Origin of the sequence: uncultured Nocardioides sp. (genome assembly GCF_947488025.1) — a bacterium.
GTDB lineage: Bacteria > Actinomycetota > Actinomycetes > Propionibacteriales > Nocardioidaceae > Nocardioides.
The window spans coordinates 1-55,598 of record NZ_CANKYS010000006.1 but is presented as its reverse complement, the minus strand read 5'-3'; the positions used below and the strand labels follow the sequence as shown (position 1 = coordinate 55,598).

General features: G+C 71.6%; 55 protein-coding genes and 1 tRNA gene (1 of these 56 running past the window's edge). 18 read left to right on the top strand and 38 right to left on the bottom strand.

Annotation, left to right across the window (positions count from 1 at the left end; genetic code table 11):
* Positions 1 to 548, top strand: the 3' portion of a protein-coding gene (locus Q1B24_RS11665; protein ID WP_299928261.1) for an SLC13 family permease. Its footprint begins 562 nt before the window's first position; 548 of the gene's 1,110 nt are visible here — the last part of the coding sequence; the start codon falls outside the window, past its left edge; its stop codon occupies positions 546 to 548.
* A 161-nt stretch (positions 549 to 709) separates the two neighbouring features.
* Here the strand turns inward: Q1B24_RS11665 and Q1B24_RS11660 are convergent, their stop codons facing one another.
* Entirely contained in the window at positions 710 to 2,359 is a 1,650-nt protein-coding gene (locus Q1B24_RS11660) for a hypothetical protein (RefSeq protein WP_299928258.1), read from the bottom strand.
* Between the two features lie 204 nt (positions 2,360 to 2,563).
* Between Q1B24_RS11660 and Q1B24_RS11655 the strand changes: the two genes are divergently transcribed.
* A complete protein-coding gene (locus Q1B24_RS11655; RefSeq protein WP_299928255.1) occupies positions 2,564 to 3,586 on the top strand; it encodes a DUF389 domain-containing protein in 1,023 nt (340 codons plus the stop codon).
* 121 nt (positions 3,587 to 3,707) lie between these two features.
* A complete protein-coding gene (locus tag Q1B24_RS11650) occupies positions 3,708 to 4,493 on the top strand; it encodes a CPBP family intramembrane glutamic endopeptidase (RefSeq protein ID WP_299928252.1) in 786 nt (261 codons plus the stop codon).
* 49 nt (positions 4,494 to 4,542) lie between these two features.
* On the opposite strand, the gene Q1B24_RS11645 is transcribed toward Q1B24_RS11650, so the two are convergent.
* Together Q1B24_RS11645 and Q1B24_RS11640 are read right to left on the bottom strand one after the other, a co-directional pair.
* Positions 4,543 to 6,018, bottom strand: coding sequence for a phospholipase D-like domain-containing protein (locus Q1B24_RS11645; protein ID WP_299928249.1), 1,476 nt, complete (start codon positions 6,016 to 6,018; stop codon positions 4,543 to 4,545).
* A 194-nt stretch (positions 6,019 to 6,212) separates the two neighbouring features.
* Positions 6,213 to 7,529 (bottom strand): phospholipase D-like domain-containing protein, encoded by a 1,317-nt coding sequence (locus Q1B24_RS11640; RefSeq protein ID WP_299928246.1) that lies wholly within the window; start codon positions 7,527 to 7,529, stop codon positions 6,213 to 6,215.
* A 515-nt stretch (positions 7,530 to 8,044) separates the two neighbouring features.
* Here Q1B24_RS11640 and Q1B24_RS11635 point away from each other — a divergent pair.
* The 5 genes from Q1B24_RS11635 to Q1B24_RS11615 all read left to right on the top strand — a co-directional run bounded on the left by Q1B24_RS11635 (position 8,045) and on the right by Q1B24_RS11615 (position 11,424).
* Positions 8,045 to 8,434, top strand: coding sequence for a DUF1622 domain-containing protein (locus tag Q1B24_RS11635; protein WP_299928243.1), 390 nt, complete (start codon positions 8,045 to 8,047; stop codon positions 8,432 to 8,434).
* A 55-nt stretch (positions 8,435 to 8,489) separates the two neighbouring features.
* Positions 8,490 to 8,897 (top strand): ATP-binding protein, encoded by a 408-nt coding sequence (locus tag Q1B24_RS11630; protein WP_299928240.1) that lies wholly within the window; start codon positions 8,490 to 8,492, stop codon positions 8,895 to 8,897.
* 122 nt (positions 8,898 to 9,019) lie between these two features.
* The gene (locus tag Q1B24_RS11625) at positions 9,020 to 9,553 is read left to right on the top strand and encodes a DUF1269 domain-containing protein (RefSeq protein ID WP_299928237.1); all 534 of its coding nucleotides are present in this window, start codon (positions 9,020 to 9,022) and stop codon (positions 9,551 to 9,553) included.
* Between the two features lie 40 nt (positions 9,554 to 9,593).
* Positions 9,594 to 10,895 (top strand): threonine/serine exporter family protein, encoded by a 1,302-nt coding sequence (locus tag Q1B24_RS11620; protein ID WP_299928234.1) that lies wholly within the window; start codon positions 9,594 to 9,596, stop codon positions 10,893 to 10,895.
* A gap of 100 nt (positions 10,896 to 10,995) precedes the next feature.
* The gene (locus Q1B24_RS11615; protein WP_299928231.1) at positions 10,996 to 11,424 is read left to right on the top strand and encodes a hypothetical protein; all 429 of its coding nucleotides are present in this window, start codon (positions 10,996 to 10,998) and stop codon (positions 11,422 to 11,424) included.
* Between the two features lie 42 nt (positions 11,425 to 11,466).
* Here Q1B24_RS11615 and Q1B24_RS11610 read toward each other — a convergent pair whose 3' ends face one another.
* Together Q1B24_RS11610 and Q1B24_RS11605 are read right to left on the bottom strand one after the other, a co-directional pair.
* Entirely contained in the window at positions 11,467 to 14,037 is a 2,571-nt protein-coding gene (locus tag Q1B24_RS11610) for a LuxR C-terminal-related transcriptional regulator (RefSeq protein ID WP_299928220.1), read from the bottom strand.
* A 114-nt stretch (positions 14,038 to 14,151) separates the two neighbouring features.
* Positions 14,152 to 14,358: a hypothetical protein gene (locus Q1B24_RS11605; protein ID WP_299928217.1), complete on the bottom strand. Its 207-nt coding sequence runs from the start codon at positions 14,356 to 14,358 to the stop codon at positions 14,152 to 14,154.
* A 333-nt stretch (positions 14,359 to 14,691) separates the two neighbouring features.
* On the opposite strand from Q1B24_RS11605, the gene Q1B24_RS11600 reads away from it, so the two are divergent.
* Entirely contained in the window at positions 14,692 to 14,823 is a 132-nt protein-coding gene (locus Q1B24_RS11600) for a hypothetical protein (RefSeq protein WP_299928214.1), read from the top strand.
* 89 nt (positions 14,824 to 14,912) lie between these two features.
* Here Q1B24_RS11600 and Q1B24_RS11595 read toward each other — a convergent pair whose 3' ends face one another.
* From Q1B24_RS11595 to Q1B24_RS11585, 3 genes are all read right to left on the bottom strand, one after another.
* Positions 14,913 to 15,383: a DUF6325 family protein gene (locus tag Q1B24_RS11595; RefSeq protein ID WP_299928211.1), complete on the bottom strand. Its 471-nt coding sequence runs from the start codon at positions 15,381 to 15,383 to the stop codon at positions 14,913 to 14,915.
* 109 nt (positions 15,384 to 15,492) lie between these two features.
* Positions 15,493 to 16,062 (bottom strand): hypothetical protein, encoded by a 570-nt coding sequence (locus Q1B24_RS11590; protein ID WP_299928208.1) that lies wholly within the window; start codon positions 16,060 to 16,062, stop codon positions 15,493 to 15,495.
* Positions 16,063 to 16,154: 92 nt separating this feature from the next.
* Entirely contained in the window at positions 16,155 to 18,506 is a 2,352-nt protein-coding gene (locus tag Q1B24_RS11585) for a sulfatase-like hydrolase/transferase (RefSeq protein WP_299928206.1), read from the bottom strand.
* 148 nt (positions 18,507 to 18,654) lie between these two features.
* On the opposite strand from Q1B24_RS11585, the gene Q1B24_RS11580 reads away from it, so the two are divergent.
* Complete coding sequence (locus Q1B24_RS11580) at positions 18,655 to 19,851, top strand: cation:proton antiporter (protein ID WP_299928204.1); 1,197 nt, start codon at positions 18,655 to 18,657, stop codon at positions 19,849 to 19,851.
* 11 nt (positions 19,852 to 19,862) lie between these two features.
* Positions 19,863 to 20,528 (top strand): GAP family protein, encoded by a 666-nt coding sequence (locus Q1B24_RS11575; protein ID WP_299928201.1) that lies wholly within the window; start codon positions 19,863 to 19,865, stop codon positions 20,526 to 20,528.
* A 131-nt stretch (positions 20,529 to 20,659) separates the two neighbouring features.
* On the opposite strand, the gene Q1B24_RS11570 is transcribed toward Q1B24_RS11575, so the two are convergent.
* Genes Q1B24_RS11570 through Q1B24_RS11555 form a run of 4 tightly spaced genes read right to left on the bottom strand, consistent with a single transcriptional unit; the run spans position 20,660 to position 23,379 of the window.
* Complete coding sequence (locus Q1B24_RS11570) at positions 20,660 to 21,529, bottom strand: cytochrome c biogenesis CcdA family protein (protein WP_299928198.1); 870 nt, start codon at positions 21,527 to 21,529, stop codon at positions 20,660 to 20,662.
* Complete coding sequence (locus Q1B24_RS11565; RefSeq protein WP_299928195.1) at positions 21,526 to 22,236, bottom strand: thioredoxin domain-containing protein; 711 nt, start codon at positions 22,234 to 22,236, stop codon at positions 21,526 to 21,528. The genes Q1B24_RS11570 and Q1B24_RS11565 overlap by 4 nt, the downstream gene beginning before the upstream one ends.
* Positions 22,229 to 22,708: a hypothetical protein gene (locus Q1B24_RS11560; protein WP_299928192.1), complete on the bottom strand. Its 480-nt coding sequence runs from the start codon at positions 22,706 to 22,708 to the stop codon at positions 22,229 to 22,231. The genes Q1B24_RS11565 and Q1B24_RS11560 overlap by 8 nt, the downstream gene beginning before the upstream one ends.
* Positions 22,708 to 23,379, bottom strand: a complete 672-nt coding sequence (locus tag Q1B24_RS11555) for a metalloregulator ArsR/SmtB family transcription factor (RefSeq protein WP_299928189.1) — start codon at positions 23,377 to 23,379, stop codon at positions 22,708 to 22,710. The genes Q1B24_RS11560 and Q1B24_RS11555 overlap by 1 nt, the downstream gene beginning before the upstream one ends.
* 87 nt (positions 23,380 to 23,466) lie before the next feature.
* Here Q1B24_RS11555 and Q1B24_RS11550 point away from each other — a divergent pair, with 87 nt between their 5' ends.
* The 3 genes from Q1B24_RS11550 to Q1B24_RS11540 are packed head-to-tail and all read left to right on the top strand — an operon-like array spanning position 23,467 to position 26,333.
* Positions 23,467 to 24,831, top strand: a complete 1,365-nt coding sequence (locus Q1B24_RS11550) for an MBL fold metallo-hydrolase (RefSeq protein WP_299928187.1) — start codon at positions 23,467 to 23,469, stop codon at positions 24,829 to 24,831.
* 45 nt (positions 24,832 to 24,876) lie between these two features.
* Entirely contained in the window at positions 24,877 to 25,470 is a 594-nt protein-coding gene (locus tag Q1B24_RS11545) for a rhodanese-like domain-containing protein (protein WP_299928184.1), read from the top strand.
* Positions 25,467 to 26,333, top strand: coding sequence for a sulfite exporter TauE/SafE family protein (locus Q1B24_RS11540; RefSeq protein WP_299928181.1), 867 nt, complete (start codon positions 25,467 to 25,469; stop codon positions 26,331 to 26,333). The genes Q1B24_RS11545 and Q1B24_RS11540 overlap by 4 nt, the downstream gene beginning before the upstream one ends.
* Positions 26,334 to 26,497: 164 nt before the next feature.
* On the opposite strand, the gene Q1B24_RS11535 is transcribed toward Q1B24_RS11540, so the two are convergent.
* Both Q1B24_RS11535 and Q1B24_RS11530 read right to left on the bottom strand, forming a co-directional pair.
* On the bottom strand, positions 26,498 to 26,818 hold the full coding sequence (locus Q1B24_RS11535) for a hypothetical protein (protein ID WP_299928178.1): 321 nt from the start codon (positions 26,816 to 26,818) through the stop codon (positions 26,498 to 26,500).
* A 109-nt stretch (positions 26,819 to 26,927) separates the two neighbouring features.
* Entirely contained in the window at positions 26,928 to 27,386 is a 459-nt protein-coding gene (locus Q1B24_RS11530) for a hypothetical protein (protein WP_299928175.1), read from the bottom strand.
* Between Q1B24_RS11530 and Q1B24_RS21850 the strand changes: the two genes are divergently transcribed.
* Positions 27,296 to 27,757 carry a tyrosine-type recombinase/integrase gene (locus Q1B24_RS21850; RefSeq protein ID WP_366916489.1) on the top strand — a complete coding sequence of 154 codons (462 nt, stop codon included), beginning with the start codon at positions 27,296 to 27,298 and terminating at the stop codon, positions 27,755 to 27,757. The genes Q1B24_RS11530 and Q1B24_RS21850 overlap by 91 nt on opposite strands.
* 156 nt (positions 27,758 to 27,913) lie before the next feature.
* On the opposite strand, the gene Q1B24_RS11525 is transcribed toward Q1B24_RS21850, so the two are convergent.
* A tRNA-Pro gene (locus tag Q1B24_RS11525) sits at positions 27,914 to 27,987 on the bottom strand.
* Positions 27,988 to 28,167: 180 nt separating this feature from the next.
* Here Q1B24_RS11525 and Q1B24_RS11520 point away from each other — a divergent pair.
* Positions 28,168 to 28,845, top strand: a complete 678-nt coding sequence (locus Q1B24_RS11520; protein ID WP_299928172.1) for a M23 family metallopeptidase — start codon at positions 28,168 to 28,170, stop codon at positions 28,843 to 28,845.
* Positions 28,846 to 28,857: 12 nt separating this feature from the next.
* Here Q1B24_RS11520 and der read toward each other — a convergent pair whose 3' ends face one another.
* The 14 genes from der to Q1B24_RS11450 all read right to left on the bottom strand — a co-directional run bounded on the left by der (position 28,858) and on the right by Q1B24_RS11450 (position 42,590).
* Positions 28,858 to 30,225 (bottom strand): ribosome biogenesis GTPase Der, encoded by a 1,368-nt coding sequence (der, locus tag Q1B24_RS11515; protein ID WP_299928169.1) that lies wholly within the window; start codon positions 30,223 to 30,225, stop codon positions 28,858 to 28,860.
* A 6-nt stretch (positions 30,226 to 30,231) separates the two neighbouring features.
* Complete coding sequence (locus tag Q1B24_RS11510) at positions 30,232 to 30,981, bottom strand: lysophospholipid acyltransferase family protein (RefSeq protein WP_299928166.1); 750 nt, start codon at positions 30,979 to 30,981, stop codon at positions 30,232 to 30,234.
* The gene (gene cmk / locus Q1B24_RS11505) at positions 30,978 to 31,667 is read right to left on the bottom strand and encodes a (d)CMP kinase (protein ID WP_299928163.1); all 690 of its coding nucleotides are present in this window, start codon (positions 31,665 to 31,667) and stop codon (positions 30,978 to 30,980) included. Before cmk ends, Q1B24_RS11510 begins: the two co-directional genes overlap by 4 nt.
* 11 nt (positions 31,668 to 31,678) lie before the next feature.
* On the bottom strand, positions 31,679 to 32,776 hold the full coding sequence (locus tag Q1B24_RS11500; protein WP_299928160.1) for a prephenate dehydrogenase: 1,098 nt from the start codon (positions 32,774 to 32,776) through the stop codon (positions 31,679 to 31,681).
* Entirely contained in the window at positions 32,769 to 33,146 is a 378-nt protein-coding gene (aroH, locus tag Q1B24_RS11495) for a chorismate mutase (RefSeq protein WP_299928157.1), read from the bottom strand. Before aroH ends, Q1B24_RS11500 begins: the two co-directional genes overlap by 8 nt.
* Before the next feature lie 25 nt (positions 33,147 to 33,171).
* On the bottom strand, positions 33,172 to 33,975 hold the full coding sequence (locus Q1B24_RS11490) for a pseudouridine synthase (RefSeq protein WP_299928154.1): 804 nt from the start codon (positions 33,973 to 33,975) through the stop codon (positions 33,172 to 33,174).
* Positions 33,972 to 34,724 carry an SMC-Scp complex subunit ScpB gene (scpB, locus tag Q1B24_RS11485; RefSeq protein WP_299928151.1) on the bottom strand — a complete coding sequence of 251 codons (753 nt, stop codon included), beginning with the start codon at positions 34,722 to 34,724 and terminating at the stop codon, positions 33,972 to 33,974. The genes Q1B24_RS11490 and scpB overlap by 4 nt, the downstream gene beginning before the upstream one ends.
* A complete protein-coding gene (locus Q1B24_RS11480; protein ID WP_299928852.1) occupies positions 34,721 to 35,539 on the bottom strand; it encodes a segregation/condensation protein A in 819 nt (272 codons plus the stop codon). Before Q1B24_RS11480 ends, scpB begins: the two co-directional genes overlap by 4 nt.
* Positions 35,540 to 35,622: 83 nt before the next feature.
* Positions 35,623 to 35,994: a hypothetical protein gene (locus Q1B24_RS11475; protein ID WP_299928148.1), complete on the bottom strand. Its 372-nt coding sequence runs from the start codon at positions 35,992 to 35,994 to the stop codon at positions 35,623 to 35,625.
* Complete coding sequence (locus Q1B24_RS11470) at positions 35,979 to 37,007, bottom strand: ParA family protein (RefSeq protein ID WP_299928145.1); 1,029 nt, start codon at positions 37,005 to 37,007, stop codon at positions 35,979 to 35,981. The genes Q1B24_RS11475 and Q1B24_RS11470 overlap by 16 nt, the downstream gene beginning before the upstream one ends.
* A 170-nt stretch (positions 37,008 to 37,177) precedes the next feature.
* Positions 37,178 to 39,775, bottom strand: coding sequence for an RNA helicase (locus Q1B24_RS11465; RefSeq protein WP_299928142.1), 2,598 nt, complete (start codon positions 39,773 to 39,775; stop codon positions 37,178 to 37,180).
* A 63-nt stretch (positions 39,776 to 39,838) separates the two neighbouring features.
* Positions 39,839 to 40,771 carry a site-specific tyrosine recombinase XerD gene (gene xerD / locus Q1B24_RS11460; protein ID WP_299928139.1) on the bottom strand — a complete coding sequence of 311 codons (933 nt, stop codon included), beginning with the start codon at positions 40,769 to 40,771 and terminating at the stop codon, positions 39,839 to 39,841.
* Positions 40,768 to 41,883, bottom strand: coding sequence for an alanine dehydrogenase (ald, locus tag Q1B24_RS11455; RefSeq protein WP_299928136.1), 1,116 nt, complete (start codon positions 41,881 to 41,883; stop codon positions 40,768 to 40,770). Before ald ends, xerD begins: the two co-directional genes overlap by 4 nt.
* Before the next feature lie 62 nt (positions 41,884 to 41,945).
* Entirely contained in the window at positions 41,946 to 42,590 is a 645-nt protein-coding gene (locus tag Q1B24_RS11450) for an NUDIX hydrolase (RefSeq protein WP_299928127.1), read from the bottom strand.
* A gap of 41 nt (positions 42,591 to 42,631) precedes the next feature.
* Here Q1B24_RS11450 and pepN point away from each other — a divergent pair, with 41 nt between their 5' ends.
* The gene (gene pepN, locus Q1B24_RS11445; RefSeq protein WP_299928124.1) at positions 42,632 to 45,079 is read left to right on the top strand and encodes an aminopeptidase N; all 2,448 of its coding nucleotides are present in this window, start codon (positions 42,632 to 42,634) and stop codon (positions 45,077 to 45,079) included.
* 62 nt (positions 45,080 to 45,141) lie between these two features.
* On the opposite strand, the gene Q1B24_RS11440 is transcribed toward pepN, so the two are convergent.
* The 8 genes from Q1B24_RS11440 to Q1B24_RS11405 are packed head-to-tail and all read right to left on the bottom strand — an operon-like array spanning position 45,142 to position 53,731.
* Positions 45,142 to 46,836 carry a CTP synthase gene (locus tag Q1B24_RS11440; protein ID WP_299928121.1) on the bottom strand — a complete coding sequence of 565 codons (1,695 nt, stop codon included), beginning with the start codon at positions 46,834 to 46,836 and terminating at the stop codon, positions 45,142 to 45,144.
* An 11-nt stretch (positions 46,837 to 46,847) separates the two neighbouring features.
* On the bottom strand, positions 46,848 to 47,744 hold the full coding sequence (locus Q1B24_RS11435) for a copper transporter (protein ID WP_299928118.1): 897 nt from the start codon (positions 47,742 to 47,744) through the stop codon (positions 46,848 to 46,850).
* Entirely contained in the window at positions 47,741 to 48,940 is a 1,200-nt protein-coding gene (gene steA / locus Q1B24_RS11430; RefSeq protein ID WP_299928112.1) for a putative cytokinetic ring protein SteA, read from the bottom strand. Before steA ends, Q1B24_RS11435 begins: the two co-directional genes overlap by 4 nt.
* Positions 48,941 to 48,955: 15 nt before the next feature.
* On the bottom strand, positions 48,956 to 50,728 hold the full coding sequence (gene recN / locus Q1B24_RS11425) for a DNA repair protein RecN (RefSeq protein WP_299928109.1): 1,773 nt from the start codon (positions 50,726 to 50,728) through the stop codon (positions 48,956 to 48,958).
* Positions 50,721 to 51,671 (bottom strand): NAD kinase, encoded by a 951-nt coding sequence (locus Q1B24_RS11420; protein WP_299928105.1) that lies wholly within the window; start codon positions 51,669 to 51,671, stop codon positions 50,721 to 50,723. Before Q1B24_RS11420 ends, recN begins: the two co-directional genes overlap by 8 nt.
* Positions 51,668 to 52,507, bottom strand: a complete 840-nt coding sequence (locus tag Q1B24_RS11415) for a TlyA family RNA methyltransferase (RefSeq protein WP_299928102.1) — start codon at positions 52,505 to 52,507, stop codon at positions 51,668 to 51,670. The genes Q1B24_RS11420 and Q1B24_RS11415 overlap by 4 nt, the downstream gene beginning before the upstream one ends.
* 8 nt (positions 52,508 to 52,515) lie before the next feature.
* A complete protein-coding gene (locus Q1B24_RS11410; protein ID WP_299928099.1) occupies positions 52,516 to 52,701 on the bottom strand; it encodes a hypothetical protein in 186 nt (61 codons plus the stop codon).
* 10 nt (positions 52,702 to 52,711) lie between these two features.
* A complete protein-coding gene (locus tag Q1B24_RS11405; protein ID WP_299928096.1) occupies positions 52,712 to 53,731 on the bottom strand; it encodes an HAD-IIA family hydrolase in 1,020 nt (339 codons plus the stop codon).
* A gap of 48 nt (positions 53,732 to 53,779) precedes the next feature.
* Here Q1B24_RS11405 and Q1B24_RS11400 point away from each other — a divergent pair, with 48 nt between their 5' ends.
* Positions 53,780 to 54,898, top strand: a complete 1,119-nt coding sequence (locus Q1B24_RS11400) for a DUF1015 family protein (RefSeq protein ID WP_299928093.1) — start codon at positions 53,780 to 53,782, stop codon at positions 54,896 to 54,898.
* Here the strand turns inward: Q1B24_RS11400 and Q1B24_RS11395 are convergent.
* Positions 54,873 to 55,328 carry a single-stranded DNA-binding protein gene (locus tag Q1B24_RS11395; protein ID WP_299928849.1) on the bottom strand — a complete coding sequence of 152 codons (456 nt, stop codon included), beginning with the start codon at positions 55,326 to 55,328 and terminating at the stop codon, positions 54,873 to 54,875. The genes Q1B24_RS11400 and Q1B24_RS11395 overlap by 26 nt on opposite strands.
* Positions 55,329 to 55,598 lie beyond the last annotated feature (270 nt).

The window sequence follows — 55,598 nt, the reverse complement described above, 5'->3', positions numbered from 1 at the left end:
TCATCGGCTCCGTCGTGTGCGTCGTGGTCGGGCCGCTCTTCGCCGTCGGCGTCGAACCCGCCGTCGTGGCGCTCGGGTCGGCGGGCGTCCTGCTCGCGGCGCTGCTGTGGCGGGCGCCGGGACTGCTGCGCGAGGTCCGCCCGCCCTGGCTGATGGCGGGCGGCTTCGTGGTCGTGGCCGGGGTGCTGCGCCTCGCCCAGGGCGAGGGCCTCCTCGACTGGCTGGCGCCCGCGGTCGGCTCCGGCACCCGCCCGCTCGACCTGCTCCACCTCTCTGCCGCCTCCGCGGTCGCGGCCAACCTCGTCAACAACCTTCCGGCCTACCTGCTCGTCGAGCCCGCGGCAGCCGACGACGTACGACGTCTCATGGCCACGCTGGTGGGGGTCAACACCGGAGCGCTGGTGACGCCCTGGGCCTCGCTCGCGACACTGCTCTGGCTCCAGCGCTGTCGTTCCGCCGGCCTGCGCATCCCGCTGCTCCGCCTCGCCGGGTGGGGCGCGGTGTGCGCGACGCTCTCCGTGACCGCTGCGACCCTCGCGATCCACTGAACCCATCCGCTGAGCCAGAACGCAGCAGCGGCGTGGCCCCGGAGGGCCACACCGCTGGTCTGCGCGTTGAACGGGCCGTCCCACCGCATCTGGGGGGATCCGTGCCACGGCGGGAGGTCGAGGCACGGGTGAGCGGTGTTGGACCCAGCGGAACGCGGCCGCTACTTGCTCAGCGCCGGACCGTTCCCGGGTGTTACGGGGTCGGCGGAGAATTTTTCCCGCTCCGCGACCCACGCGCGAACGCGACGGCGGAGCTCGACCCGCACGTCGAGAGGCGCGTCGCGCAGCTCGTCGGTCACGTAGGCGGCGTCGTCGTCCAGGAGCTCGGGCACCACGACCAGCGCGGCGTCGAGCTCGTGCCGGGCACTCTCGTCGTACCCCTGCCCGGCGAGCGCGAGGAACCTGAGGAACGGCCCCCACAGGTCGTCGGGATGGCGCAGGAGGCTCATCTCCGCCAGGGCGGCCGCGTCGTCCCCCGCGACGAGGGCCTCGAGCCCCAGGAAGACGTGCTGGTAACCGGGGTGGAACGGGTTGAGCCGGTTGGACTCGCGGATCATCTCGACGCCGTCGTCCCAGTCGCCCACTTGGATCAGCAGCACCCCGGACGTGTAGAGCAAGGACGCGTTGACCGGGCTCAGCTCGACGGCGCGCCGGGCGTGGTGGCGGACCTGGGCCGGAACGCCGCGACGCAGGGCCACTCCGGCGAGCACCTGGTGGGCGTGGGCGTTCAGCGGATCGAGCGCGAGAGCGCGGGACGCCAGGGCTTCGGCACGGTCAGTCGACGCCCCTTTGTCATCGGTCCATCCCATGATGGCCAGGTAGCACTGGACCCACCCCGCCATGGCGAGCATCACGACGTCGTCGGGCCGCGTGGTCAGGGCAGCGTCCAGCTCGCGGGCCGCGACCTCGGTGTCGGACCGCGTCCCGGAGGCGGCGAACCGGTAGAACGCCAGGACGGCCGTCGGCCTGCGCGGATCGACGCCCTGGGCGCTCTGTCGTTCGACGTCGCGCGTCACCACGCCGCGCACGTCGCCGACGGTGGCCGCGATGCGTCGTACGACGTCGTCCTGGTCCTCGAAGCCGACCCGACCCCCGCGTTCCCCCTCGAACTTCTCCGACCACACCACGGCGCCCGTCGCCCCGTCGTGGACGCTGATGCACAACCGGAGCAGCGACCCCGACGCCAACAGCTCGCCGTCCAGGACGTACTCGACGTCGAAGGACCGCGCCACCGTGCGGACGTCCACCGTTCCGCTCATGCCCCGCTCGGACGCCACGGGTCCCACCACACGGAGCTGGGGAAACGTGGCGAGGGCACGGACGAGGGAGTCGGAGAGCACCCGAGCCGTCGCATCACCCTCGGCGTCGAGCCGGAGATCGGCGAGAGCGACGATCGCGATGCCCGAGCGGAGCTCGACGTCCAGCGGGGCTCCCGGAGGGCGTCGGCGGTGGGTGAAGGTCGGCGTGTAGCGTCCGCGGGCCAGCCCGATCACCACCTCCTCGTCAGCGCCCGACCCGGCGTAGTAGCGCTCGAGCACCGCCCTCAGCCGCGTCGCCTGGACGCGGGCACCCGAGTCCGTGGCCCCGCTGAAGCTGCCGTCCCGACCCATGGCGTAGCGCGCCACCGTGCGCTCCTTGAGCCGGTCCCCGCGGCCGGCAAGCGTCTCTGTGACGACGTACGAGAGGAAGTCACGGGACCGGCGGGACGGGCGCAGCTCGTCGCTGTCGAGGATCCGCTTGAGGGCGTCGATCACCGCGACCGGGCTCGGGGCATCGCCGACGCCCGCAGCAGGTGCTCCGGCTCCCTCCACCCGTCACACGGTAGGCGACTCACCCACCCCCCGACCAGCCTTGGACAAGGCTTGGACGGGGCTCGGAAGCGGCTTGGACAGACGAGGGCTCGACCGACGTCCTTGCTGCAACGGCGCGGCCGGTCCTACCGTCAGCACACCCGACTGGTGGTCACTCGCGACCGGTCAATCGGACCGTGTCCCTCCGACGTCGCAGGAGCCGCCATGGCACGCACACCGGTGCTGCACACTCTGCGGGTGCGGGTGCTGCCCGAGTCGCAGCGTCGCACCTTGGACGCGCTCGCTGCCGACCTGACACTGCGTTCCGGCGACTCGAGGTCCAAGAAGTCTGCCTTCTGGTCCATGCTGGTCCTGTCGGCGGTGATCGCGGGAGCCGGCGTCCTCGCCGACTCGACCGCGACCGTCATCGGCGCGATGATCATCGCCCCGCTGTCGACTCCGATCATGGGCATCGCGCTCGGCGTGGTCATGGGCCGACGCACCGGATCCGGGTGGTTCGTGCTGGGTGGTGCGGTCATGGTCATGATCGTCGGGGTGCTCTTCGCCGCTGTGCCGGTGGCCGACGTCGACCTCCTCGACAACTCGCAGGTCGCGGGGCGCACCTCCCCCGGCATGCTCGACCTCGTCGCGGCGATCGCGACAGGGCTCGCCGGCGCGGTCGCACTGGCACGACGTGACGTCGCTGCGGTCCTCCCGGGAGTCGCCATCGCCATCTCGCTGGTCCCCCCGCTCGTCGTCACGGGGATCTGCCTCGGCCACGGCGAGCCGGAGCTGGCGCTCGGCGCTGGTCTGCTCTTCGCCTCCAACCTGCTCGCACTGGTGCTGGCCGGTGTCGTCACGTTCGCAGCACTGGGGTACTCCCGGCACGAGCATGCCGCGCGGCGGCCCGCGCGAGGATCACGACTGGTCCTCGGCGCGCTCTTCGTGCTGGTGGCCGTGCCCCTGGCCGGCAACACCGCCCTGGCGGTGGCGATCGCGGCGTGGAGCCATCGCATCGAGACCGTGACGCAAGCCTGGCTCGACGAGTCGCCGGGAGCCCAGGTGACCGACGTGCGCTTCGCGTCGCTGACGGCCTTCGTGAGCATCCGGCACCCCGCACCGCTGCCCACGACGCGGACGCTGATGGACGACCTCGAGGAGGTGCTCCCGCCGGGAGTGACCGTCGTGCTGGACACCACCCGGGGTCGCGAGGTGCGGCTCGGTACGACGGCCGGCGGGGGTGGGTGATCGGGACCATCGGGTGACCGCACCCGATCAGCTGTAACGGTTACGAGGCTCGACAGCGTGGGCAGGACTCCCCGCCGTCACTACCGTCGTGACCACCCCGTCCCCACGCGAAGGAATCGCCATGCGCGTCGCTCCTCGTCCCCTCGTCACCGTCGGCATCGGACTCGGTTACATGGCGATCGTCGCCGTGACCTGGTCCTTCCTCGGATTCGAGTACGACGAGGTGGGGTCCTCGACCAGCACGGTGGTCGAGGGCATCGTCGTGCCCGTCGCCATCGGGGCGGTGTTCCTGGCCGCGGCCACCAGCTACCTCGGGTGGTGGGGGCCGGCGCTCCACGAGGACATGCGTGCACCGAAGTGGCTGTGGGCGGTTCCCGTGTTCATGTTCCTGCCGGGGCTGGGCTTCCTGCTCGGCGGATCCGGCGAGGCCGACCGGTCCGCGGGCTTCCTGCTCGCCCTCGGGATCGGATGTCTCCTCGTCGGGTTCAGCGAGGAGATCCTGACGCGCGGCACCGGTCTGGTCGGTCTTCGGGGCGGATTCGGTGAAGCCCTCTCGTGGTTCTTCAGCTGCCTGCTCTTCGGCCTGATCCATGCCCTCAATGCCTTGTTCGGGCAGTCCGTCGGGTCGACGGTCCAGCAGATCCTCATCGCCTTCCTCGCCGGCTCCGTCTTCTACATCACCCGACGCGTCTCCGGCACCCTGGTGGTCTGCATGCTGCTCCACGCCTGGATCGACTTCACCACCTTCGCCTTCGCAGACGCCGCCGTCGACGCCGAGTCACCCACCGTCGCCCTCGCCGGCGCCCAGTGGATCGCCTTCGTCCTGGCGCTCGTGGGCGTGGCCGTCGTGCTGCGCCGTGCCAGCCGCGCGAGCGGACGTTCGGCCGACTCGCTCTCGGCTGCCTGACACGGGGCTCCGGTCGCGCCGTGCGCCGGTCGTCCTTCGCCCTCGACTGTCAGCCGGCCTCCCAGTAGGGACCCTTGCGGTAGCGGTCACGCTCGATCGTCGTGACCGGGCGCCGGACGGTCCGCCAGACGGTGCGGGGCGAGCCGTCCTCGTCGACCACCGTCCGCGCGACGCGGAAGTTGACGTACGTCGTGGTGTAGGCGTTGCGCGAGTTGCGCTTGTTGCGCCACTGGTAGTTGAAGTTCTTGACGTACTTCCGGGTCAGCTTCTTGCCGCGGATGGTCATCCAGAGCTCGTCGTTGCCGGGGCTCAGGCTGGCCCAGTTGGCGGACCCGGTGACGACCATGTTGGTGTCGGGGACGCCGTTGTAGGTGCCCTGGATCGCGACGTACTTCTGGTGGCTGTAGACGCTGAGGATCAGGTCGTCCTTGCCGTCCTTGTTCAGGTCGTAGTCGTCGTCGGGGTTGAAGTCCAGGCCGGTCGAGCGCAGCGGGATCCGTCCGCGCGGCGTCGGAGCACCCACGACGCGCTTGGTGTGGTAGCCGATCAGGCCGTACATCAGGCGCACCTTGCACCCCTCGATCCACTTCTGCCGGATCGCCGAGGCCAGGTAGTCCCCGCGGTTGCCCCGCATGGTGTGCATCGACACCGCGATGCGGCTCCGCTTCTGCCCACCCGCACCGTCGGGGGTCAGGCACTGGACCTTGCCGAGCAGGTCGAGGACGAGGTCGTTCTTGGGCCCGGACGGCTTGGGCCAGGCCCAGACCGTGTGCTTGTCGACCGAGTCGTCGCACGCGACGCCGTTGGCGGGCGTGCCGCAGAAGAGCTGCGGCGGCTGTCGGGTGTCGTAGTCCGTGCGCATGTCGTTGAACAGCCGGACGAACTGGCGGAACAGCTCGTGGTCGCCGGAGGTGAAGTAGAGGTCGTTCCACTGGTGCTTGTCGGCGTTGAGCATCAGGTTGGCCGACCCCACGGCCAGCACGTCCTTCGACCTGCCGGCCCGTGAGAACGAGTAGAACTTGGTGTGCATGTTGTTGTACTGGTTCTGCTTGCTGCGGCACCCGGCCGTGCACCGGTAGATGAAACTCGAGCGATAGCGCTTGGCCCCGATCTCCTTGCGGACCGCCCGCATCGCCCTCGTGTACTGGTGGTCGTTGAGGATCATCTGCACCTTGACGCCGCGCCGGTGCGCGGCGATGAGCGCCTTCGCGACCGGCATCCGGTCGAAGGAGTAGACCGCGATCCGGATCGTCGAGCCCTTCGGCGTGTGCTTGATCGTGTCGATGACCTTCCGCTCGATGCGGAACCAGCCCTTCTTGCGGCGCGGGTCGTTGAAGAACGGGCCCTGCGGGGCCTTCCAGCGCTTGCGGGCCGATTGCGTCGTCCTGGCGGCGGCCGCCGTCGAGGCAGTCGTCGCGGCCCCGGCCGAGGCAGTCACGCCGGCGGGGGCGGCTGCGGCGGGGACCGCGGCCAGCGGGGTGCCCAGGACCAGGCACAGAGAGAACAGGACCAACAACCTCGGCACGAACTCGCCTTCCCGACCGCCACCGTCGGTGGCGTCGTCACGTTCAGGCCCGGCCCCACGACCCTGCTGTCAGGGGATGGGAAGGGCATGTCGACCGGACCCGCGCAGTCCGCAGGTCCGGTCCCGTCCAAGGGGTGACGATCCCCGACCCGACAAAGTTGTCGGGCCGGGGGGTACAGATGTGGAGACGAGGCTCACATCCGACCGGCCGCCGGTGCGAACGCCTTCGAGTGGTCGCTCCAGACGTCGTCGAAGTGCTCGACGTACGCGTCGTGGACTCGCTCGCGCGGGATCATCACCACCAGCTCGTCGTTGAGGAGGGAGACGTCCGACCAGTTCTCCGAGCCGGTCCACACCGCCCGGGTGGGCGAGCCGTCCCAGGTCCCGTCGACCGACATCCACTTCTCGTGCACGAAGTGCTCCCACCCCGAGTCCTCGAAACCCGTCGTGACGTCGCCGTCGACGTCGAGCGACCCGCTCCGCACGCGGACGCCGGCGCCGACCAGGGTCTCGACCACGTCCGCACCGGCGGCGCTCACCAGCGCCTGGACGCGGCACCCCTGGTCGTGCAGCTCGGCCACCCGCCGGGCCAGGTCGGCGCCGCGCTCCCCGCGCCAGCCGTACATGCTGATCCGGACCACGGTCCGACCGCCCATCCCGCTGCCGGGCAGCGCGCGGCAGTCGACCTTCGCCAGTCGCTGGGCGACGGGGTCGTCGTCAGCGGTGTCCGACGGGCCGGCGGGGACGCTCGTCGTCACGTCGCCGTGGGCGACGCTCACCGCAGGCTGGGAGACCAGGCGATCGGCGGCGAGCTCGCCGAACACCCTGCTGTAGTCGTCGTACAGCGGCCGGCTGCCGGTGAAGGTGACCAGGTCGTTCCAGTGCACGCCGGCTGCGTAGCCGGTGAGGTTGGCGGAGCCCAGCATGACGACCGGCGCGGCGCCCACTCCCCCGGAGAACAGGTAGAGCTTCATGTGCTGGTTGCCGCGGTCGCCGAGCCTGCAGCTGGCGTGGCAGACCGTGACGAAGCTCGGCTCCGTGCTCCTCCCCCGCGACTCACCACGGGCGTGGCAGACGCCGCTGCTCGCGCCCGCGTCCGGCCCGAGCAGGCGCTGCAGACGCCGCACGGGCGCAGCCACGAAGTTGTCGTTCAGCACGACCTGCACCGTGACCTGTCGCTGGGTGCACGCCCGCTCGAGGGCGTCGACGATGTCGGGCCGGTCGAAGCTGTAGGCCGCCATACGGATCATGCCGTGGTCGGGCGTCGCGTCGATCGCCCGTCGGACGTGGTCGGCGATCCGGTCCTGCGCGGCCTCGTCGCCCGTCGGGTCGTTGAAGACGACGTCGGCGACCGGAGCCTCGACCACGCCGGCGACCGCCAGTCGCGCCGCGTCCTCGACGACGTACGACGTCTCCGACGACCCGCCGCCGACCGCAGCGGCCAGCACCGGTGCCGCCACCGCCGTGGCGACGCCCAGCACCGCAGTTCCCACCAGGAGAGAGGTCCGCATCTCGATCACCCGATCCCGTCCGGCGGAAGGACTCCCGCCTCGTGGATCGACCGTCACGCCGAGGACGTTCCGGGGGCCCGGGCCCGGGATCTCGACCGCGACGGGATCCTTCGCCACGCACCCGGGAAGGCCCTCTCCGGGCGCGGGCACCGGCGACCGCACCCGGTGCTCGCGTCCTGTCGGTCCCGGTGGCGACCGGGACCCGCGACCCGGACGCACAGGACCGCGGCACGACCCGAGATCGACCGACTGACCGAGAGTGACTGCGTCGACGGCGAAGGTGGACGACGCCAGTGGGACGACGGGGTGCGGCTGCCCGCGGGGCCGGCTGGACGAGCCCCACGGGCAGTTCCCCGTAGCCCCGATCTGCTGTCCAAGGGCTCCTGCACCCGCCGCGATCGACGCTACGCCGGACCCCCACGGCCCGCCACGCTGTCTAGGCCGCGACGCGGTGGCCGCGTCACATCCGCGGCACCCGTGTCGGCAGCACGTGCGAGCGTGTCAGTCTGGGCCACATGGAGGACGAAGACTTCGACGCGCTCATGGAGCTGGTGGTCCACGGGTTCGAGGTGGCAGGAGTCGTGGTGCTCGTGGTCGGGGCCGTGGCAGCCTTCGTCTCCGCGCTGGTCACGGCGAGACGCACCGGAGCAGCGATGGCCTACGAACGGGTCCGCCGCGGCGTGGGACGCGCGATCCTCCTCGGCCTCGAGCTGCTGATCATCGCGGACATCGTCCTCACGATCACGGTCGACCCCACCCTGGAGAGCGCGCTGGCGCTCGGCCTCATCGTCGTCGTACGCACGTTCCTCAGCTTCTCCCTCGAGGTGGAGCTGGAGGGCACGCTGCCGTGGCGGCGGTCCCGCGAGGCCCCGCGCGCGGACGGCTCGCCCGGCGTATCGTCGTGACCCGACGGGCGTCGGCCAACCCGCTCAGCGACGCCCTTCGGAGGGTGGGGTGACGATGGCACACCGTGGGCCGGTCTGGACCCATCGCGAGCGCTTCGACCCGCACCCGGCCAGCGCCTCCCTGGCACGCTCGTTCGTCGCGGACCGACTCGTGCAGCACGAGCTGCCCCACCTGATCGATCCGGTACGGCTCGTGACCAGCGAGCTCGCCACCAACGCCATCCTCCACGCGCGCACGTCCTTCACGGTCACGCTCGAGCGGGTCGAGGACGTGCTCGTGCTGACGGTCACTGACGACTCCCCCGAGGAACCGGTCCGGAGAGCGACGGCAGTGACGGACTCGACCGGTCGGGGGCTGGAGATCGTCGCTTCGACGAGCCGGGACTGGGGTGTCGATGCGGATCGCCGGTCCCCCAAGGCGGTGTGGGCGTCCTTCGCCGTCGACGAGCACGCGTCGCGCTAGCCGGAGTCACCCGTCGCGGAGGAGGCCACTCCCACCTTCGTGGTGGGACCTTGGGCGCGGACCGCCCGCTCCGCGTCCTGCGGGCGGCGACCTCGTGGCCGGATCGACTGGGAGAACCTCACATGGCATTCGACACACTCATGGTCTTCGCCGGCGTCTACCCCGACCTCGCGTCCGCGGAGGCCGACTACGACCGGGTGAAGGAGCTGCACTCCCAGGAGGGCCTGCTGGATGCCTACGACGCCGCGGTCATCCACCGCCGCGACGACGGCAAGGTGAAGATCACGCGCAAGCACGAGACGCCGACCCGGGTCGGTGGCGTGCTCGGCGGCGGCGCCGGCCTGGCCACCGGGCTCGTCGTCGCGCTCTTCCCGTTCGCGGCGGTCGGCGGCGGCCTTCTCGCGGCGACCTCCGCAGGCGGCGCGATCCTGGGTGCGGTGGCGGGCCATGCGGCCGCCGGCATGAGCAGGAACGACCTGAAGGAGCTCGGCGAGTCCCTCGACAGCGGAGAGGCGGGCCTGGTCGTCGTCGGTGTGATGGACATGGAGGCGAGGATCGAGGAGTCCATGCGCCGCTCGGAGAAGCTCCAGAAGAAGCGCCTCGAGGCAGACGTGGAGGCTCTCGAACGCGACGCGCACGATGCCGTCGGCTCCTAGCGGCAGCGCCGTGGTGAGCTGAGCGAGCCCCGATCGTCGGATGGCCGTGTCCGCGCCACGCGAGGTCTACCGCAGCCTCGACCTGGCCCTCCGCATCGGTGACCTCCTGCTTGCCTCGGGAGGGGGCGCCGCCGACGTCGAGGCCACGATGCTCGCGGTCACGCACGCCTGCGGGTTGAGCGGTGTCGACGCCGACGTCACCTTCACGGAGCTGTCGCTGCAGCAGCGCTCCGGCATCGGGAGGCCGGCCTCGATCCTGGTGCGGCGGGTGAGGCGCCGGCCGGCCGACTACGCCGAGCTGATCGAGGTCGACCGGGTCGTCCGGGACCTCCTGGACGGGACGACCACGCGCGACGAGGCACGCAGACGGATCGCCGACATCGACTCCTCCGACCACCGGCGGGCTCGCTGGCTGGTGACGGTCAGCTGGGGTGCCGTGGGTGGATCGCTGGCGGTCACCCTCGGCGGCGGCGCGGTGGTGAGCTGCCTGGCGTTCGTCGCGGCGTGTGGCATCGACCTCGTCGGGCGTGCCACCCGGGGCCGGGTCCCGCTGTTCTACCAGCAGATCGCCGGCGGGTTCCTCGCGACGCTCGTCGCGGTCGGCGCCGCTGCGACGGAGGTCGACGCCGACCCCTCCCTGATCGTCACCGCGGGCATCATCATCCTGCTTGCGGGCATCGGGCTCATGGGCGCCATGGCCGATGCGCTGACCGGTTACCCACTCACGGCGAGCGCCCGGCTGCTCGACGCCCTGATGGCGACCACCGGCGTGATCGCCGGGGTGGCCGCCGGCTTGACGGTCGCCGAGATCTCCGGCGCCGACCTCGGTCGCGTCGAGCCCGGGGCGACCGGACTGGCCCAGGGGTCGGCCATGACCCTCGGCGCCGGGCTCGCGGCGGCCGCCTACGGCCTGGCGTGCTACGCACCGCTCCGCGCGGCTGCCGCAGCAGCCGCCGTGGGCGCCTGCGGCCAGGCGATCTTCCTGGCGGTCGAGAGGCTCTCGCTGGGGCAGACCTGGGCCGCCGCCGTCGCCGCAGTCGCGATCGGGACGCTCAGCCACGGGATCGCCGGCCCGGTGCGCGTGCCGCCACTGGTCCTCATCGTCCCCGCCGTCGTGCCGCTGCTGCCTGGGCTGTCCATCTATCGCGGGCTGGCGTTGCTCGCCGAGGGTGAGGACGGGGTCCTGGACCTGGCGGCTGCCGGGGCCACGGCCGTCGCGCTCGCAGCCGGCGTCATTCTCGGCCAGTACCTCGCCCAGCCCATCCGGCGGGACGGACTGCTGACCAGTCCCCCGCTTGTCGGTCCGCTGCTCAGGCGCCAGGGCCGACGTACCCGGACCTGACGGAGGCGCGAGATCTCACCCCCGCAGGATGAGGATTGACCCGTCGGGGCGTCCTAAGTTGCCGATGAGACGGGTCCCGTCACGCGACAAGGAGACAGCCATGACCGAATCGACCGGGTCGCACCAGCAGACCGGAGCTCGCGAGGAGCCCGGCGTGGGGGCACAGGGACTGATCCTGTTCGCCGCGGTGATGATGTTCGTCGGCGGCGGCTTCCAGGCCATCATGGGACTGGCGGCCATCTTCGAGAACGAGTTCTACACCGTCACCCCCAACTACGTCCTCGAGTTCGACGTCAGCGCGTGGGGGTGGATCCACCTGGTGCTCGGGCTGGTCGTGGTCTTCGCCGGGTACGGACTGCTCTCCGGTCAGACCTGGGCGCGCGTGGTGGGCATCATCCTTGCTTCCGTGAGTGCCTTGGTGAACTTCGCCTTCATCCCCTACTACCCGTTCTGGTCCCTCGCCATCATCGCCCTGGACGTCTTCGTCATCTGGGCACTGGCCACCCAGGCGCGCGCGTTCAGGCTCTGACGTCGACCGAAGTCCTCGCTCCGAGGGTGTGAGGGCGGTGGGTCACAGCAGACCGAGCTCGGTCGCCCGGTCGATGGCCTGGTCCCGGTTGTCCACACCGAGCTTGCGGTAGATCGCGCGGAGGTGGGTCTTGAGCGTGTTCACGGTGACGTAGAGCTCGTCGGCGATGTCCTGGTTCTTGATCCTCTTCGGCAGGTACGCCAGGACGGTGAGCTCACGCTCGCTCAGTGGGGCGACCAGGCTCTCCTGGGCACGTTCGCGCGGTTCCAGGAGCCGGGTGAGACGGAGCACGGCCGCCCCCGGGAACGTCGACCTGGGGACGGGCTCCCTCCGGAGCATGCGGAGCGCGGCGGGTACTTCGAGGAAGGGCCAGCCCAGCCGCTCCCCCTCGGCCGTCGCAGCCGTCTCATGCAGCACGACCTGGGCTGTCGACTGGTCCCCGGCGAGGTCGAGCGCGACCGCGTGCCTCAGAGCGTGGCCGATCGACGCGCGGAGGTCGTGCGGAGGCGGCTGCCAGCGGTCGAGGGCCTCCCGCGCAGCTGCGAGGTCGTGGTCCGCCAGCGCGACGCAGACGTGAGCCGGAGCCAGCTCGGAGGCACGGCCGAGACGGTTGAGCATCGTGCGTGCGCCGAGGGTGTCACCGGTGCCGATGAGGAGCTGCGCCTCGAGGGTGCGGTCGGCCTGGACGAGGACCGGGGGCGGTACGGCGGACTCGGCAGGCTGCCGCAAGATCGCAAGGGCTCGGTCGGGCCCTTCGGTGACAGCCGTCAGCCGGGCGACCAGGGTGCGTTGCAGGTCACGGTTCACCACGCTGGCCGGGCGTCGCTGGTTCTGGCGGTCGGCCTTCGCCAGGCTGCGAGCGGCTCCGTCGAGGTCCGCCCGGTCCAGGTGGACAAGCGCGAGGGCCAGGTGGGCGTGGATCTGGGAGGCGTGGCCGACCACGCCGATGGCCCGGCCGGTCCGGATGGCGGCGTCGGCGAGCTGGAGCGCTTCGGTGCAGTGCCCGGTCCACGCGCGGACCAGGGCGAGCGAGCCCAAGGTGTAGATCTTCCAGATCGGGTACGCCAGGCCCGGCAGGGTGAGGACGTGCTTGAGGGCCGAGGCGGCCCCGGCCAGGTCACCGAGCAGGAACCGGGCGATGGCAGCGTCGTACTCGGCCATGACCCGGACGGACTCCAGGCCTCCGATGCCCAGGAAGTCGACGACGTCGCCGGCATCGAGTGACGGCAGCAGCTCGAGGACGCTGGCTGCTGTGGCGAGGACGACCTCCGGGGGCAGCCCGCGGAAGACGAGCGTGGTGTGGAGGGCATCGGCCGACGCGCGCTGCCCCGGGGTGAGGTCCGGTCGTTTGAGCAGGCGACGGTGCGTCTCTGCCGCGGCGTCGGACCGGTCGGCCGCGACCTGGGCGGCAAGCAGGTTCACACCCACGGCCGGTGGCGTGTCGAGGAGAGCGCCGTCGATGGTCGTCAGCCACCTCACCAGCGTCGCCGACTCACCGCGCTCGAAGAGCAGGTGCGCGACCGCCGTGACCACGGCGAAGGCCTGCTGGTGCTCCCCTGCACACAGGAGGTGCTCCACCGCGTCCTCGGGGAAGCCGTGGTCCAGGAGCCATCGAGCTGCCCTGCGGTGCGCCTCCGACGCGGCGGACGGGTCCTCGAGCCGGAGCTGGTAGCGCAGGAGGTCGGCGAACAGGTGGTGGTACCGGAACTGATCGCCGGACCGGTCGAGCGAGGTGACGAGCAGCGAGCGCTTGTCGAGGTCGTCGAGCATCGCCCGGGCGTCGTCGCTCCCGGTGACGGCGTTGCACAGGTCGACCGACATCCGGTCGAGGACCGAGGTCCGGAGCAGGAACGCACGCGTCTCCGGGTCCTGCTGGGCGAGAACCTCCTCGAGGAGGTACTCGCCCACGAGCCGGTCGCTGCCGGCGATCGAGTCGACGGCAGCGTCGATGTCGGGCACGTCGCGCAACGAGACGGCGGCGAGCTGGAGGCCCACGGCCCACCCGTCCGTGCGGTCGAGCAGCACGGCGACCTCGCGGTCGGTGAGCTCCCGGTCGGAGACGGCCTCGAGCAGCTGCCGGGCCTCGTGTCGTACGAAGGCGAGGTCGGCGCCGCGGACCTCGACGAGTCGGCCGTCCAGTCGCATCTGACGGAGGGACCACGGCGGATCCCGTCTCGTGGTCACGATGCACCGGGTGGTCCGGGGAAGCCGCGTGACGATTCGGCCCACGTCCGCGACGAGAGCAGCGTTCGTCAGCAGGTGCAGGTCCTCGAGCACGAGAACGGTCTCCTGCGGGAGTGTCGCGAGCTCGCCGAGGACGGCGTCGACGAAGCGTTCGCCGAGTGCGGACCTGCCCATCTCGACCAGGTCGCCGATGCTCGGGTCGACCTGCGGGGCCGGCGCGCGCACTGCCTCGAGGAGCTCCCGGGCGAACACGACCGCGTCGTCGTGGGCGGGGGTGAGCGAGAGTGCTGCTGTGCGGAACTCAGGGCGACACTGACCGAGCCACTGCCGCGCCAGGACCGACTTTCCCGAACCGGCCGAGGCGACGAGGAGGCCCAGGCCTCCGGGCTCGATGCGGTCGAGGGTTCGCTGGAGACCGGGTCGGGGCACGACCACACGCGGAAGCGGCTGTTGGAGTGGGTCCCTCTCCCATCGCACGCCCATGCGGAGACTGTGTCGCTGTTCCGACCTGTGACGCCATGGCCGAAGGTCCCGAGGCCGGGGTCACGAGTCCTCGACGCGGCGGACGTCGATGATCTCGACGCGGAGGTCCCGGAGCCGGTTGAGGACACCGTGGAGAGCCGCCTGGTCGAGCACCTGCCCGACCAGGCGCGAGCGACCGGGACGGTCCGGGCGCACCTCGAAGTCCTCGAGCGCGGTCATCACGAGAGGACCGACGACGCCGTCCACGACGATCTCGTAGCGTGCCATCGCCGATCCCTCCCTCGTGACCGCGGACGCGGGCAGGTCAGCCCGCCCCCGTCCTCGCTCAGATGCCGACGTACTCGTGCATCGTGGTCGGCAGCCCGGCCTCCGTCCATCCGGTCAGACCCCTCCAGCACGGCCACGTCCTTGAAACCACACCTCGCTCCAGTCCAGCGGGACAGCCGTCGACGCCCTTCGGGTTTCTGTGGCAGTCATGGCTCACTTCTCTCGTCGTGGCGCAGAACGGCCGCAGACGGCGGGTGCATCGGCGGATCCTGCAACTACCTCCACCCTCGCGCGGATCGACGTGGCCGTCGTCATCCACTTGGAATGAGGGACATGCAGAACGCCCCGGTCGGCATCCCCATCACGTGGAGAGCCGCCGGGGCGCTGGCTGTCAGCGTCGCCGGTCCCGACGGTCGTCGCGGCGGTCCTCGCGGCGCTCACCTCGACGGCGTACGCCGTGGCTGACGACTGCCGCGGTCCCGACCACCGCGGCGGTCCTGGCCACGGGTCGCGGCCCGATGACTCCTCGTCCTGCCCTGCGTCCGATCGGCATGTCACTCCTCCTCTTCGAGATCTGCTTCGACGGCGGCGATGAGCGCCTGCACCGGGATCCGGCCGCTCGCCACGAGCTGACCCCCGGCGTGGCGGACAGCGGATCCGAAGGGCGCCGCCCAGAGGTTCTCCCAGACCAGCAGGGCAGCGGTGCTGCCCGGCTCGACGGCCTCCGCGACCGACTGCACGTCCTCCTGGCTCAGCAGGTTGGCCATCGCGGTCTCGAGCTCCCGGATCCGACCGATCTCGCTGTCGTCCAGGTCGCTGATCTCGAACGCCTCGAACTCCCCGTCCTCGTCCTTGCGGATCATCAACAGGTCGAGGACGCGGATGATCCCCCGGTCGACGAGGTCCGTCAGCGTCGGTGCGATCGTTCCGTCGAACCGGCTGCCGGGAAACTCCACCACGATCCAGTCCACGGGACCGAGCTCGTCGAGGGTCTCCTCCTCCGTCACGGTCATCTGGTCTGTCATGCCACCACCTCCAGCTCTGCATGCGGGCACCGCCGCGGCGCCGCGTCTCCTCGAGTCTCGGCGGTCGCGCCGGTGCACGCGTCATCCCATGTGGGTGACCCCTGACCGCTCAGAGCAGCCTCGACCCGGCCCGCCGGACGGTGACCAGCACGTAGACGCTGACCAGGAGGACCCAGCCCGGGAAGACCAGGGCGACCCAGAGGCTCAGGCTCGTGATCACCAGCAGGCACAGCGCGATGACGTAGGTGGTGATCACCAGCCAGCGAGGCGCCGTTCCGGACCGGTGCCAGGTGGTGCCCAGCGAGATCATGAAGACGGCAGCCATCCTGAGGGCGTAGACGTTCGTGACCTGGAGCATCACGGCACGGCCGAAGGCCACGATCTCCGGACGGCTGGACCGGCTGGCGTCCCAGTCAGCGGTGGCGACGATGGCGCCCGCCAACGCCATCGAGACGAAGACCATGGCCAGGAAGAGCAGACCACTGCCGAAGTACACCGACGAGAAGAAGCGGTCCTCCAGGTCGCCCAGCCGGTCGCGGACCACACCCACGAACCACAGGAAGGCGATGCCCGCGATCGGCACCAGCGCGAGCGCGATCTTGAGCCGGGTCGCGGCGGCGTCGGACCACTCGGGCTGGTTCAGGGGATCCTCGGGCATCGAGGTGCGGAGCAGGATCATGCTCGCGCTGAACGTGGCCGCGAACACGACACCCGCCAGGCCTGCTGACCGCGGAGTGGTGAGTCTCCCGCGCTGCACCCCCGGCGACTGCCCTACTGCCGGGCCATCGCCGCTCGTAGCTCCCCCTCGGGGTCGGTGATCAGCTCGCCCGAGACATCCACCGTGACCGAGTGCAGGGTGCCGGTGAACCGGAACGGCGGTGAGTAGTCCGGACTCACCGGCGAGCCGGGATTGGCACCACAGGTCAGGGCACCGGGATTGAGCATGAAGGGCGTGGTCACCGGAGCTTCCGCATCGGCCACCAGCGTCCCGTCCACGTAGAGCTGGAGCCGTCCCGGAGCTCCGCGGCCGTGCGCCAGGTCCGGCTGCCCGGTCGGCTCGAACTCGAACCGGAGCTCGTGATTCCCGGGCGCCAGCGGCTCGGGCGACACGACCTCGTGCAGGCTGCGTCCGACGTAGTTGTGGACGTAGTGGAGTCGACCCTCCCGCACGAACAGTGTGTAGCCACCGGCGGCGCTCCCCTGACAGAGCAGGACGCCCTCGGCCCCGTCGACGGGGATCTCGACCGTCGCGGTGATGCTGTGGGGACGGTTGAGGACCCTCGGCGCAGCGTTGAAGGGAACCGACTGGGTGTCGGGCCGGTAGACGTAGCGGTCCCGAGGCACCGCCGCCGACGGCTTCTCGGCGAGGAGTCGGTCGATGCCGCTGCCGTCCACAGGCAGGACGTCGTACTTGCCGGCCTCGGCGTACCACAGGCCGATGAGCGCGATGACCTTGTCGCGGTGCTCGCCGGCAACGTCCCGGGTCTCCGCGAAGTCCTCGGCCACGTGGTAGAGCTCCCAACCGCGGGCGTCGAGCTCGCTGAGCCTGTCGGCCGAGATCGGCTGCCCGAACCCGGCGCCGGCTTCGGCGAACGAGGGGCCGGGCCAGGGACAGACCGCGCGCCAGCCATCGTGGTAGATCGACCGGTGGCCGAGCATCTCGAAGTACTGGGTCCGGTGGTTGCTGGCCGAGTCGGCGTCGTCGAGGGTGTGGGCGAAGCTGATGCCCTGGAGGGGCGACTGGGTGACTCCCCTGATCGTGGCGGGTGGCTCGAGGTCGAGCAGGTCGAGCAGCGTGGGCACCATGTCGATGACGTGCGCGTACTGGTGGCGTACCTCGCCCCTGGCCCTGATCCCCTGTGGCCAGGAGACGATGAACGGATCCGACGTGCCGCCTCGGTAGGTCTCGCGCTTCCACCTCCGGAACGGCGTGTTGCCCGCCCAGGTCCAGCCCCACGGGTAGTGGTTGAAGTGCTTCGGACCGCCGAGCTCGTCGATGAGCGCGAGGCTGTCCTCCAGGGACTCCTGCGCGTTATTGAAGAACTGCGCCTCGTTCGTGGTGCCGGTCGGGCCGCCCTCAGCGCTGGCCCCGTTGTCGGAGACCACCATCACGATCGTGTTGTCGAGCATTCCCTCCTCACGCAGGAAGTCCAGCAGACGACCCAGCTGGTGGTCGGTGTGGCTCAGGAAGCCCGCGAACACCTCCATCATCCGGCTGAACAGCCTCCGCGCCGCCTCGGGCTGGGCGTCCCAGTCCGGGACGTCCGGGTCGTGGCGGGAGAGCTCGGCCCCCGATGGGACGATGCCCAGCTCCTTCTGCCTGGCGAAGACCTGCTCGCGGTAGGCGTCCCACCCGTCGTCGAACTTCCCCGCGTAGCGGTCGGACCACTCCTTGGGTGCGTGGTGGGGTGCGTGGGTGGCCCCGAAGCACAGGTGCAGGTAGAACGGCTTGTCCGGGTCGACCTGCTTCGAGTCCGCGATGAACTGGATGGACCGGTCGACCAGGTCCTCGCTCAGGTGGTAGCCCTCCTCGGGCGTGGCCGGCGGCTCGACCTGGTGGTTGTCGTAGACCAGGTCGGGGTACCACTGGCTGGTGTCGCCGCCGAGGAAGCCGTAGAACCGCTCGAAGCCGCGCGCCAGGGGCCAGCGGTCGTAGGGCCCGGCAGCGGTCTCCTGGTGGCTCGGCGTCAGGTGCCACTTGCCCACCATGAAGGTGTTGTAGCCGTGGCCGAGCAGCATCTCCGAGATCATCCCGTTCTCGAAGGGGATCACGCCGTCATAGCCGGGGAACCCGGTGGCGAACTCGGTGATGCAGGCCATGCCGTTGCTGTGGTGGTTGCGTCCGGTGAGGATGCACGAGCGGCTCGGGGAGCACAGGGCCGTGGTGTGCATGTTGTTGTAGCGCAGGCCGTCGGCGGCGAGCGCGTCGAAGTTGGGGGTCTCGATCGGGCTCCCGTAACAGCCCAGCTGCCCGAAGCCCGTGTCGTCGAGCACCACCGTCAGCACGTTGGGAGCGCCTGGGACGGCACGGGTCGGTCTGGGCCAGGCAGGTGACGACTCGTCGGTCGTGCGGCCTGCGGTGCCCGGGAAGCTGGAAGCCGGGTCGTACTCGTTCAGGGCCATGGCCCACCACCTCTTGGGAAGACGTGAGGACATTGCAGGCGCCGCCACCCACCCGGCGCATCACCCGCACGGGATGAGGGCTGGCGTCGCCGAGTGCGACGACACTGGACCGAGACCGTCGCCACCGTCGGCCGGAAGAGGTGTCGCCGTGGACGTGACCGTGGCCCTCGTCATCGCCGGCTCGATCTTCCTGTGGGGCACGCTGTCGGCGCGTCTGCAGCGCGCGGACCTCACCGCGCCGGTCGTCTTCGTCGCCATCGGTGTGCTGCTGGCCGGCCTGGATCTCGTCGAGTCACCGGAGGGCCCCGAGGGGTTGAAGATCCTGGTCGAGATCACGTTGGTGTGGGTGTTGTTCTCCGACGCCGCCCGCGTCCCGGTGCAGGAGCTCCGCCACGACCTCGGCCCGTACGTCCGGCTGCTCGCCGTGGGGCTGCCGCTGACCATGCTGGCGGGCTGGGGACTCGCGTGGTGGTTCTTCCCGGCCGCCGGCGTGTGGGGCGCGCTGCTCGTCGCCGCGGCGCTCGCGCCGACCGACGCAGCCCTGGGGATCCCGGTCGTGACCAACCCGGTGGTGCCCGCCCGTGTCCGTCGACTGATCACCGTGGAGAGCGGCCTCAACGACGGCATTGCCACGCCGGTCGTGATGCTCGCGATCGCGGCCGTGGCGGCCGAGGAGGAGCTCGCCGGTGCCTCCGGTCTGGGTACGGCGCTGGTGTCGCTGCTCGCCGGCGCGGTCGTCGGCGGAGTGGTGGGCCTGCTCGGTGGCCGCGCGCTCCGATGGGCCCGCGGGCGAGGCTGGGCCGCGGAGGACTTCGCCGGCATCGCGGTCCTGGCACTGGCCCTGATCGCCTACACCGCAGCACTCGCCGGGGACGCCAACGGATTCGTCGCCGCCTTCTGCGGCGGGCTCGCCTTCGGGGCCGCGGCCGGGCCTCGCGGTCCGGCCGAGCTCGTGTTCGTGGAGCAGTCGGCAGGCCTGGTGTCCCTCCTGGTGTGGCTCGCGTTCGGGGCGGTCGCCGGGCCCGTCATGCTCGACCTCGTCACACCGATGATGGTTTTGTACGCCGTGCTCAGCCTCACCGTCATCCGGATGCTCCCGGTCGCCGTGGCGTGCCTGGGAGCGGGTTTCGACCGCAGCACGATCCTCTTCATCGGCTGGTTCGGGCCCCGCGGCCTGGCTTCCCTCGTGTTCGCACTGCTCGCGCTGGAGGAGCTCGGCCCGGAGGTGGACCAGGCAGTTGCCGCGATCGGCGTGGCGGTGCTGCTCAGCGTGGTCGCCCACGGGCTCACCGCCGCCCCCCTGGCCGCACGTTATGGCCGCACCCACTCCCCCGTCTCGAAGTGAAGGTGTCGACCATGACGGAAGGTATTGCGGAAGTCCTCACCTTCGCGATCGGCGTCGCGATCAGCCCGGTGCCGATCATCGCCGTGATCCTGATGCTCTTCTCGGGCCGGGCGAAGGTCAACGGCCCGATGTTCCTGATCGGGTGGGCCGTCGCGCTCGCCGCCGTCTCCGCTGTCGCCTACCTGGCCGGCGACGCCGTGTCCGACACCTCCGACGTCGACGCGATCTCCTGGTCGAAGGTCCTGTTCGGCCTGGTCTTCCTGTTCCTCGCTGCACGCAGCTGGCGCCACCGGCCCGCGCCGGGAGTCGAGCCCGAACGACCCAAGTGGATGGCTGGCATCGACGCGTTCTCGCCGGGAAAGGCACTTGCGCTCGGAGTGCTGCTCGCTGGCGTCAACCCCAAGAACCTTCTCCTGGCGGCGGGCGCCGGCGCGGCGCTGGCAGGGCTCGGGCTGCCGACCTCTGAGGCAGTGGTCGCCCTGGTCGTCTTCGTCGTCGTCGGGAGCCTCACGATCGGAGGTCCCGTCGTCTACTACCTCCTCGGCGGTGAGGCGGCCCGGACGAAGCTCGACTCGGCCAAGGACTGGCTCGCCGTCCACAACGACGCGGTGATGATGGTCCTGTTCCTGGTCTTCGGGGTGAACCTGATCTCCACGGGCATTCCGCCCCTCACGTGAAGGTGCCGCCCCGTGCCGGTCCACCTCCAACGAACGCCGCCCCCGGGTAGGTGCTCCGGAGGGACGCCGCTCCCCCGCTGCAATCCCAGAACTCACCCTTGCAGGCGCGAGTTGGTCGAGTCTCGCCTTGCTCAGCGCTTGTCGGCGGTCTCCCTCTCGGCCGGCTCGTCAACGGATTCGCGCCGGCGCCATGCGACGACGAGGGCGATCAGCACGACGCTCAGCAGCGGTACCCAGGCCGGCACCCGGGCGGCCCACTCGGTGATGTCGCGCTGGGCGGCGTACTCGAGGTCGGTCAGGTCCCCCATGCCCAGCGACCCGGTGAGTCCGGCGGTGCCGTCGTAGCGCAGGAACACCACGCCGACCACGATGAAGAGCACACCTGCGAGCAGCGATGTGGTGTGCAGGCGTACGGCTCCCCACGACAGGGTGCGCCCTCGCAGCCATCGCCGGCGGCCGAGGTCGAATCGGTCCCACAGCGCCGCCAGGACGAACAGCGGCGCGGCCATGCCGAGGGCGTAGACCGCCAGTAGCGTTCCGCCCTGCCACGGGGAGCTCTGCGTCGCCGCCACGGTGAGGATGGCGCCCAGCACGGGACCGGAGCAGAAGCCGGCGAGTCCGTAGACCGCGCCCAGAAGCAGGGTGGACAGCCACCCGTCGTCGCGACGCGACGACACGGCCGCCTGCAGGCGCGCCGCCCCCGGCACGGCAAAGCCCCGACCCACCAGCTGGAGCATGCCCAGGCCGATGATCGTCCATCCCGCGACGGCGATCAGCAGCGGCCGGTGCCCGTAGAACAGCGACGAGGCAGCGCTCGCCCCCGTGCCGAGCGGCACGAGGGTCACCAGCAGGCCGAGGTAGAAGACGGCCGTGCGAGCCAGCAGCGCGCGGCGGTTGGCAAAGGCGTAGGCGAAGAACGACGGCAGCAGCAGCGCGCTGCACGGCGAGAGCAGCGCCAGGATCCCGGCGGCGAAGGCGGCCAGGACTCCGACCTCGCTCATCGACCCGCTTCCTCGGCCGCCTTCTCGATGGTGCGCTCGAAGACCTCGGTGGGTTGTGCCCCGATCACCGGTACACCGTTGATGACGAACGCGGGAGTCCCGGTCACGCCGATGGCCTGGCCCTCGGCGAAGTCGTCCTGCACGGCCCGCTCGGCTTCCGGGGAGTCGAGGTCCTCGCGGAAGCGGTCCACGTCGAGACCGATGTCCTCGGCCACCGAGACGAGGTAGTCCTCGTCGAGGTCGCCGCTGTTGGGCGGCAGCTGGTCGGCGTACATCGCCTCCTCGAACTCCCAGAACCGGTCCTGCGCCGCCGCAGCTCGTCCGCCGCGGGCAGCGACGGTCGACTCCGCGCCGAGGTAGGGGAAGTCGCGCCACTCGATGCGCAGCGTGCCGTCCTCGACGAACTTCTCCACCAGGACGGGCTCGGTGTCGCGGGCGAACTTGCCGCAGAACGGGCACTGGAACTCGGAGTAGGCGACCATCACCACCGGCGCGTCGGGCTCGCCCAGCGCCATCGGGTCGTCGGCATCACGGCGCACCAGCTGCTCCCAGGACTCCGGCGAAGCCGCCGAGGCAGACGCCGGCGCCACGTCGACGGGTGAGTCCTCCTGCTCGTCGCCGCCCTGCAGCAGCACGACGCCGAGGACGAGTGCCGCGATTGCGGCCACGATGAGCGGGAGCAGGGGGGTCTTGCGCTTCTCAGGCACGTGCAGGGTCTCCGGACACGGGGGTGGGACAGGACAGCTCTCCGAGCAGCCGGCTGCGCAGCGCCCAGAGGAGGAGCAGGACGGCAGCGGCCTGCAGGACGGGCTGGAACGGCTCGAACCAGGTCATCGCCCCGGCGCCGCCCAGGGCGAGGAGGACGAGCTTGTTGCACACCGGGCAGCCGACGGCGAAGTAGGTGAGCAGGCCGCCGGCCCAGCCGCCTCGGCGACTCGCAGGTCGGTCCGGCTGGGTAGGAGCGCGCACGTAGGTCGCCACCAGCAGCCCGCCGAGCAGCGAGGACACCAGCAGCGACGGCCAGGCCCACCACGTCGGTGGCACCTCGCGCCCGAAGACAGGGGTGTCGATCAGGTCGGTCGGAACGGCGACGACCAGCGCGAAGGCAGCTGCAGCGGCAAGCGCGACCAGCCAACGCCGGGCGGTCCAGGTGAGCATGACCGCCCACGGAGCGGTCATCACGCGCCCGCCTCGACGGGGAGTCCGGCGGTGCGCCACTCGAGCATCCCGTCCTCCAGACGCCGGGCCTCGACACCGGCCCCTCCCAGGATACGAACGGCGTCGTGCGCCATGACACAGAAGCTGCCGCGGCAGTACGCCACCACCGTCGGCGCCTGTCGCAGCCCCGCGAGCTCGGAGTCGAGCGTGCCCAGCGGTGTGTTACGGGCACCCGGGATGTGGCCCGCGAGGTATTCCTCGGGTGGGCGCACGTCCAGCAGGGTCACCTCCCCCTCCGCGAGCATCCGCTCGAGCTCCTCGCGGGTCACCAGGCCCACCTCGTCCGAACCGGGCAGGTTGAGGTAGGCCTCGAGGGCCTGGCTGACGTCGGCAGAACGTTCGCGAGCGACGGTGCGCATCGCGGCGTACAGGTGCGCGACGTCATCGCCGGCGAGCCGGTAGAACACCTTGGTGCCGTCGCGCCGGGTGCGGACGAGGTTGGCGAGCTTGAGCACCTGCAGGTGCGCCGAGACCGTGCTCATGCCCATGCCCGCGGCACGAGCCAGCCCATCGACCGTCCGCTCACCCTGCGCGAGCAGCTCGACCAGCTCCAGCCGCTTGGGGCTGCCGAAGGCCTTGCCGACCACGGCGAGCTCGTCGAACAGGTGGTGCCTGCGCTCTTCGTTCACCATTCCTCCAAAGATCTTTGGAGAACGGTAGATCTGTTGTTACGGTCGATCCATACCCCCCCGGGTATCAACCGACATCGAGGAGGACCCATGACCCCCACCGTCATTCCGATCGACACCCCCGGCCTGGGCGACCGGACCTACCTGGCCCACGACGGATCCGTCGCCTTCGTCGTCGATCCCCAGCGCGACTTCGACCGCGTCCTGGCCGTCGCTGACGAGGCCGGCGTGACGATCACGCACGTCCTCGAGACCCACATCCACAACGACTACGTGACCGGCGGGCTGGCACTGGCCGAGGCGGTCGGCGCGGCCTACCTGGTCAACGCCGACGACCCGGTGGCCTTCGAGCGCACTCCCGTCCGCGACGGTGACGTCGTCGCCGTCGGGGACCGCATGCGGGTCCGCGTGGTCCACACGCCCGGCCACACCCACACCCACCTGTCCTTCGCGCTCTCCGCCGACGGAGAGCCGGTGGCCGTGTTCACCGGTGGGTCCCTGCTCTACGGCTCCACCGGCCGCCCCGACCTGCTCGGCCCGGACCACACCGACGCCCTGGTCCACGCGCAGTGGCACTCCGCCCAGCGCCTCGCCGAGGAGCTTCCCGACGAGACCGAGGTCTTCCCGACGCACGGCTTCGGCAGCTTCTGCTCAGCCACCCAGTCCGACGCGTCCTCGAGCACGATCGGCGACGAGAAGCGGTCGAACCCGGCCCTGACCAAGGACGAGGCTGCCTACGTCGAGGAGCTGCTCGGGGGGCTCGAGGAGTTCCCCGCCTACTACGGGCAGATGGGCCCGGCCAACTCCGGCGGCCCGCGCGCGGCCGACCTGTCCGACCCGGAGCTCGCCGACCCGGCCGAGCTGCGCCGCCGCATCGACGCCGGGGAGTGGGTGGTCGACCTGCGCACCCGTTCGACCTTCGCCGCTGGTCACCTCACCGGCAGCGTGAACTTCGGCATCGACGGCCAGTTCATCACCTACCTCGGCTGGGTCCTGCCCTACGACGCGACCATCACGCTGCTCGGCGAGACGCCGGAGCAGGTGGCCGAGGCGCAGCGCGAGATGGTCCGGATCGGCATGGACCCGGCCGCGATGGCGACCGGCAAGCCCGAGGACTGGGCAGGAGGCGCACCGCTGGGCACGTTCCCGGTCACCGACTTCGCCGGGCTGGCCGATGAGATCCGTCACCACCCCGACGCCGAGCGCGTGATCCTCGACGTGCGCCGCCCGGCGGAGTTCGACGCCGGCCACATCGCCGGCGCGGTCAACGTCCCCGTCCACGCCGTCCTGGCCCACCTCGAGTCGATCCCGCGGCAGAAGCTGTGGATCCACTGCGCCGGCGGCTACCGCGCCAGCGTGGTCGCCTCCATCCTCGCCGCCCGCGGTCACGACGTGGTCGCCATCGACGACTCGTACGACGAGAGCGCCGGCCACGCCGGGCTCGCCCTCGTCTGAACCCCCAGACACCCACCCCCCCACACACAAGGAGACACCCTTCACATGACCAGCACTGCTACCGAGGTCCGCACGCTCGACGCCCAGACCTTGCAGGAGTCCCTGGCCAGCGCCGAGCCGCCGCGCGTCCTGGACGTGCGGACCCCGGCGGAGTTCGAGAGCGCCCACATCCCGGGCGCCTACAACGTCCCCCTCGACACGTTGCGGGAGCACCGCGCCGAGCTGCGCCGCCACCTCGACGAGCACGTGGTCCTGGTGTGCCGTTCGGGAGCCCGGGCCTCGCAGGCCGAGCAGGCCCTGCGGGAGGCCGGCCTCCAGGGGCTCCGGGTGCTCGACGGCGGCATGGTCAGCTGGCAGCAGACCGGCGCTCCCGTCAACCGGGGCAAGCAGACCTGGGAGCTCGAGCGCCAGGTCCGCCTGGTCGCCGGATCCATCGTCGCCGGTAGCGTCCTCGCAAGCTCCGCCGTGCCCCGCATGAAGTGGGTCGCGGCCGCCATCGGCACCGGCCTCACCGGAGCGGCGCTGACCAACACCTGCGCGATGGGCATGGCGCTGTCCAAGATGCCGTGGAACCGCACCGCGGACTCGTGCGACGTCGACGAGATCGTCGCCGCGCTCGCCGGAGACGACGCGGCATGACCGCCACCTTGGCGGTCATCCTGGTGCTGGCCGTCGTCGTCGGCATCTCGCTGGGGATGCTCGGCGGCGGCGGGTCGATCCTGACCGTGCCGCTCCTGGTGTACGTCGCCGGGCTGGACGCCAAGGTCGCGATCGCGTCGTCGCTGTTCGTCGTCGGCGTGACCTCTCTGGCGGGCATGGTCAGCCATGCCCGCCAGGGGCGGGTGAAGTGGCGCACCGGCCTGATCTTCGGCCTGGCCGGCATGGTCGGCGCCTACTCTGCGGGCCTTGTCGGAGGACACCTGCCCGGCAACGTCCTGCTCATCGCGTTCGCGATCATGATGGTGGCCACCTCGCTGGCGATGCTCCGCGGGCGCAGGAAGGCGCCGGCCCACGCGTCGGCGGACAGTGAGCTGCCCGTCAAGCGGATCGTGCTCGACGGGCTCGTGGTCGGCGTGGCCACCGGCCTGGTCGGAGCTGGCGGCGGGTTCCTCGTCGTACCGGCGCTCGTCCTGCTCGGCGGCCTGCCCATGTCGGTCGCCGTCGGCACCTCGCTGCTCGTCATCGCGATGAAGTCCTTCGCCGGGCTGGCCGGCTACCTGAGTGCTGTGCAGCTGCCGTGGGGACTGGTCCTGGGCGTCACTGCCGCCGCGATCGTCGGCAGCGTCATCGGCGGTCGGCTGGCTGGCAAGGTGCCGGAGACCCAGCTGCGCAAGGCGTTCGGCTGGTTCGTGCTGGTCATGGGCGGCTTCGTCCTGGTCCAGCAGGGCCCGTCCTGGGCCGCCCCTGTGGCGCTCGCGACCGTGGCCACCGCCGGCCTCGCCGCCAGTGTCTGTTGGAACTTCGTGCGGGCTTGCCCCCTCCGCCGCGCCGTCGCGGGTTGACCGTTCAGCTCGTCGGCACCGGCCCGCGGGGGTCGGGGGCTCGCTGCGCGCCGAGCAGGGATCCGCATGGAGCGCGATCCAACGATCGCAGGTGATGCGGGCCAAAGGCGATGCGGCCTGGCTCGCGGCTACACCGGCGTTGGCGAGAAGCTCGAGGCGAGAGGTCAGGCGTATCGGCTCCTACTGCTCGGAGTGAACCTGACGATGACCGATTCATTCTCGCGGTAGTGCCGGCAGATGCCCGCTGTCTGCAGTTCTTCGAGAGCTTCGAGCGGCGCCTCTTCATCTGGGATGTACCACTCGATCGCAGCGGCCTCTGGGCTGCCCTCGTCGTGGGCAATGTCGACAAGCTGGTCAATGATGCTGACTGCTTCGGATGAGAGCTGGGTGTAGGGGTCGGTCGGGTCCATGTCTGCCTCCTTGCTTCGGTTGTGCGTGGCCCCGGCCGCCGTCGGGTCGCCGTCGCCCGGGGCGAGGTGTCGCATGAAGCTCAGCCTCTCAGTCCCGAGCTCACAGGACCATCAGCTATCGGGGCGAACGCTGGATGACGGCCACCCGGTCATCCCGCGCGATCCGAGCTTGGGCGCGTAGTCGTCAGCGCCGTCGGGACCAACGTCGACGCTTCGGTGCCTCCAGTGGTGGCTCCTCGTCGACGGGACTGCCGAATGGCTCGAGCGACCCGTCCCACCCGTTGACGCCCGACTGGATGAGCCCACCTTCAGCGAAGGTGTACCTCCATTCAGCGCCGTCCTCACCGGAGATGAGGACCGTGCCTCGACTCACCCAGTTCGCCAGCTCTGCATAGAACGCCGTGGCCTGCTCGGACCACTTGGGGTCGCCCTCCTCATCGGTGGCGAGCACGAGCCACTCACCTTCGCGGTCGACGGAGGTCGCGGCGAACGGTGCCAGGTCGGCCAGGGACGAGACCTGCCACTCGTCCAGGTCGAACCAGCCGTCCCGCTCTGCCATCGCCAGCGTCAACCCTGCGAAGGCTGCTCCCTCGCGGTCTGACGGAAGCAGCACCCGACCTGTCGTCTCCACGAGGTAGCCCATGGTGGCGAGAGTGTCACAGCGTCGGCCGGCCGCGCCCCGATCTCGCGACCCGCAACGGCACCTGGCACCTGGCACCTGGCACCTGGCACCAAGTCGGCAACATCGAGCGACGGTGGCGCGCAATCCGCACAGACACCGGGTTCGACTGGGTGACGCCACACACCTTCCGCAAGACAGTCGCGACATTGATCGACCGCCTAGTCGACTCGGACACCGCCGCCCGCCTTCTCGGCCACTCCTCGGACGCGATCACCAAGGAGTTCTACATCGAGAAGGACAGAACCACCCCAGACGTGAGTCAGATCTTGCAGTCCTTTGCCGGCGGAACCAGGACGATCGCGTCAGACACTGACGTCGTCGGACCTTCATGACGAGCCAAACATCTGCTCACCGCCATGTCCCCGGCCTCGACTCAACTGGGTCGCCGCGCGGGGGTTTTCGTGCAATAAACGTGCAACAAGCCGACCTGGCTCGAAATGAAAATAGCCCCCGACCCGCGTTTCCGCAGGTCAGGGGCTATTTCTCGGTCGGGCTGACAGGATTTGAACCTGCGACCCCTTGACCCCCAGTCAAGTGCGCTACCAAGCTGCGCCACAGCCCGAGTGCCTCCGGCGCAAGGCCTGCGAAGCGAGGGGAACACTACCGCAGCCCCTCGGCCGTCACGGAATCGGCCCACCGCGGGCACCCAGCAGTAGTCCGAGTGGGCCATTTGTCGCGAAACCCCGTGAGCGACGTCGGCTGCCGCCCGACCATTGGACCCTCGACCCGTGGGGGGTTCCTGATGCCAGCACTGCCGCGCGCACGCCTGCTGGTCGCCGCGACCGCGGCGGCCGTGGGGCTGGGTCTCGTCGCGCCCGCGCACGCGGCGCCGGAGACCATCGTGCGCGAGGAGGCCCGCACCGCCGAGGCGGTCGCCGAGGCGATGGCACTGGCCGAGCAGCTCGCCGAGCGGCAGCAGACCCTCGCCGTGCTCAACCGTCGCGCGGACGCCCGCGACCGTGCGCTCATCGGCTACCGCGCCGTCCTGGCCCGCTACGGCTACGACGGCGACCCCGACACGGTCCGCGCCGTCCTGCCGCTGGCGTCGTACGACCTCTCCGCCGGGTTCGGGCTGACCGGACCGCTGTGGGAGGCCGAGCACGGCGGCCAGGACTTCAGCGCGTACGCCGGTGAGCCGCTGGTCGCGGTCGCCGACGGTGTCGTCACCGAGGCGGCGGACGCCGGTCCCTACGGCCTGCGCACGATCCTGACGCTCGCCGACGGCACCGAGGTCTGGTACTGCCACCAGACCGACGCGACCGTGGTCGTCGGCCAGGAGGTCGCCATCGCGGACGTCATCGGGAGCGTGGGCTCCACGGGCAACTCCACGGGACCGCACCTCCACCTCGAGGTGCGCCCGGGCGCCGGGGACCCCGTCGACCCGATGGACTGGCTGCGGACCCAGGGCCTCGATCCGTGAGCCGAGCCGGGGTCAGCGCTTGCGCTTCTCCCGCGGCTTCTGCTGGATGATGATGGGCGTGCCGACGAAGCCGAACTCCTCGCGCAGGCGCCGCTCGATGAACCGCTCGTAGGCGGCGTCGAGCTTGCCGCTGGTGAAGAGCACGAAGGTCGGCGGGGCCACGGACGGCTGGGTCGCGAAGAGGATCTTGGGCTGCTTGCCGCTGCGCACGGGGTGCGGGTGCTCGGCGACCAGACGCCCCAGGAACGTGTTCAGCGCGCCGGTGCCGATGCGGGTCTCCCAGCCCTCGAGCGCCTTGTCGATCGCAGGCACGAGGCGGTCGACGTGCCAGCCGGTGCGGGCGGTGAAGTTGATCCGCGGTGCCCACTTGAGCTGGACGAGGTCACGCTCGATCTCGCGCTCGAGGTAGTAGCGACGCTCCTCGTCGACGAGGTCCCACTTGTTGAAGGCGATGACCATGGCGCGGCCCGCGTCGCGGATCGTCTGGATGATGCGCATGTCCTGCTCGGAGACGGTCTCGCTGGCGTCGAGCACCAGCACCGCCACCTCGGCGCGGTCGATCGCGGTCGTGGTGCGCAGCGAGGCGTAGTACTCGTGGCCGGACGCCTGGTTGACGCGCTTGCGGATGCCCGCGGTGTCGATGAAGCGCCAGGTGCGGTCGCCCAGCGTGATCAGCTCGTCGACCGGGTCGACGGTGGTGCCGGCGGCGTTGTCGACGACGACGCGGTCCTCCTTGGCCAGCATGTTGAGCAGCGAGGACTTCCCGACGTTGGGCTTGCCGACGATCGCGATGCGGCGCGGACCACCGACCTCCTCGAAGGACTCCTCCGGCGTCTCCGGGAGGGCGGCGAGGATCGCGTCGAGCATGTCGCCGGACCCGCGGCCGTGGAGGGCCGAGACCGCGAAGGGCTCGCCCAGACCGAGGTTCCACAGGCCATAGGCCTCGGCCTCGGTGCGCTGGTCGTCGACCTTGTTGGCGGCCAGCACGACGGGCTTGCCCGACTTGCGCAGGATGCGCACGACGGCCTCGTCGGAGTCGGTGATGCCCACCGTGGCGTCGACGACGAACAGCACGGCGTCGGCCAGCGACACCGCCACCTCCGCCTGGCCGGCGATGCGCTCGGCGAGCCCGCGGGCATCGGGGTCCCAGCCACCGGTGTCGACGACGGTGAAGGCGCGGCCGTTCCAGTTGGCGTCGTAGGAGACGCGGTCGCGGGTCACGCCCGGGCGGTCCTCGACGACGGCCTCGCGGCGCCCGATGATCCGGTTGACGAGGGTGGACTTGCCCACGTTGGGTCGCCCGACCACGGCCAGGACCGGGGTGGGCCCGGTCGGCTCGTCGGTGGACGCGGCGTCGACGCCGGCGTCGTACTCAGTCATGGGTGATCACAGCTCTCTGGATGGCTCGACGAGCCCGGTGTCGGGGTCGTCCTCGGATTGTCCCGCAGGAAGCGGCCCGGGCAAGGATCGGCGCGTGTCGGCGAGCGCGGTGGCCAGCTCGGACAGCAGGTGCCCCCGGAGCAACACCGACGTGGCCGCCACGTGTTCCCGGGTGCGGGGCCAGGCCTGCTGTGTCGTTCGCCACGGCGTCCCGAACACGATGTCGACGCTGTCCCCGCGGGCGGGCAGCGCGTTGCGTCCTCCCCCGGCCGGCCGGGTGCCGAGCATCGTGACGGGCACGACCGGGGCGGCCGTGACGAGCGCGAGGTAGGCGGCGCCGTGGTGGAAGCGGTGCAGCTCACCCGAGCCGCGGGTGCCCTCGGGGAAGATGCCGGCCACTCCCCCGTCGCGGACGACCCGCAGGCACGACCGGATCGCGCCCGGGTCGGCGTGGAAGCGGTCCAGCGGGATCTGCCCCGAGGCGCGCAGGAACCGACCGAGCCGTCCCGCGAACATCTCCTGCTTGGTCAGCGCGTGCACCGGACGCGGCGAGAACACCGCCAGCAGGGGGCCGTCGATGATGCCGATGTGGTTGCTCGCGAGGATGACGCCACCCGTCGCCGGAACTCGGTCGGCGTGGTGCACCGTGACCGGCCAGCACGCCCGGACCAGGCGCGACGCCGGCGGACGCAACAGGCGCAGCAGCCGGGTCGCGGGGTGCTCGTCGGCGCTGGCAGGCAGGTCCGCCCGGGTCACGCTCGGTCTGCCCCGGTGGCCAACGCGACGATCTCGTCGATCACCTCGGCGAGGGTGAGGTGCGTGCTGTCGACGTGGACGGCGCCCTCGGCCATGGTGAGCGGGGCCGTGGCCCGCCCGGAGTCGATGCGGTCGCGCTCGAGGAGGGACTGCTGGGTGCTGGCGACGTCGGTGCCGCCCTGCTCGGCCGTACGACGCTGCGCGCGGGCGTCGGGGTCGGCGCTGAGGTAGACCTTGACCTCGGCCTGTGGCCACACGACGGACCCGATGTCGCGGCCCTCGACGACGATGCCGCCGGCGCCGATGACCGTTCGCTGCAGGTCGAGCAGACGTGCCCGCACCTCGGGCACCGCGCTGACCGGGCTGACCGCGGCGTTGACCTCGTCGCTGCGGATCGCCACCGAGACGTCGGTGCCGTCGACGGTGATGGTCGGGGCCAGCGGGTCGGTGCCGGACTCGATGGCGGGACGTCCGGCTGCCGCCGCGACCGCGGCCTCGTCGCGTACGTCGACGCCCTCGCGCAGCAGCCACCACGTCATCGCCCGGAACATCGCACCGGTGTCGAGGTAGCGCAGGCCCAGCCGGTCGGCCACGCCGCGCGACGTGCTCGACTTCCCCGAGCCCGACGTGCCGTCGACGGCGATGACGAGGGACCCGGGCCGGGAGGTGCTGTCGACGTTGCTCACGGGCGAGAAGGTTACCGGTGGGTCGTCCACCCACGGGATTCGAGAGCCGCGAGCAGCTGCTCCGCGCTGCCGCGCTCGACCACGAGCTCGGTGAGGCCCACCGGGCGTCCCGGGTCGTGGTCGATGTGGACGTCCTCGATGTTGACGCCGATCTCGCCGGCGTCGCCGAAGAGGCGGGCCAGCTCGCCGGGGTGGTCGGGCACCGCGACGAAGACCGAGCGCGTGGGACGCGCCGGACCGCCGTGCTTGCCCGGGATCGCCGCCGTGCCCGCGTTGCCGCGGGTCAGGATCTCCACGAGGTCCGGGCCGGAGTCCGAGGCGACCGCGGTCATGAGGGCGTCGAGGTCGGCGCGGACCTCGGCCAGGAGGTCGAGCACCGCCTCGGAGTTGGCCTCGAGGATCTGCTGCCACAGCGCCGGGTCGCTCGCCGCGACGCGCGTGACGTCCCGGACGCCCTGGCCGGACAGGGCGAGGTGCTCGGCGGGGGCTGCGGCCAGTCGCCCGGCGACGAGCACCGCGGCGAGGTGGGGCAGGTGGGAGATGCGGGCGACCGCCTGGTCGTGCTCCGCAGGCTCCATGACGATCGGCGCGGCGCCGCACTCCAGCACGAGGGTCTCCACGAGGCGTACGGCGTCGGGGCGCGCGTCCGGGTGCGGCGTGACGGCCCAGGGCCTGCCGTCGAAGAGCGCGGCGCTGGCGGCGAGGGGGCCGGAGCGCTCGCTGCCGGCCATCGGGTGCGAGCCGACGTAGCGGGCCAGGTCGTCGGCGCCGACGCGGGCCGCGACCTCCTCGAGGGGAGCGGACTTCACGCTGCCGACGTCGGTCACCACCGCCGACGTGCGCGCCAGGGCGTCGACGATCGCGTCGCCGACGGCAGCGGGCGGCACGGCCACCACGACCAGCTGCGGCCGGTCGCCGGGCCTGGCCGCGCGTCCAGCGCCGAGGCCGTGCGCGGTGCGGACGTTCTCCTGCGAGGTGTCGCGCAGGACGACCTCGACGCCGAGGCGGCTGCACACCAGGGCGATCGACGTACCGATCAGCCCGGCGCCGACGACCTCCACGGGCCCGGTCAGGGCCGGCAGGGCCACCTCGGACCGGGGGTCAGTCATGGCTGGTGGTGCGGGACAGGTCGCGGCGCAGGTTGGCCGCCCCGTGGAGGTAGGCGTGGGTGATCTCAGCTCGGGGCAGGTCGGTCTCGACGTGCGCCATCAGCCGGACCACCCGCGGCATCGATCCCTCGATCTCCAGCTCACGAGCGCAGACCAGCGGGACGTCGGAGAAGCCGAGCTGCCGCGCGGCGTAGGCCGGGAACTCGCTGGTGAGGTCGCTGGTCGCGGTGAAGATGATCGAGATGAAGTCGTCGACCTCGAGATGGTTGGCCTCCATCACGTCGGTCACGAGCTCCGCCACCCGGTCCAGCATGTGCTCGCGGGTGTCCTCCTCGAGCTGGGTCGCCCCACGCACTGCTCTCACTGCCACGCGAGGAGCCTAGCCGCGCCGCGGCTCAGAGCTGCGCGCTGTCCATCAGCTCGCCCAGCTCGGCGACCGTGAGCTCGCGCATCTCGCCGGACCGCAGCCGGGCCAGGCCGACGGGCCCGATCTGCGTCCGGGTGAGCCGGCGCACGGGGTGCCCGACGTGGGCGAGCAGGCGCCGCACGATGCGGTTGCGGCCCTCGTGGATGGTGAGCTCCACGATCGAGCGGTTGCTGCCCTCGCGCCGTGGATCGCCGCCGACCACCCGGGCCTGCGTGACCGTGACCGGGCCGTCCTCGAGGGTGACGCCGGCGAGCAGCTCGCGGATCGTGCGCACGTGCACCTCGCCATCCACCTCGGCGACGTAGGTCTTGTCGACCTCGTGCGAGGGGTGGGCGAGGCGCTGGGCGAAGTCGCCGTCGTTGGTGAGGATGATCAGGCCCTCGGTGTCGGTGTCGAGCCGGCCGACGTGGAAGAGCCGCTCGGGCCGGTCGGCGACGAGGTCGCCGAGGGTGCGTCGACCCTCGGGGTCCGACATCGTCGAGACGACCCCGCGCGGCTTGTTGAGCACGAGGTAGACCTTGTCGCTGATCGGTGGTAGCCGCTTGCCCTCGACCCGGATCACCGCGGTGCGGGGGTCGACCTTGGTGCCGAGCCTGGTGACGACCTCCCCGTCCACCTCGACGAGCCCGTCGAGCATCAGCTCCTCGCACTTGCGGCGGCTGGCGACGCCGGACTGCGCGAGCAGCTTCTGCAGCCTGATCAGGCCGTCCTCGTCGGTGTCCGGGCGGTGGGAGGCGGGCTGGTCGTTGTCGGGTGCGTCGTGCGGCTTCATGAGATCTCGGTCCCGCCGTCGGGCTCGGTGCCCGCGCCGGAGTGGGGCGACGGGTGGTGCACGGGCGCGGGCGGGGGCGGGGTGGAATCGGGGCTGGGATCAGGGCTGGGATCAGGGGCGGGTTCCGGGGTGGCTTCGGCGACAGGCTCGGGCGGGGCGTCCAGCCCGGCGACGCTGGCCAGCTCGTCCTCGAGGTCGTCCATGTCGGGCAGGTAGGGCGCGAGCTCGGGCAGCTCGTCGAGCGAGGTGACGCCGATGCGCTCGAGGAAGTAGGTCGTGGTGCGGTAGAGGTTGGCGCCGCTCTGCTCGTCCTGGCCCGCCTCCTCGACCAGCCCGCGAGTGAGGAGGGTGCGCATCACGCCGTCGACGTTGACCCCGCGGATCGCCGACACGCGAGCGCGCGAGATGGGCTGCTTGTAGGCGACGACCGACAGGGTCTCGAGCGCGGCCTGCGTGAGCCGCGCCTGCTGTCCCTCGAGCACGAACGACTCGACCACCCCGGCGAGCTCCGGGCGCGAGTAGAAGCGCCAGCCTCCGGCCACCGACCGCAGGTCGAAGCCACGGCCCTGCTCGGTGTACTCGGCCGCCAGCGCTTCCAGCGCGGCCTCGACGTCTTCGACCGGGTGTCCCACCACAGAGGCCAGGCGTACGGTGCCGAGCGGCTCGTCGGAGACCATCAGGATCGCCTCGAGCGCGGGGCGCAGCTCGGCGACCGCCACGTCCAGGGTGCTGTCGGGCTGCTCGCTCACTGGTCCTCCTCCGGCTCGTCGAGTGCTGTCGAGGCCATGGGTGCATCATCGTCGCCCGGCGGGGCTCCGTCGAACTCGTCGTGGATGTCCACCTCGCCGTCCTCGGCGCCGGTCCAGCGCACGGTCAGCTCGCCCAGTGGTGTCACCTGGTCGAAGGACACCGCACCCTCGCGGAACAGCTCGAGCAGGGACAGGAAGCGAGCGACGGTGGTGAGCCGGTCCGGCGAGTCGCCGCACAGCGCGCGGAAGGTCATCGTGCCGCTGCGTCGCAGCCGGTCCACGACGAGCTGGGCCTGCTCGCGCACGCTCACCTTGGCGGCGTGGATGTGGTGCAGCGACACCTCGAGGACCGGCTTGGGCTCCATGGCCCTGGCCGCGAGGCGGGCGAACTCGTCGAGCCCGATCCCGATCAGCACGTCGGGCAGCAGCGTCGCGAACCGCTCCTCCAGGCCCACCGCGCGCGGGTGCCGGCGCGACTCCGAGGCCAGCCGCTCTTCCAGGACCGAGGCCACCTGCTTGAACGCGCGGTACTGCATGAGCCGCGCGAAGAGCAGGTCGCGTGCCTCGAGCAGGGCGAGGTCCTCCTCGTCCTCCACGTCGCCCTGGGGCAGCAGCCGGGCCGCCTTGAGGTCGAGCAGCGTCGCGGCCACCACCAGGAACGACGTGGTCTGCTCGAGGTCCCAGGCGTCACCCAGGTTCTTCACGTGGGCGATGAACTCGTCGGTGACCTGGGAGAGCGCGACCTCGGTGATGTCGAGCTTGTGCTTGGCGATGAGGCCGAGCAGCAGGTCGAAGGGGCCCTCGAAGTTGTCCAGGCGTACGGCGAACGCCGGGGCCTCGCTGCCCGGCTCGAGCGTGCCGCCGAGCGAGGGGTCCGGGGCAGCGGGGCGGCCGGTGCTCACTCGTCGAGCAGCCGCTGCACCAGCGCGCTGTCGGCGCCCCGGGCCTCGAGGTCGGCGAGCACGAGCGCCAGCGCCTCCCGGACCAGGCGACCCCGGTCCACGGCGAGACCGTGCTCGCGCCGCATCGTCAGGCGGGCGTGCTCGATGTCGAGCAGCTCGTCGGAGGTGACGTAGACGGTCATCTTCTCGTCGTGCCGCACGCGGCCGCTGGGCTTGCGCGGGCCAGCCGGCTCGCCCTGGTCCTGGTTGGTGTCGGCCACGGCTCGGACCCGTCGCGGGCGCTGCTCCGGTGCAGGCTCCGCGGCGGCGGTGTCGGAGGTGGGTCGGAACAGGTCGTCCGCCGCCGGCATGCTCACTCGGCGGGCCACCGGGTCACCACCTCCTTGGCGAGCTGGCGGTAGGCGTCGGCGCCGGTCGAGGAGGAGGCGTACGACGTGATCGGCTCTCCCGCGACGGTGGCGTCGGAGAACTTCACGGTGCGGCGGATGACCGTGTGGAAGACCTTGTCGCCCCACGCCGAGACCAGGCGCTCCATCACCTCGCGGCTGTGCAGCGTGCGGCCGTCGAACATGGTGCCCAGGACGCCGTCGATCTCGAGCTTGGGGTTGAGCCGCTCGCGGACCTTGTCGATCGTCGTCTTGAGCAGGGCCACGCCCCGCAGCGCGAAGTACTCGCACTCCAGCGGCACGATGACGCCGTCGGAGGCGGTGAGGGCGTTCACGGTCAGCAGGCCCAGCGAGGGCTGGCAGTCGATGAGAATGATGTCGTAGTGCTCGAGGGCCGGGGCGAGCACGCGCTGGAGCGTCTGCTCGCGGGCCACCTCGTGCACGAGCTGCACCTCGGCTGCGGAGAGGTCGATGTTGGAGGGCAGCAGGTCCATGCCCTCGATGCCGGAGGGGACCACGACCTCGTCGAGGGTGGTCTCGCGGTCCATCAGCAGGTTGTAGATGGTGAGGTCCATCTCGTGCGGGTTGAGACCGAGGCCCACCGACAGCGAGCCCTGCGGGTCGAAGTCGACCAGCAGCACCTTGCGCCCGAACTCGGCGAGCGAGGCGCCGAGGTTGATGGTCGTGGTGGTCTTGCCGACCCCGCCCTTCTGGTTGCACATCGAGATCACACGAGCGCCGCCGTGCTCGGTGAGCGGCCGCGGGTCGGGGAACACGGGCATCGGGCGACCCGTCGGACCCAGGGGCCGCTCCTCCTCCAGGGTCGTCGTGGCACGCGTCTCGATCGGGCGCTCGAAGGGGATGGGCTGGGTCACGGTCTGCTCGTCTCGCGGGGTCGGGCCGGGCTGGGAGGTCTGCTGCGGGTGCGGTGGTCGCACGAGGGGCGGCATCTGCGGGGCGCTGCTGCCCGTGTCGTGACCGGGGAAACCGCTCATGTCTTGCTCCTCGTCGCATCTGACGTGCATCGGCCTGGACCCCGATTGGACCATGCCGAGCGCCGCCAACTTTGTCGACACGTCGACAGTCTGCGCACCAGTTGCGGAAGCCGCGCGCGGACTCTACGTGCCCGCTTGCCGGTCCTCGCAGCCGGTCCTCGCAGCCGGTCTCACAGCCGCCGCATCGCCACCGTCGCCAGCACCAGCTCGCCGGCGGAGTCGGTGGCGTCGCAGTCCACCACCGCCTCGATGACCCAGTCGTGGTGGTCCTCGGGGTCGTGGATCGTCTGGCGTACGTCGCGCAGACGGGCTGTGGTGCCCTCCTCGGCGCCGACCGGCTCGCCGGTGCGCTCCTCCCCCACGACGAGCAGGTCGGGTCCGCGGGCGTCGCCGTCGGTCAGGACCCGGTCGTGCTCGGCGTAGTAGTCCTCGATCGCCGCGTCCCACACCGACCGGCCGACGACGACCTGTCGGGGTGGGTCGGTCCGGTCCGCTGCCGCCCGCTCGAGGCGGACCAGCCCGTCGAGGTCGTCGCGCGAGACGGCGTCGACGCGGGCCCACATCGCGTTGCGCAGCATCACCCCGAACGGACGCTCCTGCTTCGAGAGCGGACGCGGCGGGGGCGGCGGCTCGTGGTGCGCCACGGCGGACGACGCGTGGTCGGGGTCCGACAGCGCCTCCCACTCGTCGAGGAGCGAGGAGTCGGTCTGCCGCACGGTCTCCCCCAGCCACTCGATGACGTCCTCGACCTCGGGGGCGCGGTGCGCCTCCGGCACGGTCTGGCGCAGCGTGCGGTAGGCGTCGGTGAGGTAGCGCAGCACCAGCCCCTCGGACCGGGCGAGCTGGTAGCGGCCGACGAAGTCGGTGAACCCCATCCCCTGCTCCCACATCTCGCGCACCACCGACTTGGGGCCGAGCGCGTCGTCGGGGAGCCAGGGGTGCGTCTGCCGGTAGGTCTCGTAGAGGGCCTCCAGGAGCTCGCGCAGCGGCTGCGGCCAGGTGATCTCCTCCAGCAGCGCCATCCGCTCGTCGTACTCGAGGCCGTCGGCCTTCATCTCGCCGATGGCCTCGCCCCGCGCGGCGTGCTGCTGGGCCATGAGGATCTGTCGCGGTGCCTCGAGGACGGCCTCGACGACGGAGATCACGTCCAGCCCGTAGGTCTCGGACTCGGGGTCGAGCACGTCGAACGCGGCGAGCGCGAAGTGGGCGAGCGGCTGGTTGAGGGCGAAGTCGTCGGGCACGTCCACGCTGAGCACGTAGCGCCGCCCGAAGTCGTCGAGCTCCGGCAGGCGGGTCACGATCCCGGTGCGCACCAGCGAGCGCGACAGCCGCAGGGCACGCCGCGCGAGGCGGAGCTGCGCGCGACGCTCCTCGTGGTTGTCGGTGAGGAGGCGACGCATGACCGCGAAGGCGTCCTCCTCCCGGGACACCACGTTGATCAGCATCGCGTTGTCGACCTTCATCCGGCTCGTCAGCCGCTCCGGCACGCCGGCCACCAGCTTGTCGAAGGTCTGCTCGGTCCACACGACCGTGCCCTCCGGGGCCTTCTTGAGCTGTGCCTTCGACTTCTTCTTGCCGGCCGCCACCCGGGCAGCGGACTTGGCCTTCGCCTGCTCGTTCTCGATCACGTGCTCCGGGGCCTGTACGACGACGTAGCCGGCCGTGTCGTAGCCCGCGCGGCCGGCCCGGCCGGCGATCTGCTGGAACTCCCGGGTCCGGAGCACCCGCTGCCGGGTGCCGTCGAACTTGGCCAGGCCGGTGAACAGCACGGTCCGGATCGGCACGTTGATGCCGACCCCCAGGGTGTCGGTGCCGCAGATGACGCGCAGCAGCCCGGCCTGGGCGAGCGTCTCGACGAGCCGGCGGTACTTCGGCAGCATGCCGGCGTGGTGGACGCCGATGCCGTTGCGCACCAGGCGCGACAGCGTCTTGCCGAAGCCCGCACCGAAGCGGAAGGCGCCGATCCTGTCGGCGATCGCGTCCTTGTCGACCTTGGCGGGTGGGCGGCGCAGCAGGTTGGTGGCGTGCTCGACCGCGGCGGCCTGGGTGAAGTGGACGACGTACACCGGGTCCTGGCCGGTGGTGACGAGCTCCTCGAGGGTGTCGTCGAGCGGCTCCATCGACCAGCGGAAGCTCAGCGGCACCGGGCGCTCGGCGTCGTCGACGACGGCGGTGTCGCGGCTGGTGCGTCGCTTCAGGTCCTCCACGAAGAACGACACGTCGCCCAGCGTCGCCGACATCAGCAGGAACTGGGCGTCGACCAGCTCGAGCAGCGGCACCTGCCAGGCCCACCCGCGGTCGTGCTCGGAGTAGAAGTGGAACTCGTCCATCACGACCAGCCCGACGTCGGCCGAGCGCCCCTCGCGGAGCGCGATGTTGGCCAGCACCTCGGCCGTGCAGCAGATGATCGGGGCGTCCGGGTTGACCGCGGCGTCGCCGGTCAGCATCCCGACGTTGTCGGCGCCGAAGACCTCGATGAGCGCGAAGAACTTCTCGCTGACGAGCGCCTTGATCGGCGCAGTGTAGAAGCTGACCTGGTCGCGGGCGAGGGCCGCGACGTGGGCGCCGATCGCGACCAGAGACTTGCCTGACCCGGTCGGCGTCGCCAGGACGACGTGGTTGCCGCCGAGCAGCTCGATGACGGCCTCGTCCTGGTGCGGGTAGAGGTCCAGGCCCTGGTCGGCCACCCAGCCGGTGAAGGCGTCGTAGACCGCGTCCGGGTCGGCGCCCGTCGGGACCCGGGTGTCGAGGCGCACTGGATCCGGCATGGGTCGATCCAACCATCAGGCGGCTGCGCACCGGCAGGCGGCGCGCACCCGGCTCACTCCGGGCTACTCCCGGGCCCGCGGGTGGGCGGTGGCGAAGACCTCGCGCAGGTTGTCGACCGTGACGAGCGTGTAGACCTGCGTGGTGGTGACGGAGGCATGGCCGAGCAGCTCCTGGACGACGCGCACGTCGGCGCCCCCGTCGAGCAGGTGGGTGGCGAACGAGTGCCGCAGCGTGTGCGGCGACACCGACGCCGTGACGCCGGCCCGCTCGGCGGCCTTCACCAGCACCGCCCACGCGCTCTGCCGCGACAGCCGGCCGCCACGGGAGTTGAGGAACATCGCCGGACCACCCGTGCCGGCCCCGACGAGCTCGGGCCGCGCGCGGGTGAGGTAGGCCGCCACAGCGTCGCGGGCGTAGCCGCCGACCGGGACCAGCCGCTCCTTGCCACCCTTGCCGCGCAGCAGCACCGTGCCGTCGACCTGGTCGAGGTCGTCGACGTCGAGCCCGACGGCCTCGGAGATGCGCGCGCCGGTGCCGTAGAGCAGCTCGAGCAGGGCCCGGTCGCGCAGGGCGAGGACGGTGTCGGGAGCGCCCGCAGCCTCGAGGATCGCCTCGACGTCGGACAGCGGCAACGCCTTGGGCAGCCGCTTCGCGGGGGTCGGCGGCTTGACGGCCGCCGCCGGGTCCGCCGCCGCCAGCCCGTCGGCGACCGCGAACTTGTGGAAGCCGCGCACCGCCACCACGGTCCGCGCCGCCGACGTCGCGCTCAACGGCGGGTGGGCCTCGCTCCCCTCACGCAGGCTGACCAGGAACGCAGCCACCGTCGCCTCGGTGACCGCGTCCAGCTCGTCGATGCCCTGCCCGGTCAGGAACTCGTCGTAGCGGGCCAGGTCACGCCGGTAGGAGCTGAGCGTGTTGGTCGCCAGTCCACGCTCGACCGCCAGGTGGTCGAGATAGGTGCGGACCGCGCGGTCCAGCCTCGCCCCGGAGCTCACCCGAGGACGGTGTCGAGGTCCACCGACTCGATGCCGACGGCCTCGCCGACGGGCGCGTTGGTGAGCTGCCCTGCGTGGGTGTTGAGGCCGAGGGCCAGGCTCCGGTCGTCGCGCAGTGCCTGCTGCCAGCCCTTGTCGGCGAGCGCCACGACATAGGGCAGCGTCGCGTTGGTGAGGGCGTACGTCGAGGTGTTGGGCACCGCGCCGGGCATGTTGGCCACGCAGTAGAAGACCGAGTCGTGCACCGCGTAGGTCGGGTCGTCGTGGGTCGTGGCGTGCGAGTCCTCGAAGCAGCCGCCCTGGTCGATCGCGATGTCGACGAGCACCGAGCCCGGCTTCATCCCCGAGACGAGGTCGTTGCTCACCAGCTTGGGCGCCGCGGCACCGGGGATCAGCACGGCGCCGATCACCATGTCGGCCTCCATCACCTGCTGCTCGATGGCGAGCTTGGACGACGCCAGGCCGTGGACGCGGTTGTTGTAGCGCCAGAACGACATCCGCAGCTTGTCGAGGTCGGTGTCGAGCAGCGTCACGTCGGCGCCCATGCCGAGCGCGATGTTGGCGGCGTTCTGGCCCGAGACGCCGGCGCCGATGATGACGACCTTGGCGTTGGCCACCCCACCGACACCACCCATGAGGACACCGCGTCCGCCGTTGGCCTTGAGCAGCGCGTGGGCGCCGACCTGCGGCGCCAGGCAGCCCGCGACCTCCGACATCGGGTAGAGCAGCGGCAGGCCGCCCGAGGGCAGCTGGACCGTCTCGTAGGCGATCGCGGTCACCTGGCGCTGCATCAGCTCCTCGGTGAGCGGCTTGTCGGCAGCGAGGTGCAGGTAGGTGAAGAGGGTCTGGCCCTCCCGCATCCGCGCGTACTCCTCGGCGACGGGCTCCTTGACCTTGAGGACCATCTCGGCCTCGCCCCACACGTCGTCGGCCGTGTCGAGCATCGTGGCGCCCGCGGCGACGTACTCCTCGTCGGGGATCTGCGATCCCTCGCCGGCGCTCTTCTGCACCACGACGTCGTGGCCGTGCTGGACGAGCTCGTGCACGCCGATCGGGGTCAGGGCCACCCGGTACTCGCGGTTCTTGACTTCCTTGGGTACGCCGACCTTCATGCCTTGCTCCTCACGGTTCCCGGCAGCCACCACGGTGTGGCCCGCCCCACAGCGAGGGCAGACTACTCCCCGGACCCCTCCGGGACGTCCAGGGTCCCCCGGCGCTTCAGCACGTCGTACGCCAGCACCGCCTGCGCCAGCGGACCCTGCCGCACCCGGCCCTCCAGGACGGCGTCGAGGAGGTCGGCCATCGGCACCCAGAAGCGCTCCATCTCGGCCTCCTCGTGCTCCATCTCGAAGTCCCCCCGCGGTGCATGGGTCAGCCCGCGGGCCAGGAAGATCTCGTGCACCTCGTCGGTGATCCCCGCGCTCGAGTAGGTGCTCAGCAGCAGCCGCCAGCGCTCGGCGTCGAGCTCGACCTCTTCGCGCAGCTCCCGCTTCGCCGTCTCCACCGGCGGCTCGTCGCCCGCGTCGCGCAGGCCGGCAGGCAGCTCGACGAACTCGCGCCCGCTGGTGTGGCGGTACTGCCGCAGGCACATCACGCGCTCGTCGTCGTCCACCGCCAGGACGATCACCGCCCCCGGGTGCTCCAGGCTGAGCCGGCTGAACTCCTCGGGGTGCCCGGGTCGGGTGATCCGGTCCTCGCGCAGCGCCACCACCCAGTCGTCGCGGTGCAGGTCGTGGCTCGACACCACCGGCCACGTCATCGGCCGGTCGGCGAGCTCGCGCGGTCGATCGGTCCCGGTCGCATCGGTCGCATCGCTCATGCCGCCGACGCTAGTGGACGGCGTGAGTTAGGTTCGCCCCCATGACGTTGTCGACCCTCACCACGCACGAAGCGAAGACCAGGTCGGACCTGCTGGAGGTCCGGCGCTACGACATCGACGTGGACATGACCGGCCTGCTCGAGGGCGAGGAGTGGCGCTCCACCAGCACCATCACCTTCACCTGCTCCGAGCCCGGCGCGACCACCTTCGTCGACGTCGCGATGGACGTGACCCGAGCGACCCTCAACGGCGACGACGTCGACGTGGCCGCCGCGGCCGACGGCCGCCTCCCGCTCCCCGCCCTCGCGGCCGACAACGTGCTCGTCGTCGAGGCGAGCACCACCAACACGGCCACGGGCGAGGGCATCCTCCGCACCGTCGACCCGACCGACAAGCTCGTCTACGTCTGGACCAGCCTCGAGCCCGACGAGGCCCGCCGCGTCTGGGCCTGCTTCGACCAGCCCGACCTCAAGGCGCCCCACCGCTTCGTCGTCACCGCGCCGTCCTCGTGGCTCGTCACCTCCAACGGGGCACCGGAGTCGGTCGTGGACGCCGCGACCGACGACGCGCGGGTCTGGACCTTCCCCGACACGCCGCGCCTGTCGACGTACGTCGTCGTGGTCAACGCGGGGCCGTTCCACGAGGTGCGGCAGCAGCACGACGGCCACGACCTCGGGTTCTACTGCCGTCAGTCGCTCGTGCCGATCCTCGAGCGGGACCTCGAGGAGATGGTCACCCTCACCCGGCAGGGCCTCGCCTTCTTCGGCGAGCGGTTCGGCTACCCGTTCCCGCAGGAGCGCTACGACCAGGTCTTCGTGCCCAACCTCGGCGGCGCGATGGAGAACTGGGGCTGCGTCACCTACGGCGACGGCCAGCTCTTCCGCACTCCCCCGACCCACGCTCAGCGCGCCGTCCGGGCGGAGTTCATCTTCCACGAGATGGCGCACATGTGGTTCGGCGACCTCGTGACGATGCAGTGGTGGGACGACCTGTGGCTCAACGAGGCGTTCGCTTCCTGGGCCGCCAACTGGGGCATGGCCGCCGCGACGGAGTTCACCGACCAGTGGGCCACCTTCCTCGCCGCCTTCAAGCGCACCGCCTACGAGATGGACATGAGCCCGGCGCGCCACCCCATCCGCAGCGAGGTGCCCGACGTCTCGTCGGCGATGTCCAACTTCGACGCGATCACCTACGTCAAGGGCCAGAGCGTCCTGCACCAGCTCGTGGCCTACATCGGCGAGGACGCGTTCGTCGAGGGACTGCGTGACTACTTCAGCCGCTACGCCTTCTCCAACACCCGGCTCGACGACCTGATGGACTGCTACGGGCGGGCCTCCGGACGCGACCTGTCGGCGTGGACCAAGGCCTGGCTCGACGAGGCCGGCACCGACGTCGTCCAGCTCGTCGACGACGAGCTGGTCGTGGAGACGACCGACGGGCAGGAGCCCCGTCCCCACCGGCTCGACGTCGCCGTCTTCGACGCCTCCGGCGACTCGCTGGTGCCGGTCGGCCGCTCCTCCCACGAGGTCACAGGCCCGCGCACGCCGGTCGACCTGCCCGCCGGTGACCTCCGGCTGCTCAACGCCGGCGACTACACGTTCGCCGCCGTCAAGCCCGACCCGACCTCGCTGCGGCTGATGCTCGAGCGTGTCCACCAGCTCGACGACCCGCTCGACCGGGCGCTCGTCGCGGCGACCGCCGGCCAGCTGCTGCTGCTCGGTGACGTCGCGCCCCGCGACGTGTCGGCCGCGCTGACCCGCGCGCTCGCCTCCGAGACCAGCCCGGCGCTCGTCGAGCCCCTGCTCAGCCAGGCGCTGCTGGTCGCCGACCGGTGGGCGCCCGCGAGCGAGGCCCCGGCGCTCCTGGCCGCCCTGGCCGACGCGGTGGTCGGGCTCGTCGACGTCCCTGACGCCCGCCAGGCGGCCCTGCGCACCCTCGCGTCCGCCGCCTCCACCGACGAGCACTGGTCCGTCCTGCAGACGGCCGCCGACGACGCCACCGACCTCGACCTGGCCTGGCGGATGGCCGTGCGCCGCGCCGAGCTCGGCGACTACGACGAGGACGCCGTACGCCGCCTGCTCGAGTCCGATCCCGACCCGGACGCCGGCATGCGGCGACTTGCGGTGCTCGCCGCGCGACCCGACGTCGAGGCCAAGGAAGAGGTCTGGCGGGCGTTCTTCGTCGACTACGCCGTGCCGGCGAGCCGCGAGACGCTCGTGCTCGGCTCGACGTTCTGGCGCCCCGGACAGGCCGAGCTGCTCGCGCCGTTCGCGCACCGCTACCTCGAGGAGCTGCACACGCTGAAGGGCGGGCTGCTCAACCAGGGCCTCACCATCCGGGCGATGTACCCCCTCGGCGCCGGCGACGAGACGTTCCTCGCCGCCGCCGAGGCAGCCGCCGACGACCCCAGCCTGATGGCCTACGCCCGCAACCAGCTCCGGTCGAACTCGTTCGTCCTCGGCCGGATCCTGCAGGCCCGCCGCCTCTGACCGGGCACTTCCTGCCCGTCCTGGCCCCCGACCTCCCCCCTTCCTGCCCGGTCAGGGGGGTGTCAGGCCTCGGTGACGTCGTCCTTGCGTCGGAGTCCCGACTCGTCGAGCGGGAACCGCTCGGACCGCTGGCGCTCGATGGCCGCACCGACGAGCCCGGCGAACAGCGGGTGTGGCCGCGTGGGCCGCGAGCGCAGCTCGGGGTGCGCCTGGGTGGCGACGTAGTAGGGGTGCACGTCGGCGGGGAGCTCGACGAACTCGACCAGACCCAGCTCGGGGTTCACGCCCGAGAAGACCATGCCCGCCCGGGCGAGGGTGTCGCGGTAGGCGTCGTTGAACTCGTAGCGGTGGCGGTGACGCTCCTCGACCGTCGCCGAGCCGTACGTCGCCCGGACGACGCTGCCCTCGAGGAGGTCGGCCTTCTGCAGGCCGAGCCGCATGGTGCCGCCGAGGTCGCCGGCGCCGTCGACGTACTTCTTCTGCTCCTCGATCGTGGAGATGACCGGCTCGACGGTGTCGGGGTCGAACTCCGTCGACCCCGCCTTGGTCAGGCCGGCCACGTTGCGGGCGTACTCGATCACCATGCACTGCAGGCCCAGGCACAGCCCGAGGGTCGGGATGCCGTGCGTGCGGGTGTAGTGCAGCGCACCCAGCTTGCCCTCGATCCCCCGTACGCCGAAGCCGCCGGGCACGAGCACCGCGTCGACGTCGGAGAGGTGCTTGGCCGCACCGGCCTCGGTCTGGCACTCGTCGGAGGCGACCCAGCGGATGTGGACCTTGGCGTCGTGGGCGAAGCCGCCGGCACGCAGCGCCTCGCTGACGGACAGGTAGGCGTCGGGCAGGTCGATGTACTTGCCGACCAGCGCGATCGTGACCTCTTCCGACGGGTGGTGCACGCGGCGGAGCAGGTCGTCCCAGTCGGTCCAGTCGACGTCGCGGAAGGGCAGGTCGAGACGGCGTACGACGTAGGCGTCGAGGCCCTCGCGGTGCAGCACCTTGGGGATGTCGTAGATGGACGGCGCGTCGGCGGCGGTGACGACGGCCTCGTCGTCGACGTCGCACATGAGGGCGATCTTGCGCTTGATGCCGTCGGGGAGCTCACGGTCGGCCCGGCACACGATGGCGTCGGGCTGGATGCCGATCGAGCGCAGGGCGGCGACCGAGTGCTGGGTGGGCTTGGTCTTCAGCTCGCCCGACGGGCCGATGTAGGGCACCAGCGAGACGTGGATGAAGAAGCAGTTGTCGCGTCCGATCTCGTGCCGCGTCTGCCGAGCGGCCTCGAGGAACGGCAGCGACTCGATGTCGCCGACGGTGCCGCCGACCTCGGTGATGACCACGTCGATGTCGGGGCCGCCCATCGCGAGGATCCGGTCCTTGATCTCGTTGGTGATGTGCGGGATCACCTGCACGGTGTCGCCGAGGTAGTCGCCGCGGCGCTCCTTGGCGATCACGGTCGAGTAGACCTGACCGGTCGTCACGTTGGCGATCTGGTTGAGGTCGGTGTCGAGGAACCGCTCGTAGTGACCGATGTCGAGATCGGTCTCCGCACCGTCGTTGGTCACGAAGACCTCACCGTGCTGGAAGGGGTTCATCGTGCCGGGATCCACGTTGAGGTAGGGATCCAGCTTCTGCATCGTGACGCGCAGTCCGCGCGCCTTCAGCAGGTTGCCCAGGCTGGAGGCGGTGAGCCCCTTGCCGAGGGAGGAGGCGACGCCTCCGGTCACGAATACGTGCTTGGTCGGCGTGCGGCTCTTCACGGGCTTCGATCCTACCCGAGGGGAACGGGTCCGTCGGCACCCGACGCACCGAATGCTCCGCCCGGTGTCGTCAGTGAGCGCTGGAGCGTGAGGATCGTCGCCACCCGGCCGGCGGCCGTGTCCACGCCGTCGAGGGTCGCGACGCCCGCCGCGGCAGGGTCGGCGCGCAGTCGGCCGAGCTGGCCGTCGGCACCGTCGGCGGTGGTGCCCGCCACCACGACACCGGCTGCCTGGACGGCCAGCCCTCGGGCGAGCCCGGCGAGGATGGCGTCGGAGCCCTCGTCGCCGGCGTCGGTGCCGAGCACGACCAGCACCAGCGGCGAGCGCTGGGCAACGTCGCCCGGTGCCGCCATCAGGCCCGCGCCGCTGACGGCGTCGACGATGGCGCGTGCCTTGCCGTTGACGTCCTGCCCCTCGGCCTCCTTGCTGGCGACGGCGATGCCGAGCAGCTGCCCGATCCGGTCGTACGTCGACGCGTCGGCGGCGACGTCGCCCTCGGCCTGCTGGGTGAGCAGCTGGCTGCCGAGCGTGTCGACCAGCGACTTCTGGCTCGGGTCGACCAGGTCCTCGGACAGGTCGTAGCGGGCGCTGACCGTGCCGCCGGCGGCCGACACCTGGTCGGTGAGCGCCGCGACGACCTGCTCGTCGGCGCCCGGCACCGTGACCACCGCGACCGACCGCTCGGCGAGTCGGCCGCCGATCGTCGCCGGGCCCAGCGCGGAGACGAAGCTCTCGGTGTAGTCGGCCTGGGCCCCGCCCTCGACGGGATCGGCTCCCTCGTCCTCCGCAGAGGACGTCGCGACGGTCGGTCCGACGTCGGACAGTGGACCGCCACCGAGGACGATCCCGGCGGCGAGCGCCAGGAAGACGGCGACGATGGTGAGCAGGTGGTGGCGCAGGGTGATCACGGGAGGATTCCTCGGACGTTGTCGATCAGGTCGGACGTGGTGCTGGTGATGCCCGGGGACAGGTCGTCGACCCACTGCTGGCCGACCGGTGTCACGCTCACGGCGGCGGCGAGCGCGAGCACCCCGGCTGCAAGGGCGCCGACCAGGTGGCGCGGCCGGACGGCACCGTCGTAGAGCCGCGGCAGCGCTGCCGCGTCGACCAGGTCGGGACCGAGCTTGAGGCGGGTCAGGAAGGTGCTGGCCAGGCCGCTGCGGCGCCGGTCCAGGAACTCGTCGAGCGTGGCGTGCATGCCGACGCCGACGATCAGCGCCGCCTCGTGGGCCGAGGCGAGCAGCAGGGCTGCGTCCTCGGTCGTGGCGGTGGTCTCGAAGCGCAGCGGCCGGATGCCGAGGCGCTCGAAGGGCTCGGTGGCGCTGCGGGGCGCACCGCGCTCGACGAGGACGACGACGTCGCGCGCGCGGCGCAGCACTGCGGCCGTGGGCAGGTCGTCGGAAGCGCCGGTCACCACGACGACGTCGGGGCGGTGCCCGGCACTCGCCAGCGCATCGGCGCCGCGGTCGACACCGACGAGGACCGGACGCTGCTCCCGCACGAAGGGCTTGATGCCGCGCAGCTCCTCCTCCCACCCGTGGGAGCGCACGGCCACCACGACCGGGCGTCCGGCCATCTCGGTCGCGGTGCGCGGCACGCCGTCCCCGTGCAGCAGCAGGTCCTGCTCGCGGCGGAGGAACTCGGTGCTGTTGTGGGTGAAGCTCTCGAGCTGGGCGGACAGGCCCGAGCGGGCGCGGTCCATCTCCGAAGCCACGAGGTCGGGGGTCAGCTCGCGGCCCTCGGCGACCTGCTCGGCCCCCACGTGCACCGCTCCCCCGTCGACCCGCAGCACGGCGCCGTCGCGGACGCGGTCGAAGACCTCGGCGCCGACGCTGTCGACGACCGCGAGACCCGCCTCGACCAGCAGGTCGGGGCCCATGTTGGGGAAGCGGCCCGAGATCATCGGGCTGGCGTTGACCACGGCCACGACGCCGGCGTCGACCAGCGCCTGGGCGGTCGCGCGGTCCATGTCGAGGTGGTCGAGCACGGCGACGTCACCTGCGTGCAGGCGTCCGAGGACGCTGGCCGTACGACGGTGCACGCGGGCGGGACCGTGCACGCCGGGCAGGGCGGGGGCTTGGCGGGAGCGGACTGCGAACTTCATGACCGCGCCATGGTGTCAGCCGCGGGTGGGCCTCTCGGGGAGGCACGCCCGCTCGGGCGCGGCGGTGTCGAGCAGCTCTCGCGCATGGGCACGGGCGCTGTCGGAGTCCTCCACGCCGGCGAGCATGCGCGACAGCTCGCGCTCCCGGTCGTCGTCGGTGAGCGACACGAGCCCGGAGGTCGTCACGGTGCCGTCGCTCGACTTGTGCACGACCACGTGCCGGTCGGCGTAGGCGGCGACCTGGGGCAGGTGGGTCACGACCAGGACCTGGGAGGTGCGGGCGAGGGCGGCCAGCCTGCGTCCGACCTCGATCGCGGCCTTGCCGCCGACGCCGGCGTCGACCTCGTCGAAGACGAACGTCGGCACGGAACCGGTCTCGGCCAGCGACACCTCGAGCGCCAGCATCACGCGGGACAGCTCGCCACCCGACGCGCCCTTGTGGAGCGGACGGGCGTCGGCGCCGGTGTTGGCGGCGAGCAGGAACTCCACGTCGTCGATGCCGTGCACACCGGCGCGCACCCAGCGGCCGTCCACGAGCAGCTGCGGTCCGGCCGGTGCCTCGGGGGTCGGGGTGTCCTGCTGGCTCACAGCGATGGTGACGGTGGCGTGCGGCATCGCCAGTGACGTGAGCTCGTCGCTGACCGCGACGCCGAGCCGGTGCGCCGCTTCCTGCCGCTGGGCGCTGAGGGTGCCGGCAAGCTCGCCGAGCTCGGCGCGGATGCGGTCACGGCGTGACTCCAGCTCGGCGATCTGGCCGTCGGTGTCCTCGAGGTCGAGCAATCGCTTCGCGCCGTCCTCGGCCCAGGCGAGCACCTCGTCGATCGTCTCGCCGTACTTGCGCGTGAGGGCCGTCAGGGACGCCCGGCGCTCGGACACGGCGGCCAGTCGGGCAGGGTCGGTGTCGAGGGAGGCGGCGTAGGACGCGACGTCGCCGGCGACGTCGACCAGGAGGTGGCCGAGCTCGGTGAGCCGGTCGGCCAGCTCCCCCGCGGCGGGGTCGTGCTCGCGCACGCCGTCGAGCGCCTGCCGCGCCGTGCTCGTCGTGGCCAGGGCGTCGGGTGCGCCCTCCTCGCTCGAGAGCGCCTCGCGCGCCGTCTCCGCGGCCGTGCGCAGCGTGTCGGCGAACCCGAGGCGGGTCTCCTCGGCCGCGAGCTCAGCGTCCTCCCCCGGCTGCGGGTCGACGGACTCGACCTCGCCGAGCCCGAACCTCAGCTGGTCGGCCTCTCGTGCGCGCTCCCGGGCGGAGCCGACGACCTCGGCCAGCGTCCGCTCGGTCACGACCAGCTCGGCCCACAGCGCGGCGTACCACGACGCCGTTGCGGCCAGCGGCTCGCCACCGAACCGGTCCAGCGAGGCACGCTGCGCGCCGGCGCGGAGCAGGCGGTGCTGGTCGGACTGGCCGTGCACGGCCACGAGGGGCTCGGCGACGTCGGCCAGCGTGGTCACCGGCACCGACGCGCCACCGACCCAGGCACGCGAGCGGCCCTGGGCCGCGACGTTGCGCGCGAGGACGACCTGGCCGTCCTCCACCTCGCCGCCGGCGTCCTCGACGGCACCACGGAAGCCGTCGAGGTCACGCGCGGTGACGACGCCCTCGACGCGGGCCTGCTTGGCACCCGAGCGCACCGCGCCCGAGTCGGCGCGGCCGCCGAGCAGCAGCCCCAGCGCGGTCACGACCATGGTCTTGCCCGCGCCCGTCTCACCGGTGATCACGGTCAGGCCCGGCCCGAGCTCCAGCGTCGAGGACTCGATGACGCCGAGCTGGCTGATCCGCAGCTCCTCAAGCATCGGTCTCGCCGTTGTCCCGGCGACGGCGCTCGGCGGCGCCGCGCCAACCCTCGACGGGCAGGTCGAACTTCGCGACCAGCCGGTCGGTGAACGGGGCGTGGTGGAGGCGGACGAGCCGCACCGGCCGGGCGCCGCGGCGCACCTCGATGCGGGCACCCGGCGGCAGGTCCACCGTGCGCCGTCCGTCGCACCACAGCACGCCGGAGCCCTCGGTGTTGGACAGCACCTCGACGGCGAGCACCGACGTGGGCGCCACCACCATCGGGCGCGCGAAGAGCGCGTGCGCGCTCAGCGGGACCATGAGGAGGGCCTCGACCTCGGGCCACACCACGGGTCCGCCGGCGCTGAAGTTGTAGGCGGTCGAGCCCGTCGGCGTGGCGCACACGACCCCGTCGCAGCCCCACCGCGACAGCGGCCGCCCGTCGACCTCTACGACGACCTCGAGCATGCGCTCGCGCGCCGCCTTCTCCACGCTGGCCTCGTTGAGCGCGAAGGTCGAGAACCGCACCTCCTTGCCCACGAGCACGCAGACGTCGAGGGTGAGGCGGTCCTCGGCGGTGTAGTCACGCGCGACGATGGCGGCGATGGTGGACTCGACGTCCTCCTGCTCGGCCTCGGCCAGGAACCCGACGTGCCCGAGGTTGACCCCCAGCAGCGGGGTGCTGGTGGCGTGCGTCAGCTCGGCGGCGCGGAGGATCGAGCCGTCGCCGCCGATGACGAGCACCAGCTCGCACCCCTCCCCGGGCAGGTCGTCGGGGTGGGTGGTCTCGACCAGGCCGTCGATGTCCGCCAGACCCAGGTCGGCGGCCTCGTCAGCCAGCAGTCGTACGGCGATCCCGTGGGCGGTCAGGCTCTGGACGCAGGCCCGGGCCACCTCTCGCACCTCTGCCCGGCCGGTGTGGGCGAGCACCAGGACGCGGCGCTGGGGGCTGGGGGTGCTCACGGGTCCACCCTCTCACCCGCCACCCCCAACGACCCGGCACGCTCGACCTCGGCGCGGATCTCGTCCGCTCCGATCGAGGCCGGGCCGCGGCGCAGCAGCAGGAAGAACTCGACGTTGCCCGACGGTCCGGGGAGCGGGCTCACCGTGACGGCCCTCGCTCCCCAGCCGCGCTCGGCGGCGAGGTCGGCGATGGCGGTGACCGCCTCGGCGCGCAGCGCGAGGTCGCGTACGACGCCGCCCTTGCCGACACGTTCCTTGCCCACCTCGAACTGGGGCTTCACCATGAGTGCCAGCTCGCCGTCCTCACGGGTCACCGACAGCAGCGGGTCGAGGACCAGGGCGAGGGAGATGAAGGAGAGGTCGCCCACGACGAGGTCGACCGGCTCACCGACGACGTCGAGGGTGAGCTCACGGATGTTGGTGCGGTCGTGCACCTGCACCCGCTCGTCGCTCTGCAGCGACCAGGCCAGCTGGCCGTAGCCGACGTCCACGGCCACCACCTCGCGCGCGCCGGCCCGCAGCAGGACGTCGGTGAACCCACCGGTGGAGGCGCCGGCGTCCAGGCACCGCTTCCCGTCGATGCTGAGCCCGTGGTCGGCGAACGCCGCCAGCGCCCCGGCCAGCTTGTGCCCGCCCCGGGAGACGTAGTCCACCGAGGTGGGGTCGTCCTTGACCACGATCGCGACGTCGGTGGTCACACCCGTGGCCGGCTTGGTGGCCGGCGCCCCCGAGACCGTCACCCGGCCGGCGGCCACGAGCTCGCTCGCGTGCTCGCGCGAACGGGCCAGGCCACGCCGCACGAGCTCCTGGTCCAGTCGTAGACGTCTGGGGGGCACCGGTCGCCTCAGTCGCCCCGGAGGTCGCCGGGCGCGTCGGGGCGGGCGTCGAGGGCTCGGCGCAGCTGCTCGTGGGCGCGCTCGAACACCACGACGTGCTCGGCCACCGGGGCGTCGGCCAGGGCCGTCACCTCGGCCAGCACACGGTCGACCGCCTCGACGCCGGTCGGCTCGTGGTCGGGCAGCTCGCTCATGGCCGAGACCCTACTCGGCGCCCAGCTGTCGGACCGGTCCGGGCGGCTTCGTGTCGGAGACGTCTGCCGGGCCGCCCGTGTCGTCCAGGTGGCGCCAGCACGCCGTCGCCGCCACGCGCCACCAGTCGGCGTCGCTGCCGGCCCCGGCCACGTCCAGTCGCCCGTCCTCGACGGTCGCGGTCCAGCCGCCCAGCTCGACGTCGCCGCCCGTGACGCTGGGCACCGGGTGTGGCTCGAACAGGCCCGCCAGCGTCGGGGAGACGTACGTCGGCCGCAACGCCGGCTGCGCCGCAGCCAGCTCTTCCAGCCAGGTCACCCCGGTGAGCACCAGCAGTGACGGTGCGTCGATCGCGTGGGCGCCCTCGATGTCGGTGTCGAGGCGGTCGCCGATCATCAATGGCCGGTCACCGCCCACCCGGAGGACGGTCTCCTCCATGAGCGGTCTCTCCGGCTTGCCGGCAACGATCGCGTCGACGCCGGCGAAGCCGGTGATCGTCCGCACCAGCACGCCGTGCCCGGGTGCGAGACCGTAGGGCGTGGGGATCGTCAGGTCCGTGTTGCTGGCCACGTAGGGCAGCCCGTCGCGCACGAGCGTCGCGGCACGCATGATGTCTCGCCAGCGCACGTCCGGCCCGTAGCCGCTCGCGACCGCCACCGCGCCGTCGGGGTCCTCGACGGGAACGAGGCCCGCCTCGAGGAGGGCGACCCTCAGGCCCTCTCCCCCGAGGAGCAGCACCCGTGCGCCCTCTCCGTGCTCCTCGGCCAGCAGGCGTGCCGCGGCCTGCGCCGACGTGACCACGTCGCCCGGCTCGGCGGCAACACCGACCTTGGTCAGCTTGGCCGCCACCTCGTCGGGGGTGCGCGAGGCGTTGTTGGTGACGAAGGCGACATGGCGGCCGGAACCCCGCACCCGGTCGATCACCTCGGCGACACCCTCGATCGCCTCACCCCCGACGTAGACCACGCCGTCGAGGTCGAACATGACCAGGTCGTGGGCCTCCACGAGGGGAGCCGCAGACTCCTCGAGCATGGTCCACCCCTTTCCGGATTGTGACGAGCGTCCCCCTACGATGCTCCGATGGACTCCGCCACCGTCGTGCCTCCGTACGTGGCGAAACCCCTCGAGCTGCTCCCGTTCCGGGCGGTGATGCTGTCCCCGACGCGCGTGGGTGACCCCGCCTCCGCACGAGCACTGGCGCGACCCTATCGCGACGTCGCAGCGCGGTTGATCCAGTGGATCGAGCGCGGCGACGCGACCGCCGACACCGCACCCGCCCTCTACCTCCACGAGTACACCTCGGGAGGCCTCACCGTGCGCGGCCTCGTCGGAGCCCTGCGGATGTCCGAGCGTGCCGACGCCCTGGCCGACCGCGCCGTGTGGCCGCACGAGGCGATCCACCCCGAGCAGGCCGGCGAGCTGGCCGACCGGATGCTGCAGATGGACCTCAATCCCGCGCCCATCCTGCTGGTCCACCACGGTCGACAGGAGCTCCGCGACCTCGTCGACGAGGTCGCCCGCACCGACCCCGACTGGCGCTACCTCGACCGCACCGGCCAACGGCAGCGACTCTGGGCCGTGCGGGACGAGAAGGCGGTGGCCCGGATCGCCGAGCTCGTCGCGGAGAGCCGGTGCCTCCTGGCCGACGGGCACCACAGGTACGCCGCCTACCTGCGGCTCCAGGAGGAGCACCCGGGCACCGCCTGGGACGCCGGCCTCGCGATGCTGGTCGACCAGGACGACACCCCCCTCTTCCTGGGCGCCATCCACCGGACCCTGCCCGACGTCGGCCTCGACGTGCTCGTGCAGGCGACCAGAGCGGCGGGAGCCCAGGTCACCGCCCAGTCCCGGCAGCACGCTCTCGGGGCACTCGACAGCACGCACCTGGTGCTCACGGACGGCGGCACCTGGTACGCCGTCGCCCCGGACCGGCTCGATCGCGAGGCAGCCGTGTCGTGGCTCCATGACCACGTCCTCCCTCGACTGCCGGAGCGGCCCGGGCGCCTCGAGCACCACCACACGGTGGAGGAGGCACTTGCTGCGACCTCACCCGCGGCACCGGCCGTGCTGCTGCCCAGTCCTGACTTCGACCAGGTGCGGGCCCTGGTCGAGTCGGGGGGACTCCTTCCGGAGAAGGCGACCTCCTTTCAGCCCAAACCCAGCATCGGTGTGATCATGCGGCCGGTGAGCGGCGGATGATCCTCGCCGACGACACGACCACCTCGACCCGCGAGCGCGTCGCGCCGCCAGCCTGGTAGAACCGACAACACACCGCGCCGGACACCTCGACCGTGTCCCCGGGACGCCAGCCGGCGATCCGTCGCCGCAGGGCCGGGCTCCACGCTGAGCAGGGAATCGAGTCGACCCTCTGGCCGGAGGTCGAGCTGGCCCGTGCCGACCCCGGGCTGCGCGGTACGGACACGCGGAAGCTCACCAGCACGTCACCGCTCGGCAGGTCGACGACCACGGGGACGCTGGTCATCCGGCCGAGCAGTCGGACGTCGTTGACGCCCGACTCACCGTCCTCGGCGGGTGGTCCAGACCGGGACGGTCCTGCCGGGTCCGCTGGCGCCGGTTTCGACCGTCGCCCCGTCGTGCCTGCCGCAGGTCGCTTCTTCGTTCGTGTCACGTCCGTCGTGGTCACAGTGCACCTCCTGCGACGACTGTGCCCGTTCGGCAGGACACCACGGGCAGGCCGCGCACGACGCCTGTGGACAACACCCTGGTGCGGCCGCCTGTGGACACGTGGTGGTCAGGAACGCACGCGGGTAGGACCCAGGAAATGCAAAAGTGGGGCCACCCGAAGGTGACCCCACTTCCACAATGTTTGTCCGGCGGCGTCCTACTCTCCCACAACCTCTCGGTTGCAGTACCATCGGCGCTGAAAGGCTTAACTTCC

Bases quoted from the DNA above. Each gene is read 5' to 3' on its own strand.
- Q1B24_RS11655 (WP_299928255.1), top strand. From the start codon at position 2,564: ATGGCACGCACACCGGTGCTGCACACTCTGCGGGTGCGGGTGCTGCCC.
- Q1B24_RS11650 (WP_299928252.1), top strand. From the start codon at position 3,708: ATGCGCGTCGCTCCTCGTCCCCTCGTCACCGTCGGCATCGGACTCGGT.
- Q1B24_RS11640 (WP_299928246.1), bottom strand. From the start codon at position 7,529: ATGCGGACCTCTCTCCTGGTGGGAACTGCGGTGCTGGGCGTCGCCACG.
- Q1B24_RS11635 (WP_299928243.1), top strand. From the start codon at position 8,045: ATGGAGGACGAAGACTTCGACGCGCTCATGGAGCTGGTGGTCCACGGG.
- Q1B24_RS11630 (WP_299928240.1), top strand. From the start codon at position 8,490: ATGGCACACCGTGGGCCGGTCTGGACCCATCGCGAGCGCTTCGACCCG.
- Q1B24_RS11625 (WP_299928237.1), top strand. From the start codon at position 9,020: ATGGCATTCGACACACTCATGGTCTTCGCCGGCGTCTACCCCGACCTC.
- Q1B24_RS11620 (WP_299928234.1), top strand. From the start codon at position 9,594: ATGGCCGTGTCCGCGCCACGCGAGGTCTACCGCAGCCTCGACCTGGCC.
- Q1B24_RS11615 (WP_299928231.1), top strand. From the start codon at position 10,996: ATGACCGAATCGACCGGGTCGCACCAGCAGACCGGAGCTCGCGAGGAG.
- Q1B24_RS11605 (WP_299928217.1), bottom strand. From the start codon at position 14,358: ATGGCACGCTACGAGATCGTCGTGGACGGCGTCGTCGGTCCTCTCGTG.
- Q1B24_RS11600 (WP_299928214.1), top strand. From the start codon at position 14,692: ATGCAGAACGCCCCGGTCGGCATCCCCATCACGTGGAGAGCCGCCGGG.
- Q1B24_RS11595 (WP_299928211.1), bottom strand. From the start codon at position 15,383: ATGACAGACCAGATGACCGTGACGGAGGAGGAGACCCTCGACGAGCTC.
- Q1B24_RS11590 (WP_299928208.1), bottom strand. From the start codon at position 16,062: ATGATCCTGCTCCGCACCTCGATGCCCGAGGATCCCCTGAACCAGCCC.
- Q1B24_RS11585 (WP_299928206.1), bottom strand. From the start codon at position 18,506: ATGGCCCTGAACGAGTACGACCCGGCTTCCAGCTTCCCGGGCACCGCA.
- Q1B24_RS11575 (WP_299928201.1), top strand. From the start codon at position 19,863: ATGACGGAAGGTATTGCGGAAGTCCTCACCTTCGCGATCGGCGTCGCG.
- Q1B24_RS11570 (WP_299928198.1), bottom strand. From the start codon at position 21,529: ATGAGCGAGGTCGGAGTCCTGGCCGCCTTCGCCGCCGGGATCCTGGCG.
- Q1B24_RS11560 (WP_299928192.1), bottom strand. From the start codon at position 22,708: ATGACCGCTCCGTGGGCGGTCATGCTCACCTGGACCGCCCGGCGTTGG.
- Q1B24_RS11555 (WP_299928189.1), bottom strand. From the start codon at position 23,379: ATGGTGAACGAAGAGCGCAGGCACCACCTGTTCGACGAGCTCGCCGTG.
- Q1B24_RS11550 (WP_299928187.1), top strand. From the start codon at position 23,467: ATGACCCCCACCGTCATTCCGATCGACACCCCCGGCCTGGGCGACCGG.
- Q1B24_RS11545 (WP_299928184.1), top strand. From the start codon at position 24,877: ATGACCAGCACTGCTACCGAGGTCCGCACGCTCGACGCCCAGACCTTG.
- Q1B24_RS11540 (WP_299928181.1), top strand. From the start codon at position 25,467: ATGACCGCCACCTTGGCGGTCATCCTGGTGCTGGCCGTCGTCGTCGGC.
- Q1B24_RS11535 (WP_299928178.1), bottom strand. From the start codon at position 26,818: ATGCGACACCTCGCCCCGGGCGACGGCGACCCGACGGCGGCCGGGGCC.
- Q1B24_RS11530 (WP_299928175.1), bottom strand. From the start codon at position 27,386: ATGGGCTACCTCGTGGAGACGACAGGTCGGGTGCTGCTTCCGTCAGAC.
- Q1B24_RS11520 (WP_299928172.1), top strand. From the start codon at position 28,168: ATGCCAGCACTGCCGCGCGCACGCCTGCTGGTCGCCGCGACCGCGGCG.
- der (WP_299928169.1), bottom strand. From the start codon at position 30,225: ATGACTGAGTACGACGCCGGCGTCGACGCCGCGTCCACCGACGAGCCG.
- Q1B24_RS11500 (WP_299928160.1), bottom strand. From the start codon at position 32,776: ATGACTGACCCCCGGTCCGAGGTGGCCCTGCCGGCCCTGACCGGGCCC.
- Q1B24_RS11490 (WP_299928154.1), bottom strand. From the start codon at position 33,975: ATGAAGCCGCACGACGCACCCGACAACGACCAGCCCGCCTCCCACCGC.
- Q1B24_RS11470 (WP_299928145.1), bottom strand. From the start codon at position 37,007: ATGAGCGGTTTCCCCGGTCACGACACGGGCAGCAGCGCCCCGCAGATG.
- Q1B24_RS11465 (WP_299928142.1), bottom strand. From the start codon at position 39,775: ATGCCGGATCCAGTGCGCCTCGACACCCGGGTCCCGACGGGCGCCGAC.
- ald (WP_299928136.1), bottom strand. From the start codon at position 41,883: ATGAAGGTCGGCGTACCCAAGGAAGTCAAGAACCGCGAGTACCGGGTG.
- Q1B24_RS11450 (WP_299928127.1), bottom strand. From the start codon at position 42,590: ATGAGCGATGCGACCGATGCGACCGGGACCGATCGACCGCGCGAGCTC.
- pepN (WP_299928124.1), top strand. From the start codon at position 42,632: ATGACGTTGTCGACCCTCACCACGCACGAAGCGAAGACCAGGTCGGAC.
- steA (WP_299928112.1), bottom strand. From the start codon at position 48,940: ATGAAGTTCGCAGTCCGCTCCCGCCAAGCCCCCGCCCTGCCCGGCGTG.
- recN (WP_299928109.1), bottom strand. From the start codon at position 50,728: ATGCTTGAGGAGCTGCGGATCAGCCAGCTCGGCGTCATCGAGTCCTCG.
- Q1B24_RS11410 (WP_299928099.1), bottom strand. From the start codon at position 52,701: ATGAGCGAGCTGCCCGACCACGAGCCGACCGGCGTCGAGGCGGTCGAC.
- Q1B24_RS11405 (WP_299928096.1), bottom strand. From the start codon at position 53,731: ATGCTCGAGGAGTCTGCGGCTCCCCTCGTGGAGGCCCACGACCTGGTC.
- Q1B24_RS11400 (WP_299928093.1), top strand. From the start codon at position 53,780: ATGGACTCCGCCACCGTCGTGCCTCCGTACGTGGCGAAACCCCTCGAG.